The following is a 56,080-nucleotide window of genomic DNA, read 5'->3' as shown; positions in this document are numbered from 1 at the left end:
GCCTGCCCCAGAGCGGCATCGGCCCGAGCCGACATCGTCATCTCAGCGTTGAGGGTGACGATGCGTCCGCCGCCCCGGGCATGCAGACCGAGTGCAGCAGCACAGACATCACGGCAGGCATCCACAGGCACACCGAGCACCTGGCAGCGGCGACGGTCATCGGGGGCGGTGCTGACAGAGTCCATGGCCGTGGGGCTGCGTTGGAGAATTTAGGGGCGGTAATGGATGAGGGCATGGTTGTGACGACGACGGAAACCCTTCCGCAGAACCACGCCACGACCCTTCAGCGTCTGGATCAATCCATCCAACGGGTGGTTCTCGATCGGCAGGACCCGATCAGCGGCCTGCTCCCCGCCAGCACCGCGCACACCATCCATGGCAACTACGGCGATGCCTGGGTGCGGGACTGCGTCTATTCGGTGCAGTGTGTCTGGGGACTGGCCCTGGCCCACCGCCGTCAGCAGGGGCAGAACAGCCTGCGCGCCTGGGAGCTGGAGCAGCGGGTGGTGGCCCTCATGCGCGGCCTGATGCGCTCGATGATGCGGCAGGCCGAGAAGGTGGAGCGCTTCAAAGAGAGCCTTAACCCCGTCGACGCCCTTCACGCTAAATACGACAGCTGCACCGGCGAGCCGGTGGTGGCTGACGACGCCTGGGGACATCTCCAACTCGATGCCACCTCCCTGTTTCTGCTGCAGCTGGCGCAGTTGACCAAGGGCGGCTGCGCGGTGGTGCAAAGCCGTGATGAAGTGGATTTCCTTCAAAACCTGGTGCACTACATCGCCAGGGCCTACCGCACTCCCGACTACGGGATCTGGGAACGGGGCGACAAAGGCAACCATGGTTTGCCGGAGCGCAATGCCAGCTCCATCGGCATGGCCAAAGCCGCCCTGGAGGCCCTGGATGGGGTTGACCTCTACGGCCCCCATGGCGACGGCAGCTGCATCCTGCTGATTCCCCAGGGGGCCATCGCACGGCTCCGGCGGGCCTTGCAAGGGCTCCTGCCGCGGGAATCCGCCAGCAAGGAAGCAGACAGTGCCTGCCTCTCAGTGATTGGTTATCCCGCCTGGGCCGTGGAGGATGCCGCCCTGGTGGAGCGCACCGGCCGTCGGATTCGACGGGAACTCGGCGGTTCCTATGGCTACAAACGCTTCCTCCGGGATGGTCACCAGACGGCGGTGGAAGACGTCAACCGCCTGCACTACGAACCGGAGGAGCTCGCCGCCTTTGAAGGGATCGAGTCGGAGTGGCCGTTGTTTCTGGCCTTCGAACTGGTCACCGCCTGCTGCGAAAGGCGCTGGGACGAGGCCCGGCAACTGCACAGCCAGCTCAAGACGCTGGCCGTTGAACAGGACGGCGAACGTCTCTACCCCGAGCTCTATCAGGTGCCGGCCAGTGCCGTCGATCAGGAACGGCTCAATCCAGGCAGCCAGGAGCGGGTGGCCAACACCAACCTGCCGCTGATCTGGACCCAGAGCCTGGTGTGGCTCGGGGAAATGCTGCTGGACGATCTGATCCGTCCCGAGGACATTGACCCCTGTTGCCGCAGGGAGCCGCAGCCACTCGGCGCCGAGACTGTTCTGGTGGCGATGGCTGCGGAGACGGATGACGTGCGCCAGGCGCTGCTGGCCGCCGAGGTGCCGATCGACCCAACCTCAGTGGTTTCCGTGCAGTCGTCCGACGAGCTGAAGCAACGGTTGAAAGCCGCCGGCACCAATTCGCGGCTTGAGCTCACTGGGCGCCCCGGGCACCGGGTGGAAACCGAGGACACGGCTCGGGTCTACCGCCAGGACGGCGCCATCAGGGTGTTCACCCCGTCCGTGCTGGAAGACGACAGCAGCTATCTGGCCGATGACCCGGAGGAGCTGCTGGAAACCGTTGTGGACGAGCTGCATCTGCTGCAACGACACTGGCGCGGCACGGGACATCCCCTTCTGGTGATCCCCATTCGCGACGCAGCACTGCAGCAGCACCGCGACGTCATCCTCAAACTGGCCCGGCAACTCGGCAGCGGCGTCATTGAAAGCATCCCCGTCCGCTTGGGCTGCGTCAGTGAACTGGTGGATCAGGCGCAGGAGGTGCAGCTGCCGCCGCTCCAACAGAAACCGGTTCCATACTCCGAGCCAGCCAAGCCGCTCCTGCGCGACGCCACCGATCTCCGGGATCTGACCGCCGCAGAGGAGCAGGAGCTGGATGACACACCGATCGAACAATTGAGCCAGCGCCTCTGGAACAGTGCGCTGCTGCATGAACAGGCGGAAGTGCTCGAGTTGCTGCAACGGCGTCTTGGCCCCCAGGGGATTCAACGCAGCCCTGAGGGCCATCCGGTGGCCCTGCGCACCCTGCTTGAGGAGGTCTATCAACGGGGATTGCGTTGTGAGGACTGGAATGTGGTGCGGCGCTGTGCTGGCGCCATGGGAATGGTGCATCCCCAACTCGAAGATGCCCTCACCGATCTTCTCGTGCGTCAGAAACAGGTGGTGGTGGGGCGCAACTACACCGGCGACTCCCGGCTGCGTCAGCCGATGGACAGTGCCGCCATCGCCGAACGGATTGAAACCACCAGCGGAATCGACGGCCGTGAATGCATGCTCGAACAGGAACTCCTGCTCGCCCTCGACAGCGTGGCGCGGCGGGAGCCAGCGCTGCTGAAGGGGAGCCTCACCCTGCAGCTGGGGCAGCTGATGCTGCTGCTGACATCAGAGCTGGCCGTGGAGAAAACGCTCAGTCAGGACGAAGCCTTTGAAGCCCTCTGCAGCGAAGCACCCCATGCGATTCGCAAGCGCTTGCGCGCCGTGCTCTCCGATGTGGACCATGCCAGAGCAGCCCTGCAACGCGGCGAACAGCTGCACGTGAGCGGCCGGGTGCAGTGGTCAGTGCCTGACCCCCTGGAAGAAACACCGGGGGGTGGGGACTGGCTTCAACACCGCGTCCGCCTGGGTTCCTTCCAGAAAGTTCCCCGCGATTTCTATGCCGGGATCTGGTCGCTGCTGCAGCACTGCCGCGGCCTGGTGATTGGCGACAAGCTGGAGCGGCGCAATCGTCTTAACAGCAGCCTCATCCTCGAGAAGACGCCAGGGGAGCGCAATTTTGCCGCCCAGGTCGACCATTTGCTCAGTCGGATCAAGGCACCGGAATACCGACAACTCTGCAGCGAATGCCTGCTTTCGCTGATGGCCTTTGTCGAAGCCAATCCAGAGGTGCGCTTCGAGGATGAGCTGGCCCTCGACGTGGTGATCGGTCATGCCGTCAGGGTCGGCTGGCAACAGAGCCATCCCTCTCTTCGCCCAGAGAACTACCCGCAATACAAGGCCCAGGCCTGGGGGCAGTTTTATCGGTCCTCACCCGGTGACTGCCGACGCTGGCAGGTCACGGCGTTGCGGGAACTGGCCGAACAGCAGGGGCTGGTGTAATCCCAGTGGAAGCCCTCAGATCGGTGCGCACAGGGGCGCTCCCGTATCCGGGTGTTCAACGGCCTGCTCGATCAGGTCTGCCAGCTTGAGAGCCCGCGAGGCCTGAAGACCATCCACCGCAGGGGTCTCCCGGCCGCGCACGCACTGCAGAAAGTGCTCGAGCTCGGCATAGAGCGGTTCGATCGAGGTGGTGCTCACCTCCTCGATGAAGCCGTCATTCCGATACAGCAGCTCACCGTGATCAGCGGAGTACCACTCGTGGGCCCGGCGGTGGATGTGCAGGGTGTGGTTGAGGAAGTCCGTCTCCACCAGGCTCGAACGGCAATGGGCACTGAGGCTGCGGATTTTGCGGTGGCTCATCTTGCTGGCCGTAAGGCTGGCCACAACACCGTTCTCGAAACCCAACGTGGCGTTGACGTAATCGATCGGGCCTTCGGCACTGCGACCACCGGCAGCGGCGAGCCGCACCACGGGAGCTTTTGCCAGCTCGAGCACGAGGTCGATGTCATGGATCATCAGATCCAGCACCACAGAGACATCATTGGCCCGATCGGAGTGGGGGCTGTGGCGACGCGCCTCAAGAACCACCACCTCTTCGTTGGCCACCACCTTGGTGAGCTCACGGAAGGCAGGGTTAAACCGCTCGATGTGGCCCACCTGCAGCAGACACCCCGCCGCTGAAGCGGCCTCAATCAGTGCAGTGGCCTCGTCCTGACTGGCCGCAATCGGCTTTTCAATCAGAACGTGCACACCCGCACGCAGGCAGGCCAGACCGACGGGATGGTGCAGCAGCGTGGGGACCGCGATGCAGACGGCCTCCACCTCCGAGAGCATGGTGTTGTAGTCGGCGAACCAGCGGCAGCCGAATTGCTCAGTGGCGAGCTTGCCGCGCTCAGCATCCGGATCCGCGACGCCCACGAGATCAGCATCCCGCAGAAGGCTGAGCACCCGCGCGTGGTGCCAGCCCATGTTGCCGATGCCTATCACCCCGACCTTGACTGGGACCATGGGGTCGGGAGACATCAGCGCAGGAGGTCGATTGGGGGAAGACTATCGGCCTTCAGTCAGAATCTTCACTCTGAGCTGGGGAGAACAAGCCTGACCCGATCGATCCGCGGCCCTGCCATGGCTGTGATCTCGAACTGCAGGCCGTTGAAATGAAGCCCTTCCCCCGCGGACGGAATGTGCTGGAGCCGCTCCAGCAGGAAGCCCGCCAGGGTGTGATGGTCATCGGCCTCGGGCAGATCGAGATCGAGCTGTCGATTGAGCTCGAAAATCTCCAGGTCCCCGGCCACCAGCCAGGCACCAGGGCAGTCCTTCTCTTCGAGCAGATCCGGTTCATCGGTCTCGGCGGGATCCTCATCACCAACGATTTCTCCGGTGAGATCTGCTGCGGTCACCAGACCCTCGGTGCCGCCGTGCTCATCCACCACCAGCAGGAGCGGCTGACCGCTGCGGATCATCGGCAGCAGTTCCGCCAGCGTGCAGGTCTCCAACACGGGCACCGCAGGCTGGAGATACGGCTCGAGCAACGAATCGGCCTGGAGCTCACCCCGTGCGATCGGTTCGGCCATCTGACGGAGATCCAGCACGCCACGCACGTCATCCAACGACTGGCCGATCACCGGAAAGCGGGCATGACGGGTGTGATGCACGGCCTCCATCATTTCCGCAAAACGGACCGTGGCCGGCAGAGTGACCATCCCAGAGCGCGGCACCATCACCTCCCGCACCTGGGTGTCCCGCAGGGCGAAGACACCTTCCAGGATGTTCTTCTCATCCGGGAACAAGCCCGTGACCCGTCCAGACTCCACAAGGGTTTCCAGCTCACCAGCGGAAAGGGCTGGCACAAGCACATCCCATTGGGGAGCCAGGCCAAGCAGGCGCATCAACAGGCCCGCCAGCGCCTCAAGCAGATTGAGGAGTGGGGCCAGGCAGCGCATCACCACCTCCAGCAGCGGCACCAGGCGAAGCGCCGAGGATTCCGGACGGTTCAACACCCAGGCCTTGGGCAGCAAACCAGCCACCAGCGTGGCCAGCAACACGATGCTGAGGAACAAGGCTGTGTCGCGCCAAGCGACACCCACAGACCCATCCGACCAGAGCCGCCCACCCAGACCACGGCCAGCCCAGCCAAGGGCCACCAGAGCAAGGGTTGCACCCAGTTGAGACACCAGCAGAGCGCGCCGCAGGCGTCGCTGAAGACGCTGGATGGAACGGGCCCCAGCCTGCCCTTCCTCAACGAGCACTTCAACGCGACTGGGTCGTAGCCGCAGCAGGGCCACCTCTGTAGCCGCGAAGAAGGCCGGGAGAACCAGCAGAACAGCCAGCAGAAGAAGCCGCATCAACAGGGGGGAATGGGGGTCGCGAGGATCGAACTCGCCTTAGGCGAATTATGAGTTCGCTGCATTCACCAGATTGCTAGACCCCCATGGGGAGAGTGTTACCACAGGGGAGTCACGCCGGGGAAGTAATCGTCTGAGGGCGCATCCGGCACGGCTTCGATGGTCTCGGTAGCCGCCAGGCTGCCGTTGAAACCGCTTGAGATATCCATGGTTCGCATCGGCAGCGGCGGACTCTGCTCCTCCAGCAGGGCTCCCGTCGTGTTCTGAAGTGCAGACCCATCCCAGATCAGCGTCTGGTCGGGGAAGCCGAATCCCATGACCCGATTCCCCTCGATGCCGCCAACTGCGATCCCCAGAACATCGGTCAATTGATGCAGGGGGTCCACGCCCCGGGCCATGGGCGAGGTCCAGGTGTAGAAGCGACGGTTGACCAGCTCACTGGTGGTCTCCATGGGGTGGCACACCGTGACTTCGACGGGAGCACCACCACTGCCGGGCACAGGCGCCTTAACACTGGTGGTGCAGACCAACGGCCCGCCAACACCGATGGGCCGGCGAGCAGAAGCAGACTCGAACCAAAGAACGACCGCAGCAGCACCGGTTGAATCAGCTCTAAGCGCAAACTAAGGACATCTGCGAAGCGCGGCCAGCCCCATGTCTGAATCGTCGAGTGTCCCGACTGAGCGGGAGCAACTGCTGAACCGTCTGGCCACCCTGGCCTACCGACGCGGAGACTTCATCCTGGCTTCAGGCCGCAAGAGCGAGCACTACGTGAACTGCAAACCCGTGAGCCTGAGCGGTTCCGGCCTGGCGCTGATCAGCCGGGCGATGCTCACCCAGGTGGAGGCCGATGCACTGGCCGTGGCTGGTCTCACCCTCGGAGCAGACCCACTGGTGAGCGGTGTTGCCATGGCCGCCGCCGATCGAGGTCGGGAGCTTGATGCGCTGATCGTGCGAAAGGAAGCCAAAGGCCACGGCACCGGAGCCTGGCTGGAGGGTCCGCTCCCTGCCCCCGGGGCACGCATCACCGTGCTGGAAGACGTTGTCACCACAGGAGGCTCATCCCTCAAGGCGGTTCGACAGCTACGCGACGCCGGCTACAAGGTGGAGCGGGTCGTCACCATCGTCGACCGGGAAGAAGGGGGTGACGCTGCGATGACGGCTGAAAATCTTGAACTGATTAGCCTTTTCAAGCTGTCTGAAATCGCCGCCTTCACGCCTGCATGAGCAAGTTGTTTTGGGACGCCCAGGTTCCCTGGCTGCGCTTGAACGGCAGCGGAGCACGCCAGTTTCTTCAGGGGCAGACCAGTGCTGACCTCAACGCACTCCAATCCGGGGATCTACTTCAGACCTGCTGGCTGACCGCAACGGGACGCTTGCGGGCCGTGCTGGAACTTCGTTTCGATGCAGAGGGGGCCGATGTGATCGTTCTGGCGGGAGAGGCCTCTGCCGTTCACGCTGGATTTGATCAAGTGATCTTTCCAGCCGATCGGGTTCGCCTCCAACCCCTGGGCCAGTTGCGCCGACTGCAGTGGCTCGAGCCCATGGCTGCAGCCGTGTGGTGCGATCCTGATGCGGCCCTGCCGGAGACCTGGGCATCAGGGGAAGCAGCCACCGCGACGGCTCTGGAACAATGGCGGCTTCAAAGCGGATTCCCCCCGGGACCCGGTGAACTCAATGGCAAGACCAACCCCCTGGAGCTTGGGCTTGCCGCTCAGGTCAGCACAGAGAAAGGCTGCTACCTCGGCCAGGAGACCATGGCCAAACTCATCGGCCAGGCAGGGGTGAAGCAACAGCTGCGCTGTTGGAGCTGCCCTAGTCCGCTGGCGGCCGCCGCCAAGCTCACGCTGGACGGCGAGCGAGCCGGGGTGATCACCAGTGCGCTCGAACGCGATGGCACTTGGCTTGGGCTGGCCCTGGTGCGCCGCCAGTGCCTGGCCAGTCCAACGCTGGAAGGTCCCAACGGAGAACAGCTCCAGATCCGTCAACCTGAGGCGTTTCAGGATCCCGACGCCTGATCCTGTTCAAGCAACCAGTCGGCTACGGCCCAGGTGGCCAGGCAGTCGTCGCGGTTGTAATCGAAGATCCAGCGCAGCCCATGCCTGGTGCCGCGTCGATCGGGGCCCTCCCCCTGCCACTGCCGCCACCAGAGCAGGGCCCTGGCCCCATCCACACCGGCCTGACTCCATTGAAACCCCTGCCAAACAGCCACGGCCTTGAGGCCATAACTGGCCAGGGGTAGGCGCCAGTGATGTCTGACCCGGGCATGCACATCCACCAACCGCTGACGAAGCTGCAGCACCTCGGCCTCGGCAGCACCCTGCCGCTCAGCCATACGCCTTAAGGCCAGGCTTTCTGTCTCCCCGTAGTGGAGGATCGGCCAACCCCGATAGCGATTCAGCAACCGTTGCAAACGGAGCCAGCAACGGGCTTCACCATGCTCCGCCAGAGCCAGGATCGGGTGATACGCCAGGGATGCCAGATCCCAGTTTCCGCTTTTGGTTCTGGGCAACACCAGAAAACCGTGAAGGAAGTCGTGACGGGCGTCGGGATCGGATTCGATGTCGTAGAGCATCACACCAGGACAGTCCTGCAGTTCCGGCAGTGCCGCTGAGGCATCCAAACGCTCCACCCGTCCATCCCGCTGCGCCCGGGCCTGAGCCACCAGGGATGCGGCCACCTCAGCATGCTGATCCCCAAAACGCTGCAGCTGCTCGGCGAGCTGCAACGGATCAGCCGCGGCCAGATCGGACAAGCCGCGAATCCCAAGCTCCAGCAACATCTCGCGCCGCTTGGCCCCGATGCCGCTGACCTCGCTCAGATGCCCTTCCTCCGCCGCCACGGCATTGCAGGCGACACGCCAGCTGCAAAGTGAGCACTTGCGCCGGTCAGCGGCCAGCGGAGGAGGAACCGGGCGCTCGAGGTCAGAGCGCAGTTTGCGGAGCCCCTCCGACAGCTGTCGGCGCAGACCACTGGAGAGATGCAGCCGCTCCTGTTCGAGGCGCCGGCCACCACCGCCGAGCACCAGCATCGACGGAACATCTCCCTGCTGATGCTGCTCAAGCAACAGGGCCATCAACGCCAGCGGCAGCTGATGTTCCCGGGTGGTGCGGCGGCCCTGACGGGCCAGCACCGGTTGATAGGCGAAGTCACCCCAGCGGCTCTGCCCCTTGACCCGCCGCAGCAGTGGAGGGTGTGCCTCCAACGGCTCACCGGATGGGCCAAGCCCCTTCAGGCGCAGACCCACCACGGCCTCGGCTCCGGCAGCACAGGCGGCGATGCCATGCCCAGGCTTGCGGGGGAGCAAAGCCACAAAACAGCGCTGCTGGTCGTCCAGCAGGAGATTGCGATGGGCCGTCCAACGCCGCTCGGCAGGATTCCCGTGGCGATCGAGCCAAGCCTTGCGACGGCAACGCAGCCAACTGCGCAGCAACCGGTCGGTGAGAGCGTTGTCGGCAGCCGGGGTGTCACCCATCCGCCGACCCTACGGCCGCCAGCTGCTAGATCCACTGAAGTGCAGGCTGTGCCATGGCATCGGCTCCCCTCCCTCTGAGTCCAGCTCCGATCAAGTTCGGCACCGATGGCTGGCGCGGGATCACCGGCGTCGACATCACGGTTGAGCGGTTGTTGCCCGTTGCCGCTGCCGCGGCTCAAGAGCTCGCCCATCGCGCCCCCGAAGGTCTCAACAGCCGAACGGTGGTGATCGGTTACGACCGGCGCTTTCTGGCTCCAGAACTGGCGGAAGCCATCGCAGCCGCTGTGCGGGGTTGTGAACTGGAACCCCTGCTCACCGACACCGCTGTGCCCACGCCGGCCTGCAGCTGGGCCGTGGTGGAGCGCAAAGCCCTGGGAGCGTTGGTGATCACCGCCAGTCACAACCCACCGGAATGGCTGGGGCTGAAGATCAAAGGGCCCTTTGGTGGATCGGTCGAGGGAGACTTCACAGCCGCAGTCGAACGACGTCTGGCCGGCGGCGGCATCACGGCACCGATCAAAGCGGAAGTCCCCCGGTTTGATGGGCGCGGCGAGCATCTGGAAGGGTTGCGCCGCAAGTTGGACCTCAGTGCCCTGGTTGATGGCCTCAAGGCTTTCAACCTCAAGGTGATCGTCGATCCGATGCATGGATCAGCCGCCGGCTGTGTGACTGAGCTGCTCGGCCCTGAAGCCGCTGGCGTTGTGGAAGAGATCCGCAGCGACCGTGATCCCTTGTTTGGCGGTCATCCACCGGAACCCCTGGCGCCCTACCTCGGGGCGTTGATCGCGGCTGTGAAAGCCTCAACGGCCACCGGAACTCCTGCGGTGGGATTGGTGTTCGACGGCGATGGTGACCGCATCGCTGCCGTGGATGAGACCGGCCGGTTCTGCAGCACCCAGCTGCTGATGCCCCTGTTGATCGATCACCTGGCCCGAGCCCGCCAGCTGCCGGGCGCCGTGGTCAAGACCGTGAGCGGCTCGGATCTGATGCGGCTGGTGGCGGAGGCCCAGGGACGCCAGGTTTTGGAGCTCGCGGTGGGCTTCAAGTACATCGCCGCAGAGATGCTGGCCGGGGATGTACTGATCGGCGGAGAGGAATCCGGTGGTGTGGGCTTCGGCATGCACCTGCCCGAGCGGGACGCCCTGTTCGCGGCGATGCTGGTGCTGGAAGCCCTTGTGGAAGGGAAGCAACCCCTGGGTGCGCGTCTGGATGCACTCCAGCAACAACATGGAGGCAGCAGTCACTACGACCGACTCGACCTGCGCCTGGCCGACATGGAGGCACGCCGACGGCTCGAGACGCTGCTGGACCAGAGCACGCCCTCGACCATCGCCGGCGCAGACGTGCTGGAGGTGATCAGCACCGACGGGATCAAACTGAGGATGGGGCCGAACCACTGGCTGATGCTGCGCTTCTCCGGCACGGAACCGCTGCTGCGGCTCTACTGCGAAGGGCCGGATGCCGAGCGGGTGAACGAGGTTCTCGCCTGGGCCCGACAGTTTGCGGAGGCCGCATGAAGACCCTTGTGATCGCCAGCGGCAACGCCGGCAAGATTCGTGAATTCCAGGGTCTACTGCAGGCCCTGCCCGTCAGCGTGCAACCCCAGCCAGAAGGCTTGGAGGTGGAGGAGACGGGCACCACCTTTGCCGCCAATGCCCAGCTCAAGGCTCAAGCGGTTGCCGCCGCCACAGGGGAATGGGCCCTGGCCGACGATTCAGGCCTCAGCGTTGATGCGCTTGATGGCGCTCCGGGTGTTCATTCCGCCCGCTACGCCCCCACCGACCCGGAACGCATTGCCCGGCTGCTGAAGACCCTGAACGGCTCAGACCAACGCCAGGCCTATTTCTGCGCCGCGCTCTGTGTCGCCGCCCCAGACGGCACCATCCTGCTGGAGGTAGAAGGCCGCTGCGACGGCTTGATCACGGCCGCACCGCGGGGAGATCAGGGTTTCGGCTACGACCCGATCTTCGAAGTTGCTGGAACCGGCCGCACCTTCGCGGAGATGCCATTGGCGGAGAAAAAGCAGCACGGCCACCGCGGCAAGGCCTTCAGCCTCCTGGAACCCAAGTTGCGCCAGTTGCTCGAAGCAAGCTGAAGAAGAACCACGGATACAAAGGCTCTCGGGGCATGGTCTGTACGGTGAGGTCTGCCGCTGACGAGGTCCATGGCCATCGCCATGACCATGGGTTACAGCGCGCAGACCGAGGGCGCTCTTCTGTGCATCGAAGCCGCCTCGGACTGGGCCCTGACTTGTGTGAATCAACTGGCTGTCGCTGACAGTCATGTCCTGATCGATTACGGAGCTGCCGACGGTGGAACCGCTGTTGGGCTCTGGAACCAGGTGCTGGATCGCCTGCATGCCAACCAGCCGAAGGCCCACCTGACGTTGATCGGCAACGACCTGCCGAGCAACGACAACATTGCTCTGGCCAACAACCTGGCCCTGCAGATCCCCCGGGATCCGAAACCAACGGTGCTGGTGAGTGCCCGCAGCTTCTACGAGCCCTCCGTGGCGCCGAACTCGGTGAGCTTCGGTTTTTCCGCCACGGCCATGCACTGGCTGAGCGCCTCCCCCGGCCCCCTGAACAGCCACACCCATGTGTTGGCGTCCGGTGATGCCGACGCGCTTCAGCGCTTCACCGCTCAGGCAATGAAGGACTGGAACCACATCCTCGAGCTGCGCAGCCGCGAACTGAAGCTGGGCGGCTGCCTGCTGACGGTGAATCTCTCCCGTGATGAGGCAGGGCTCTATCTCGGCCACAACGGCGGCGAAACCCGCAACGTGCACGACCAGCTGCACCAGATCTGGCGGGGCATGGCCGAGGAAGGCCTGATCAGCCAGGAGCAGTACCAACAAGGCACGGTTCTGAACTTCTACAAGTCCCCCGAGGAGTTCATGGCTCCGCTGAAGGACAAGAGCAGCGCCGCCTACCGCAACGGCCTGAGGCTGGTGGACGAGCGCACCGTTTACGTGAAGTGCCCTTACCGACGCCGCTGGAACGAGAACGGGGACACGGCGACTTTCGCCGCCGGATTGATGGCGACGATCCGCAGCTGGAGCCGCCACAGCTTCGCCAGTGCTGCCGGCGACACCGCAGCAGACACGGTGTTCGAGCGGCTGCAGCAGCGCATCGCCGAAGCCCCCAGCGAATGGAGCCTCGACTACGTCGAACACCACCAGATGATGAAGAAGGTGGCCTGATGAGCAGCGGCAAGAAAACAGCGCCGACCGTGTCGGTGCTGGCGGAACACGTCTCCGACCACCTCTCGGTGTTCGTGGTGGCGGAAGACACCGATGCCAAGCGCCCCGCCAACGGAGGCCTGCGGGTGCTCAATTACCCGAGCGATGAGGCCTGCATCGCAGACGGCCAGCGGCTGGCGGGGTTGATGACCCACAAGCACGATCTTTACGGCACCGGTTTCGCCGGCGGCAAGATCGTTGCCCGGGCCGCTGAACCCGATGCCGTCAAGGATGAGCTGATCAGCGTCACCGCCGAGTTGCTGGAGTCGCTTGACGGCGCGATGATCACCGGCTGCGATCTCAACACCAGCCTGGAAGACATGGAGCGTCTGACGGCGCTCACCCCCCATGTGCTGGCGGCGGTCGGCAGCCCTGTGGACGCCAGTGCCGCCACCGCCCACGGCACCCTCGGCGCTGTGGAGGCCGTTCTCGACAAGGACCTCAACGACGCCCACCCCGGCCGGGCCCTCGTGCACGGCTGCGGTGCCGTTGGTGGCACCGTTGCCCGCCATCTTGTCGAGCACGGTTGGACCGTGTTCACCGTGGATCTGGACCGCGCAAAAGCCAGTTTTCCTGGCGCAACGCCGCTGCCGGAGAACTGCGCTTGGTGGGAACTGAACCTCGACCTACTGCTGCCCTGCTCGATCTCCGGGTTAATCAACGCAGAAATGGCGACGGCGCTGAAAACCCCCGCCGTGGTGCCTGCCGCCAATGCCCCCTTCCAGCAACCCCAATTGGCGGATGACCTGCGTCGCCGCGGTGTGCGGGTGCTGCCGGACCCCCTTGTGAATGCAGGAGCTGTGATCGCCGATTCAATCGAGCGGTTCTCCCCCGACGCCTGGAAAGACGCTGGTGCCAAGGACGTCTATGCCTTCGTTCGCGATGAGGTGCGCCGAAGGGCCAGCGAGTATCTGAATCAGCGCGAACAGGGCCTGTCGGTGGGTGCAGCCCTTGAGGAGGTGGCTGCAACACCATCCACCGAGCCCATCGGCCTCAGCTTTGGAGAAAGCGAATGAGCACACCAGCGTCCTTCCCCAGCCGGGCAGCCGTCGTGATCGTGGGCGGCGGCATGGCCGGCCTCAGCTGCGCTGCATCCCTGGCCCGCCGCGGCGTGCGCGATGTGGTGCTGCTGGAGGCTCAGACCCTGGCCCACGCCAAAGCCAGCAGCTATGGCGAAACCCGGATGTTCCGGGAGATGTATTCCGACCCGGTGCTCTGCCGTCTCGCCCAGGAGGCCAACCGCCTCTGGCGCGAGGAAGAAAACCACGCCGGTCAGCAACTGCGGGAGACCCACGGCCTGCTCTTTTACGGCGAAAGCTGGGATGAAGAGACGATCGAGGGGTCGATCCCTGGGGCCCGACGGGTCATGGACGATCAGGGCATCCCCTATGAGGCCCTCAACGCCGACCAGATCGCGGCCCGTTTCCCGCTGAAGCCGAAGCCGGGCTTCACCGGACTGTTCGAGCCCACCGCCGGCGCCGTGCGCAGCGACAGGGTCGTGGCCCACTGGATCAACACCGCCCGCAATGCCGGCCATCGGCTGATCGAGCACTGCCCCGTGGCGGGCCTCGATGCCGATGGCGGTGGCGTCACCCTGGAGAGCGGCGAACACATCGCCGCTGGACAGCTGGTGGTGGCCTGCGGGATCTGGAGCCAGCTGTTGCTGGCCCCTCTGGGCCTCTCACCCAAACTGGAGGTATGGCCCATGCTCTGGGCTCACTACACGGTCGACCCGGCGCTGGCCGATCGCTACCCCCAGTGGTTCTGCTTCCAGCAGGAACGCGGCGATGACGGTGGCCTCTACTACGGATTCCCCGTCCTCAGCCAAACGGCGGATGGCCTCCCCCGGATCAAGGCGGGCATCGACTGGGCTCCGCGGGAGCTGCGCGTCGCCGAACCCAACACCATGGTGACCGAGCCACCCGCTCGCCTGGTGGAGCTACTCGACACCTTCCTGTTCAACGAACTGGAGGGTGTGCAGGAGCGGGTGGAGACCGTGATCAGCCCTTACTCCATGGCCAGCGACGTGAACTTCGTGCTGGACCGGCTCACCCCGAAGCTGAGCCTGTTCGCAGGAGGCTCCGGCCAGGCCTTCAAGTTCGCCCCCCTGATCGGTGATTCCCTGGCACGCCTCGCCAGTGGAGAACAACCAGCGGTGGATCTCTCCTGCTGGAGCCACCAACGCGCCGCCGTCCGCGCCTGACCCCTCACCCCTCATCCGATGCCTGACACCCCCGCGAACCAGCGCTCCTGGTGGCGCCAGCCCCCCCTCTGGGTGGGGGCTGCTCCCCTGCTGATCTTTCTGCTGGTGTCGGCCATCGACCTGGCGCTGGCCAAGCAATTCACCGACAACGGCAAAGCCGTGATCAGTGATGCCCTCGGCGGGGTCTGGCAGTGGATGGTGGTGCTGCTGTTTCTGATCGCGCTGATCCTGGCCATCAGCCCAGTCGGCAAACTCCGGCTTGGAGGCGCTGAGAGTAAGCCCAGTCTCAAATTCTTCGACTGGTGCGCAGTGCTGATCTGCACCCTGCTGGCGGGGGGTGGTGTGTTCTGGTCGGCAGCCGAACCGCTGTATCACTTCCAGACCCCATCACCGGTGTTTGCGAGGGTCGAGGGCAGCACATCCGCAGCGGTGGATCCCGCCCTGGCGGTGAGTTTTCTGCACTGGGGCTTCCTCGCCTGGGCCCTGGTGGCCACCACCACCACGATCACCTTCTCGATCCTGGAGCGACGCGGTGAACCCCTGCGTCCCCGCACACTGCTGGTGAACATCGTGCCGCGCAGCTGGGTGGATGGTCCGCTCGGTCACCTGGCGGATGGGTTGTCTGTGGTGGCCGCAATCGCCGGCACGGTTGGCCCCTTGGGTTTCCTCTCGCTGCAGCTCAGCAATGCCGCAGGGCAACTGCCCTGGCTCAGCGACAGTGCCGGCTTGCAATCCCTGGTGGTGGTGCTGCTGACCACCGTCTTCGCGACCTCCACCGTCAGCGGCATTCAAAAAGGCATCAAGTGGCTGTCGGAGCTCAATGTGTGGCTCACCCTGGCCATGGCGGCGGGCCTGCTGCTTTTGGGCCCGGGCCTCTGGCTGATGCAGCACTTCTTCAGCGGCTTCATCACTTACCTGATCCACCTGCCGCAGATGGCCCTCACTCCCAATGCCGTGCCGGCGAACTGGGTGAATGGCTGGACGGTGTTCTACTGGGGCTGGTTCCTTGGCTATGCGCCCTTGATGGGGCTGTTCACCGCCGGCGTCAGCCGCGGCCGCAGCATTCGTGAACTGGTGCTGGCGGTGGCCATCCTCTGCCCGGTCGTGACCAACCTTTGGTTCACCCTGCTGGGGGGCACCGGATTGCATCTCGAATTGGCGGGGGGCGGCATCAGCGAAACCCTGGCCCAGAACGGAGCCGCCGCTGCCCTGCTCACGATCCTCAGCCAACTCCCCCTGGCCGGTCTGCTGATTCCGATCGGCCTGGTGCTGGTGGTGCTGTTCATGTGCACCAGCGCCGACTCAATGAGTTACGCCGCGGCCATGGTGGTGAGCGGCCGCAACGAGCCCCCTGCTCTGCTGCGCCTGTTCTGGGCCTTGATAATAGGCAGCCTCACCTTGGTGCTGCTGCGCATCGGCTCGGGCCTGGGGGACAGCACCTCCATCGATGCCCTGCAGGCCTTCATCGTGATCACCGCGGTGCCGGTCACCCCCTTGGTGCTGGCCACCCTCTGGAGCGCGCCACGATTGGCCTGGAAGGAATGGCGGCGCACCACGGTCACTCCACAGTGATGTCGATGCCAGTCAACGCAGGCAGTAGTTCAGTTCGAGAGTGAGGTTCTGACTGGGCTTGGGAGCCTCCCCAGGCCTGAAGCTTGCCTCACCCATGCGGGCCACCATCGGCATGGGTCGATGGATCGAACCCCGCTGGTCAATCAGCAACAACTCCACCTTGGGCAGGCCGAGAGCCCGTGCTGTGGTCTGAGCGCGACGTCGCCCATTCTCAAGAGCTTGTTTGAGCAACTGATCAGCAAATGAGGCACGGCTGTCGCTGGACGCCAAGGACGTCATTCCCTGCAGTCGCACTCCCGGCAAGCGACCGGCGGCCTGGATCAGCGCGTCGTAATCGTCACGGCTCACCTCGCCTGTGATGGTGGTGCTTGCCCGCTCCAGTCGTGATCCCGCCGCGCCCCCAACGACGTAGCTGCGGGATGCAGGGATGGTGAGCTGACCCAGGGCGAGCGGCTAAATGGCCTGACGCGCCTTTGCCAACCGGGCGTTCAGGGCGCTCAGCGCAGCGTCCTTACTGAGATCTTCAGCGTCGAGCCCGAGCGAGAAGCGAAAGCAATCGCTACGGCTTGTTCCACGCTCGTTCACCTGGATCTGAAGCAGGGTGCCATTGCAAACGCGTTCTGCAGCCCTCAAGGGAAATGGCGCCACAGCACTCAGCCCGGAGAGGACGGCCACGGCGACCGTGGCACCGCCCAAGAGTCGAGAAGTCATATCGAGCCTTCTGTTGGATCCCCATGCTGGCGAGCTGGGAGCGGCAAACCCTGCTCAACCGTGACCGGCCTGTGTCAAGCCGTGACTGAACACGCCGCCCAGCTCCCGTGCAGGCCATGGGGAACGGCCAACGGCAGCTCAAGCACCGCCACCTCCGACAGATCACGGGCGTTAAGGATCACCAAATCGGATGCGGCCCGGGCCCCGTTCCACACCAGATCGAGCACCCAGCCGTCGTCCTCTGCATCAGCGCCGGGACGACGCACCATCAACGGCTCGCTCACAAAGCCCCTGGGCGCAGCACTCCAGGTGTGGGTCTCCCCGGAATCCAGATCAAGTTTCTGGATGGCCTGCAACGGATCGTTGCCTCTCTCCCGCTCTGCCACCGCCATCCAGGCGAAGCGGGCGCTGAGGCCCTGACGCTCGGGGTTGACCATGGCGAACTCACAGGTGCGCTCGCTGATCCGCATGGTCTGCACCGATTCCCGACTCAGATCGAGGCGGCAACGGTGCAGGATCCCCTCCGGCACCGTGTCGAAATTCACCTCAGCGAAATCCTCATCAGGTCCGATGGACGGGAAATCGTCGTAGACGATGCTCTCCACCACAACTTGATCGCCATCCTCAAAGGCATTGAGGTGATGGAAAACGAAACCGTCGGGAGCTTCGAGAATGCGGGGCTTCTGACCGGCGAAGCGGCCGGAATCGCGGGGAATCAGCCAGAAGCGCCCTTTGCCGCCGGGTTGAGATGCCAGGCACTGGGCCGCACCCTTTTCGCCGGTCACAAACGGCAAGGGATTAAAGGCGATGGCGTTCTGGAGGAACACCGCCCAGTTGGGAGTGATGGCGAAATCGTGGAGGAAGGCGAAGCCGGGGAAGCTGTCGGAACGGTCGTGCAGCAAGGCGCCAGCATCCGGGCCATCGGTGGCGAACTCCATCAGACGGATGGTGCTGCGGGGCCCGGTCTCGACCCCGAAGGTGACCATGCGGGGCCGTCCGTTGTGGCCGGGGTCGAAGCGGGGGTGAGCACTGAAAGCCTCGCCCTTTTTCAAGACACCATCGAGGCGCGACAGGCCGCGGGTCTCCAGGCTGCGGGGATCGAGCGCATGGGGTTCCGCCGCCTCCCAGAGGGCCAACAGCTGATCACCCAGACGCACCACATTGGTGTTGGCGATGTTCTTCAAGCGCAGGTCAAAGGCATTTGCCAGTCGACCACCCGGCTTCTGACTGCCGAACACGCCTCGGTAGAGCACCTTGCCGGCCTTCTCCTCCGCCAGCCAACCCTCAGTACGCACAAAACGGTTGCTGAGGCAGACGCTGCCGTTCTCAAACCGCATCGCCGCAATCATGCCGTCGCCGTCGAAGGGGTGATGCACCCGATGCCCATCCCGCTCAAGCCGCCCGGGGCCATTGCGATAGAAGGTGCCCTGAAGCTCCGTCGGAACCGTTCCACGCACCGGTGTCAGCGCCACGTCGGTGAGTTCCTGCTCAACGTTCACAAAGGAACTGGCCCAGTCGCTGCGGTCGTAGCTGCGGGCGGGGGCGACGGTCACGGGCGAACGATCAACGTCCGCCCATCCTCTCGTAACGGACTGTGAAGCGCGGAGCCGCGCTCAGCTGGCGCCGGCCTGCTCCAGCACCCCTTTGCTGCTGGGGATGGCGCCGGCCCGGCGTGGATCCACCTCCGTGGCCATGCGCAGGGCCCGGGCAAAGGCCTTGAAGCAGGCTTCAACGATGTGGTGGGAGTTGGCCCCATCCAGCTGACGGATGTGGAGGGTCAGCCCGCTGTTGTTGACCACCGCCACGAAGAACTCCTTCACTAGCTCGGTGTCGTACGTGCCGATCTTCTGGCTGGGAATCTTGAGGCTGTAGCTGAGGTGGGGGCGACCGGAACAATCCAGGGCCACCTGCACCAGGGCCTCATCCAGCGGTGCCACGAAGTGACCGAAGCGATGAATGCCGCGCCGGTCCCCCAGGGCCTGGGCCAGGGCCTGCCCCACGGCAATGCCCACGTCCTCATTGGTGTGGTGATCGTCGATGTGGGTGTCTCCCACCGCATTGATCTCCAGGTCGATCAGGCCATGGCTGCTGATCTGATGAAGCATGTGGTCGAGAAACGGCACACCGGTGCTGGCCTGGCACTGGCCGGAGCCATCCAGATCCAGACGCAGCTTCACGTCGGTTTCACCGGTGACCCGATGGATCGTTCCCTGACGTGCCATCACCTGAGCTTCAGTGCCCTCATCGTGCCTCACATTCCGGTAACGCAATAGCCCGCATCCACGTAGATGGTCTGACCAGAGATGCCGCTGGCCAGATCGCTGAGCAGGAAGGCAGCTGTACCACCCACTTCCATCTGGGTGACGGTGCGGCGCAAAGGAGCCTTCTCCTCCACGTTATGGATCATGTCGAGAATGCCGCCGATGGCGGAGCTGGCCAGGGTGCGGATCGGGCCGGCGCTGATGGCATTGACGCGCACCTGCTTTTCGGGGCCCAGCTCTGCCGCCAGATAGCGAACGGACGCCTGCAAAGCCGCCTTGGCGACGCCCATCACGTTGTAGTTGGGGATCGCCCGCTCAGCACCGAGGTAAGAGAGCGTGATCACACCGGCCTTCTCGCTGAACAGCGGCTTGGCATGGGCGCAGAGGGGCGCCAGGGAATAAGCGCTGATGTCGAGGGAACGGGCAAAACCCTCAGCGGTGGTGGCGCTGTAGTCACCGATCAGCTCTTCCTTGCCGGCAAAGGCCAGGCAGTGCACCAGACCGTCGAGGACGCCCCACTTATCCTTGATCTCGCCGAAGACCTCAGCCATCTGGTCGGCATCTTGCACGTTCAGAGGCAAGAACAGGCTGGGCTCCAGGGGAGCGGTGAGTTCGCGCACCTTGGCCTCAAAGCGGCCCTTGTCGTCAGGCAGGTAAGTGATGCCGAGTTCGGCACCGGCCGCCTTCAGCTGCTGAGCGATGCCCCAGGCGATCGAACGGTTGTTGGCGATGCCGGTGACGAGAATCTTCTTGCCGGTGAGATCAAGCAGCATCGGGACAGACCGGAACGGGTTGAATTCGCGCGATTCTCCCCCATCCCCCGCCAAGATCACCGCTTCTGTACTGACAAAGGCCGGTGCACAGCGCTGCGTCACCCCCGATCAACGGCGACCTGCCGCGGCAATTCGAGTCCCGCGATGCCCTCAACACCCTGTTGGCGCAAGAGTTCCCAGGGGCGGAGGGTGAACTCAGCCCGATCCGCGGTGGGCGTGAAGCAGCCGAAGACAAACTGCGGCGCATTGACGCAAGGCGCTACGCCAAAAGTCGCAATCACCTCAAGGGTGCGGTCACCGGGCTGTCGCCCTACATCCGTCACGGCGTGCTGACCCTCGCGGAGGTGCGCGATTCAGTGTTTGCACGGATCCGCAACCGCGATGAGGGCGGAAAGCTGATCAATGAACTCGGCTGGCGGGACTTCTGGCAACGGATGTGGCTCGATCTGGGGGATGGCATCCATGACGATCAGGAGCCGTTCAAAACAGGCCATGACGCCGGGGCCTATGCCCGAGAGCTGCCGGCCGATGTGCGCGACGGGACCACAGGGCTGGCCTGCATGGACGGCTTCCGCGATCAACTGGTGAGCACCGGCTGGCTGCACAACCACTCCCGCATGTGGATGGCCGCCTGGCTCGTGCACTGGCGACGGGTGCACTGGAAGGCCGGTGCCGACTGGTTTCTTGAGCACCTGCTGGATGGCGATCCAGCCAGCAACCATCTGAGCTGGCAGTGGGTGGCCAGCACCTTCAGCCACAAGCCCTATTTCTTCAACCGCGGCAATCTGCAGCGCTACAGCGACGGGCACTACTGCGACAGCTGCCCCAGTGCGAATAGCTGCCCATTCGAAGGCAGCTACGACCAACTGGAGAACCAGCTGTTCGCCCCGATGCCGGCCATACGGGAGACCGGCAACAACCGCAACCAGCAGAGCAACCGCCAGCGCCGGAGCAGCAGAGGCGCCAGTGCCGCCCTGGCCCGTCCCAAGCGATAAGCAGGAGATTCCTCGATGACATTTCAACGCCCGATCCTCTGGATTCACGAGGAGGCCCTTGGTGCCAACAACCCAGCGCTGCAGGCCTGGCCTGAGGCACCAGCGGTGTTCGTGTTCGACACCCGCTGGATGCAAGAGGCACGAATCAGCCGCAAACGGCTCGGCTTCCTCTACGAAAACGCCCTCGACCTTCCCCTCACCCTGCGCAAGGGTGATGTAGCCGATGAGGTGCTGGCCTTTGCCCGCCGCCATCAGGCCGATGGTGTAGTGAGCAGCAGTGCGGTGGATCCACGCCTGGAGCGGATCGGTGAGGCCATCGACGCAGAACTGCCGCTGGAACTGCTGGATCCCGAACCGTTCGTGACGCTGCCGCGGCCACCCCGGCTGGGGCGGTTCAGCCGCTATTGGCGCGACGCCGAGGCCGTCGTGTGGGAGGGCTACTCACCAGCCCGTTGATCCCTCAGCAGCTGGCGGGCCCGCTTCAATTCCTCCACGGGATTGGTGAGCAGGTCTTCCTCTTCGAGGGAGGGCAGCTGCATAGGGACCACCTGTTCCTCCTTACGGGGCGGCTCGATCCACTGCCAGCGGTCTTCCGGAGCGCGCGCCTGGCACAGAGCTTTCAGCTCGCTCTTCAACAGGCCACGCACATCGCGCCGGGCCACGGCATCGAAAAACTCCTGACGGGTCGCCAACCCGGAACTGAACGGAGTGGATCCATTGCCGTTGAACAGGCGGGCTGGATCCGGCAGCCATCGGGGACGACACACCCCCGGGAAGCTGGTGTCTGTCTCCAGATAAATGTGGAGCCCGTAGCCATCGGGCTGGTTCACCACAGCCACCCCGTCATGGGGGGAATGGCGCTTCAAGGAGAAGAAGCGCCAGCTGGGCGGTTCCTTCGGAGCAGCGCAGGCCCCCAGCAGCAGGGCGATTCCCCAAAGCAGACGCAGGCGCGGCATCCATCACCACCGGAGGTGGCCATCCTGAAGCAGATTCGCCGCATCTGCCCGCGCCTTATGGCCCTGACACCATCCACGATGCTGGCGCTGGGAACAGGCCTGCCCGGTTTTGATCTTCCCCAGGTCACGGGTGGTCGGCTGAACAGCAGATCTCTGGACCAACGGCCCGTGCTGCTGATGGTGCTTTGCGCCCATTGCCCGTTTGTGAAACATGTGGAGCCCGAAATCACTCGGCTGGACCACGACTTCAGCAATGCGATGCAACTGATCGGTGTGAGCAGCAACAGCCTGATCACCCACCCCCAGGATGGGCCGGAGCAACTGGCGGACCAGGCCAGGCGCCATGGATGGAGCTTCCCTTACCTGCTGGATGAGCAGCAAACCCTGGCCCGAGCGCTCAGGGCCGCCTGCACGCCGGAGTTTTACCTGTTTTCACCTGATGGCGAGGGCCTGCAGAGCCTGCGCTATCGCGGCCAATTGGACGGAAGCCGACCCGGCAACGATCAGCCCCTCGATGGTCGTGACCTGCGGGCCGCCCTCGAGGCCGTGCTGACGGGATCTTTGGTGAATCCAGACCAGACCGCCTCGGTGGGGTGCAATGTGAAGTGGAACCCCGGACAGGAGCCGGAGTGGTTCGGCTGAGCCACTTAAGCTTTGCTTTATGAAAGTACCTCCCTTCAGCCTCAGCCAGCAGATCGACGATCTTGGTGTGGACCTCGAAGAGGCGGTGCTCGAGGTGTTGCGCAGCGGTCAGTACATCGGTGGACCGCAAATCAAACGCTTCGAGGAAGCGTTTGCCACCAGTGTTGGCTGCGAGCACGCCGTGGGCTGCAACAGCGGCACCGACGCTCTGATCCTGGCCCTGCGCGGCCTGGGCATTGGTGCCGGCGATGAGGTGATCACCTGCTCGTTCAGTTTTTTCGCCACAGCTGAGGCCATCAGCGCCGTCGGCGCCACCCCGGTGTTCGTGGACGTCGACCCCAGCACCTACCTGATCGATTTCGATCAGATCGAAGCTGCGATCACCCCCGCCACCAGGGCCCTGATGCCGGTGCACCTGTTCGGGCGCGCGGTGAACATGACCCGGCTGATGGCCATTGCCGAACGCCATCAGCTGAAGGTGATCGAAGACTGCGCCCAGGCGACGGGAGCCCGCTGGCAGGGCCAGGCGGTAGGCAGCTTCGGCAATGCGGGCTGCTTCAGCTTCTTCCCCACCAAGAACCTCGGTGCGGCGGGAGACGGCGGTGCCGTCACCACTAGCGATGCCCAACTGGCCCAGGTCATGCGTGAGCTCGCCGTACACGGCATGCCCGAGCGCTATTTGCACACCAGCCTTGGCTACAACAGCCGGCTGGATGCGATCCAGGCGGCTGTCTTGAACGTGAAGCTGCCAAGGCTTGAGGCGTGGATCGGCAAACGAACAGCCATCGCCAAGCGTTACCGGGATGCCCTTGGCGATCTCAAACGCCTCACCCTGCCGACAGCCGAGGACGGCCACAGCTGGAACCAATTCGTGGTGCGCATCGGCAGTTGCCCCAGCGGCCAGCCGCTCTGCAACGCCAGCTGCGCCCCCTCCAACACCAGTGCACGCCACGGCATCCCCGAAAGCTGCTGCCGCGACTGGGTCAAGCAGACCCTGCAGGAGCGTGGGGTGAGCACGATCATCTACTACCCCATTCCAATCCACAGACAGCCGGCCTACGCCCATCTGGGCTTGCAACAGGGCTCCTTACCGGTGACGGAACAGCTCTGCAGCCAGGTGCTGAGCCTGCCGATCTTCCCTGAGTTGAGTGAAGAACAACAAGAGGCTGTGATCGACACGGTGCGCCAGCTGCTGGCGCCCAACGTGCCGGCCCAGTTCCGTCGTACCGACGACGGCGATCAGGACCGGATGGTGGCGTAAAGCGCCTTGAACTTCGCCTGCTGCTTCTTGTGATCCACCAGCGGTTCGGGATAGTCGCGCCGTTCCAGGGCTCCGATCTCACCGCTGAGCAGATCCTTGGTGTTCACATGGCGCAGTTCCGGCACCCACTGGCGGATGTAGTCGCCGGCTGAATCAAACTTCGAGGCCTGGGTGGCAGGGTTGAAGATGCGCAGGGGCTTGGGGTCCATGCCACTGCTGGCGCTCCACTGCCAGCCACCGTTGTTGGCGGCCAGGTCACCGTCCACCTCCAGTTCCATGAAGGCGCGCTCGCCCCAGCGCCAGTCGCAGATCAGGTCTTTGACCAGATAGGAGGCCACGATCATGCGGCAGCGGTTGTGCATCCAGCCGGTTTGGTTGAGCTGGCGCATGGCGGCATCGATGATCGGCATACCGGTCTGCCCCTCCTTCCAGAAGTCGAACCAGTCCTCGTTGTTCTCCCAGGGGAAGCGGCGCCACTGCTCGCGGTAGGGGCCATCGGCCAGTTCAGGGAAATGAAACAGAGCCTGCTGGTAAAACTCGCGCCAGCCCAGTTCCTGCTCCCACACGGCGATGGCCTGCAAATGCTCCTCGCTGCGGGCTTGCTCACGGGAGGCCTGGGCCGCACACCAGGCCTGGCGAGGGCTGAGGGTACCGACGCTCAGGGCAGCACTGAGGGTGGAGGTGCCTGCGGTACCGGGGAAATTGCGGTCCGGCTCATAGCCGAGCAGCGGCCCATCACAGAAGCGCGTGAGCTGCTCGAAGGCCGCCACCTCGCCGGGGCGGCAGGGGCAGATCTCAGCGCCCTTGAAACCATGGCTCTCCCGCAGAGCCTCCAGGGACTCACCGGCCGGCAGCTGTGCAGGATCGAGATCCACCAACCCGGTGGGGGCGGCAACGGTGCTGGGTTGCTTGGCCAGCACCTGGCCGCGCCAGTTGCGCAGGAACGGCCCATACACGCGGTATGGGTCACCACCACCGGTCTTGAGCAGCTCCGGAGCGATCAGCAGCTGATCCCAATCCACCACCACTTTGCGGCCATCGGCCTGCAGTTTTTTGGCCACCTGGCGGTCCCGCTCACGGGCATAGGGCTCCACATCGCGGTTCCACACCACAGCCTCAGCACCGATCTGCTGCGCCAGCTGCGGCAACACCGACACCGGGTCTCCCTTGACGACCAGCAATCGGCTGCCGGCCTCCCGCCAGCGCTGCTGCAGTTCCACCAGGCTCTCGATCAGAAACCACAGCCGGGCCGGCGCCATCGGCGGCAGATGATCCGGCGGGTTGATCAGCTGCGGGTCGAGCACGTACACCCCCGTCACCGCCGGACTGATGTCCGTAGCTGCCACCAAACCCAGGTTGTCCGCCAGGCGCAGGTCGCGGCGGTGCCAGAACAGAACGCGAGAGCTGGTCATCAGAGGCCGAGAAGCTGCTTGGCACGGAACCAAGCGGTCACGCTTTTGCCATCGAGCCATTCATCGCCCGATGCCAACGCTGCATCCAGCTCCGCTGGGCTCATCAGCACCACCTCCAGATCTTCGTCGTCATCACCGGCTGGCGGGTTCTCCAAGGGCGTGAGCTCCCGGGCCAGGAAGCAGTGGATCACCTCATCGGAATAGCCCGGGCAGGGGAGCATCGGCCCCAGCACATCCCACTGCGCAGCGCTGTAGCCGGCTTCTTCCCCCAGCTCGCGCTGCATCGATTCCAGTGGATCTTCGCCATCTTCAAGCGTGCCGGCAGGGAATTCGAGCAGGCGGGCCTGAACCGCAAAGCGGTACTGACGCAGCAACACCACCTGGCCATCGTTGGTGATCGGCACCGCCAGAGAGGCGCCTGGGTGACGGATCATCCCAAAGGTGGCCTCGACACCCATCGGCAACTTGATCCTGTTGCGCTCGAAACGGAGCTTGCGAGCATCCACAACTTCAACGGTGTCCAGCAGCTCGAACGGTTCCGGAGACGGCAGGGGCGCCATGGCTCAAGGGCGTTGCTAAGGCCCAGCATGGCGGGTAAACCCAGCCCCCCGTGTCGTCTGCCTTGACCGAAACAGGCCCGCAACCACTGCCCCGTCGGCGCCAGGTCCAGCTGCTCAAGGCCCTGGCCCTCGAGGCGGGATGGCGCCATCTGGCTCTGCTGAGTGGCCTGAGCACCCTCAACAGCTTGCTCGATATCGCCGGCCTCGGCCTGGCGGTAACGCTGCTGCTGGGATCAGGCTCCAGCACGGACGCCGCACCCCTGATCGGCGGCCTTCCCACTGCCGCCAGCCTCGGGCTGGTCGCGATCACCGGACCCTCCGGCAGCGGCAAGACCACCCTGCTCGATCGGATCTGCGGGTTGCTCCGCGAAGAAGACAGCCATTGGCAGCTGAGCTGCGATGGGGGGGGCTGGTCGCTGAGCGGGCTGGCCGGCGCTCGGCAGATGCACCAGCTGATCGCTTACGCGCCCCAGAACGCCGTGCTGTTTGAGGCCAACCTGCGCGAGAACCTGCTGCTGGGGGCGAATCGCCACCAAGACGACATCGAGACCTGGCTACAACTGCTGGGGCTGGCCCACCTGCTTCAGCGCCAGGGCGGGCTGGATGCACCGCTCGCCCTGGCGCAGGATCCGTTTTCAGGTGGCGAGATTCACCGGTTCGGCCTGCTGCGCGCCTGGCTGCGCGACAAGCCTATGGAGGTGCTCGATGAGCCCACCGCTTTCCTCGATGCCAAGGCCGCTGAGCAGGTTCGTTAGGTGATTCGCGAACGCACCGAGCAACGGCTGATGCTGATCAGCAGTCATGACCCGGAGCTCCTGGCCCAGGCCGATCAGGTGATCACGGTGCAGCCGAGCCCTGCATCGTTTCTAGCAACGGCGCAAGCACGAAACGCCTGAGATGCAGGCGTGGATGCGGGAGCTGTAGTCGCGGGTGCTCCAGCCGCAGCTCACCCCAGAACAACAGATCCAGATCGAGGCTGCGCGGCCCCCAGAGCTGTTCCCGCGATCGGTCGCGGCCGAACTGCTGTTCCAACCGCTGGAGCTCATCCAGCAATTGCAGTGCGGAGGCCTCGCTTGGCGAGGCTCGCAGCCCCTCCACCAGCATCACGGCATTGCAGTAGCGAGGCTGGTCCGGGGGGCCACCTACGGGGGCGGTGTCGTGCAGGGATGACCAGCGGCAAACCAGCTCCTGATCGGACCAGACCCTCAGCAGATCCTCCAGCAAAGGCCGCACCGCCACCAACGTCTCGCGCGGCGATCCCGCCGCACTGGGTCGGTTCGCCCCCAGCGCCACCGCAACAGAAGCGTCATCGATGGAGGGCATCAGCGAGACTGGCGCGCACGAACGGGCTGAACGCGTCCATGGTGGCAACCGGAGTAGCGGTGAAGGACGACCAGGCCACCCGCGCCTTTCCGCTGGCAGCGATCACGGGCCATGGCACGTTGAAGCTGGCCCTCCTGCTGGCGGCTGTGGATCCTGGATTGGGCGGTGTGGTGATCGCGGGGGGACGCGGCACCGGCAAATCAGTTCTGGCACGGGGCCTGCATGCTCTGCTGCCCCCGATCGACATCCTCGATTCAGAGGGAGGGGTGGGACGCAACCTCGATCCCCAGAAGCCGGAGGAATGGGACGACGCCACCCGTGAGCGGATCACAGGCGAAGCACCGTCCACAGTGATCCCCGCCCCCTTCGTCCAGATTCCCCTGGGCATCACCGAAGACCGCCTGGTGGGTGCCGTTGATGTGGCTGCATCGCTCTCCAGCGGCAGCGCTGTGTTTCAGCCAGGCCTGCTGGCGGATGCGCACCGCGGCGTGCTCTACGTGGACGAGCTCAACCTCCTGGATGACGGCATCGTCAACCTGATGCTGGCGGCCGTGGGCAGCGGCGAGAACCGTGTGGAGCGCGAAGGTCTCAGCCTCAGCCATCCCTGTCGGCCGCTGCTAATCGCCACCTACAACCCTGAGGAGGGCAACGTCCGCGATCACCTGCTGGATCGCTTTGCCATCGCACTCTCGGCCAATCAGCTTGTGAGCACCGAGCAGCGGGTGGAAATCACCAATGCGGTGATCAGCCATGGCCAATGCAGCCGCAGCTTTGCCGAAAAGTGGGGAGAGGAGACCGACGCCCTAGCCACCCAACTACTGCTGGCCCGCCAGTGGCTGCCGGATGTGCAGATCAGCGGCGAACAAATCGAGTACCTGGTGACTGAGGCCATCCGCGGTGGCGTTGAAGGGCACCGCTCCGAGCTCTACGCGGTGCGGGTGGCCAAGGCACATGCCGCCCTCAGCGGCCGGGATCAGGTGGAAGCCGAAGACCTTCAGGTGGCCGTCGCCTTGGTGATCGCGCCGCGGGCGTCCCAGATGCCCCCTCCGGATCAGCAGATGGAGCCACCGCCACCGCAGGACCAGGAACCGCCGCCGCCGCCGCCCCAGGATCAGGGCGATCAGCAGCAGGACAACCCGCCACCACCACCGGAGGGATCCGGCGACGAGGACAACGACCCGCCGGAGGACAACAGCGAAGACGACACCAGCGACGATGACGAGGGTGACGGCGAAGAGGATCAGGCTCCACCGGCGGTGCCCGAGGAGTTCATGCTCGATCCCGAAGCGATCGAGGTGGACCCCGATCTGCTGCTGTTTAATGCCGCGAAGGCGAAAAGCGGCAACAGCGGCAGCCGCTCCGTGGTGCTGAGCGACAGCCGTGGTCGCTACGTGAAACCGATGCTGCCCCGAGGGCCGGTGCGCCGCATCGCCGTGGATGCCACCCTGCGGGCAGCGGCGCCTTACCAGAAGATTCGCCGTGAGCGGGAACCGGGCCGCTCCGTGATCGTGGAAGAGGGCGACCTTCGGGCCAAGTTGCTGCAGCGCAAGGCTGGTGCTCTGGTGGTGTTCCTCGTGGATGCCAGCGGCTCGATGGCCCTGAACCGAATGCAGAGCGCCAAAGGCGCCGTGATCCGCCTGCTCACCGAGGCCTACGAAAACCGCGATGAAGTTGCTCTGATCCCCTTCCGCGGGGATCAGGCAGAAGTGCTGCTGCCTCCAACCCGCTCGATCACGGCGGCCCGGCGCCGGCTGGAATCGATGCCCTGTGGCGGCGGTTCGCCCCTGGCCCATGGCCTCACGCAGGCGGCCCGCGTTGGCGCCAATGCCTTGGCCACTGGGGATCTCGGCCAGGTGGTGGTGGTGGCCATCACCGACGGTCGCGGCAACGTGCCCCTGAGCACCTCTCTGGGGCAACCAGAACTGGAGGGCGAAGAGAAGCCCGATCTCAAGCAAGAGGTGCTGGATGTGGCCGCCCGCTACCGGATGCTCGGGATCAAGCTGCTGGTGATCGACACCGAGCGCAAGTTCATCGGCAGCGGCATGGGGAAAGACCTGGCTGAAGCCGCAGGCGGCAAATACGTACAGCTACCCAAGGCCAGCGATCAAGCGATCGCAGCGGTTGCGATGGACGCCATCAGCAGCATTTAAAAGGCACGATATCGAGCCTGACTCGTACCAATATTGAAAGGATATCGTGCTTACTGAGCGGTTTGCGCCGGATAGATCTCTCCGAACAATTCACCCAAGCCGATGGTGAGATTGCGCACGCCCTCCATGAACTCGGGATCACCTGTGAGTCGAGCCACGTCGCCACCCACGGCATCGATCGTGGCGGTGAGCTGGGCGGCATTGGCAGCCGTCTGTTGGAGCTCACTCAGCGTCTGGGGGTTGTCGAGGGAAGCCACGATGTTGTTCAAGTGAGCCGTTGCCAACTCCAGATTGCGGATCACGGGAGCAGCCTTGACCAGCTCATCCTGAAGCCGCACCGTCAGCAGCTCAAATGACTTCGTGGTGGCCTCAATCTGCTCAAGCGAGGCCGCCACATTGGGGATCACCCGCTCGTCCTGAACCTGTGCAAGCAGCTCCTGCATGGTTGCAGTCACGGTGGAAAGGCTGGGGACCTCTTGCCCCACAACAGTTCCACCGCTGCAAAGTTGTCGCGTTGGCTGACAGCCAGGCGCTTGAGGGAGGGGTGCATCCGGAGGAAGCGGGGTTCCGCTACTGACCAAGGCCACCTGGGCGCTCCCCCCCAACAAGGAAGCCGAGCCCACCGTGGCGGTCACAGGCAGCGGCAGGCGCAGATCAGCTTTGTTGATTTCGAGCTCGGCCACCACCGACTCAGATGTGACCGAAATCGAGCGCACTGAACCCACCAGGATGCCCCGATAGGTGACAGGAGAACGCTCGGCCAAACCTGCCGCATCGTTAAAAAGGGCGGTCAGCGTCCAATGGCTTGATCCCAAACGAACCCCGCGAAGCCAGAGGGCGGTGGAGGAGAATCCGATGATGCCGCCGATCAACGTGAATCCGACGATGGCATCACGAACGCTGCGTCGCATGGTGATCAGTGCTCCGCCGGTTGCATTGGTCCGCGCAGGCTACCCGTCCTGAACTGGACGACATAGGGATTTTCTGTGGTGCGAAACGCCTCCACCGACCCTTCCCACCGGAACTGTCCGTCGTAAAGCATCAACACCCGTTCCGCAGACCGTTCGATCGTGCTGCGTACGTGGCTCACCACCACTGAACATCCATGAGCCACGGTGGTGGTTTTGACAATCAAGTCCTCGATCCGCGTGCACGCCACGGGGTCAAGCCCAGCGGTGGGCTCGTCGTACAACAGCAAGGGCATCGATTGATCCCCCCTCTGAGGATCATCAATCAGGGCACGGGCAAAGCTCACCCGCTTCTGCATCCCTCCACTCAACTCACCGGCATAGAGGTGAGCCACGTCATAGAGCCCCACCGCCTCCAGGCAGGCATGCACACGATCGCGAATCTCTTGCCGCGACAGCTGTGCCCGTTCCCGCAGCAGAAAGCCAACGTTCTCCTCAACCGTGAGCGATGCCAACAGAGCGGGGTTTTGAAACACCAGCCGCACATCCGGTGGATCGGTCTGGTCCAGCCGCAGGTAGGTCTGGGCTTTGTTGAACAAGCGCAACTCACCACTGGTGGGCAACTGCAAACCGGCAAGCAGGCGCAACACCGTTGACTTGCCAGCCCCCGATGGGCCCACCACGGCCAAGCGCTCCCCTGCATGCAGGGTCAGGTTGACCCGATCCAGAACAGGCCGAGGCCCCCACTGCATCGTGAGGTCCCGCATCTCCACGACGGTTTGAAGCTGCGGCACGGTCTGGGCCGAAATACAAAGACATCCTGCCGCCTTTCCACAAGCTCCGTACAGTTCGGTGAACTTGCGAATCAAGCCGTCCCTTGGCGCTGAAGCCCCCAACAAGCAGACGCCAAGCCCGGATGATGCGCGATCAGCGGCGACGGGATCTGATGACCCGATCCCAACGGGCCGTGCGCTGGTTGCAACCTGGCCTGGTCGTCAAACGCTGGCTGCTCACCTCCGGCCTGGGTCTGTTGATGGCGCTGCTGGGGGCCGCCGTCTGGGCCGACCTGAAGCCGATCTACTGGATTCTGGAAACACTGAGCTGGCTGCTGAGCAGCCTCACCACCGTGTTACCCCGGGAGATCACTGGCCCGCTGGTGGTGCTCATCGGCAGCGGTCTTTTGCTCTGGGGGCAAAGCCGCAGCTTCGGCTCAATTCAACAGGCTCTCGCTCCCGACAAAGACACCGTGCTGGTGGATGCCCTGCGGGCCAAAAGCCGCTTGAACAGGGGGCCCAACATCGTGGCCATCGGCGGAGGGACAGGCTTATCAACCTTGCTGAGCGGTCTGAAGCGTTACAGCAGCCACATCACCGCCATCGTCACCGTCGCTGACGACGGCGGCAGCAGCGGGGTGCTCCGCCGGGAACTGGGGGTGCTTCCCCCGGGCGACATCCGCAACTGCTTGGCCGCCCTGTCCACCGAAGAGCCACTGCTCACACGCCTGTTCCAATACCGCTTTGCCGCCGGGAGCGGTTTGGAGGGGCACAGCTTCGGCAATCTGTTTCTCTCTGCCCTCTCAGCGATCACGGGCAATCTGGAAACAGCAATCACCGCATCAAGTCGTGTGCTGGCCGTACAAGGTCAGGTGGTGCCCGCCACCAACGTGGATGTACGGCTCTGGGCCGAACTTGAAAACGGCCAACGGATCGAAGGTGAAAGCAACATCGGCCACGCCCCCAGCCCCATTGTTCGCCTGGGCTGCAGTCCTGAACGACCGCCGGCCCTGCCACGGGCACTCGAAGCGATCGCCAATGCCGACCTGATCGTGCTCGGACCGGGCAGCCTTTACACATCCCTGCTCCCCAATCTGCTAGTGCCGGAATTGGTGGGCGCCATCAAACGCAGCAAGGCCCCTAGGCTCTACATCTGCAACCTGATGACGCAACCCGGCGAGACCGATGGCCTGGATGTGCGCGGTCACATCCGGGCCATCGAGGCACAGCTCGCCACCCTCGGCATTGAGCCCAGACTGTTCAATGCCGTCCTGGCCCAGGACGACCTGCCCGATTCAGACCTGGTGCGGTACTACCAAAGCCGCGGCGCTGATCCGGTGCGTTGCGATGCGGAAGGACTCCGCTCAGACGGCTACGACGTCACTCAAGCACCACTGCAGGGAGTGAGGCCAACAGCAACGCTGCGCCACGACTCGCGCAGCCTTGCCCTTGCGGTGATGCGCTTCTACCGAACCCATCGACGAGAACGCGATCAATAGGCGTCCTGCATTTCATAGAAATCAGGCTGGACGTAGTCCTTACGCAACGGCCATCCTTTCCAGTCCTCTGGCATCAACAAGCGTTTGGGATGCGGGTGCCCCTCAAATTGGATGCCGTACATGTCGAAGGTTTCGCGCTCCTGCCAATCGGCGCCACGGAACAGTCCATAGATCGACGGCAGCGAGGGGGTGCCTTCACGATCGAGGAAGACCTTGATCCTCACTTCCCGCAGCTTGGCTGAGGGATCGGCCGCCATGGCTTCCACCTTTTCCGCCATCGCCAGGAAGTGATAGAAGCAGACCAGCTGCTCACCGGGGCCTTCGTCGTAGCCCCCTTGGCACTGGAGATAGTCGAAACCGTTGCTCTTGAGCGCCGCAGCGATCATCGGGAGAACCGGAGCGTCAACGCCGATCTGTTCAACACCGAGATGATCAGGCTCGAGGCTGTTGTGGTCAAAGCCCTGCTTGTTCAGCCATTGGCTCACCGGACCAGGCTCGGGAGCAACAACCGCACCCGCGTCATCCGAGGCGGCTGTCTTCTTGGAAGGGGTTTCGCTCATGACTCGACAGGTTCAGCAGCAGGGGTGAGCACGGCGGCATCGGTGGCCAAAGTCTGACCGGCCGGCGCTGCAGCCAGGGCAGCTTTCTGAGATTCAGCCCGAAGGTAAGAACCTGTCACGACAGGTTCAACGCGCTTCATCTGATGGGAGACCGTCATGTAGCGATGGATCTGCTGGTGCTTGCGCCGCTCCGCCAGCGACTCATCGCCAACTTTCTTGCGCAGTTTGATCACGGCATCAAAGATCGCTTCGGGGCGGGGCGGACAGCCCGGCATGTAGAGATCCACCGGAATCAATTTGTCGACGCCGCGCACTGCAGTCGTGGAATCAGCGCTGAACATGCCGCCTGTGATGGTGCATGCACCCATGGCGATCACGTATTTCGGCTCGGGCATCTGCTCATAAAGCCGCACCAGGGCGGGCGCCATCTTCATGGTCACGGTGCCCGCCACAATCAGAAGGTCGGCCTGACGCGGCGAGCTGCGGGGAACAAGACCGAAACGGTCGAAATCGAAGCGGGACCCAAGAAGAGCAGCAAATTCAATGAAGCAGCAGGCCGTTCCATAGAGAAGAGGCCAGAGACTGCTCAACCGAGCCCAGTTGTGCAGGTCATCCAGACTGGTGAGGATGACGTTCTCGCTGAGATCATTGGTGACCGTTGGGGCACCAATCGGACCGCAGCTGGCTTCGCGCAGATCGCGAACAGCAGCAATGGAGGGGGATGTGTTCTCAGACATAACTAGCTCCACTCAAGGGCGCCTTTCCGCCAGGCGTAGGCCAATGCCACCAGCAAAATGGCGATGAAGATAAGGGCCTCGATGAAGGCCAGCAAGCCGAGACGGTTGAACGCCACAGCCCAGGGATAAAGGAACACTGTCTCGACATCGAAGATGACGAAGACCAGCGCAAACATGTAGTAGCGGATATTGAATTGAATCCAGGCCCCGCCAATGGGCTCCATACCGGATTCATAGGTGAGCTGGCGCTCGCCGGCACGGCTTTTTGGCGCCACCAATTTGTTGGTGATCAGCGCCAAGGCAGGCACTGCAGCCGCAATCAGCAGAAACCCCAGAAAGGCGTCGTAGCCGGGCAGGGCAAACATGGAGGTCCCCGTAGACCGAGCCAGTCTGGCATTCACCGCCTGGAGTTGTCGTCGATAGAGTCGATTGGCCCAGCAACACAGCGGTGAGCGACGAACAACAGTCCGTCCAGCCGGTCGAAACCACCGAAGCGGTGGAACCAGCGGTTGAGACCGCTCCGGAGAGCGACCCACGGACCCACCGTTTCGAATGTCGCAGCTGCGGCTACGTCTATGACCCCGACGAAGGGGTCAAGAAGGTTGGGATCGAACCCGGCACGGCCTTCGAGGATCTCGACGCAATGGCCTTCCGCTGCCCGGTCTGCCGCAGCAAGGTGGCCGCCTTCCGCGACATCGGTCCGCGCGCCAAGGCCAGCGGTTTCGATGAGAACCTCGATTTCGGCCTTGGGGTGAACCGGATGACCCCCGGGCAGAAGAATGTTCTGATCTTCGGCAGCCTTGCCCTCGGCTTCGCCTTTTTCCTGTCCCTTTATTCCCTGCGCTGAGGCCCACCCATGAAACGCCTGTTGAACACTGTCAGCCAGCTTTTGCTGGTGCTTGTGCTGGGGGTGAGCCTCAGCGGCTGCGTCACCACCCACGTGCCCACGGCCAGCACGAGTCCGTGGCAGGCCATGGATCTCGACACCCAGGCCAACCCGCTGGATGTTGCCTTCACCGACAGCCGCCACGGCTACCTGGTGGGCAGCAACCGGATGATCCGGGAAACCAACGACGGGGGTGCCCATTGGAATGAGCGCAGCCTTGATCTGCCCGATGAAGAGAACTTCCGTCTGATCAGCATCGACTTCAATGGCGATGAAGGCTGGATCGCCGGTCAACCCGGGTTACTGATGCACAGCGACGACGGCGGCCAGAACTGGACCCGCCTGTTCCTCGACACCAAATTGCCCGGCGAGCCCTACCTGATCACAGCGTTGGGCAGCCATTCCGCAGAGCTCGCCACCAACGTGGGCGCGGTTTACGAGACCCATAACGACGGCAGTAGCTGGGAAGCCAAGGTGACCGATGCGGCGGGTGCGGTGCGGGATCTGCGTCGCAGCAAGGACGGCAGCTACGTGAGCGTGAGTGGCCTCGGCAACTTCTACGCCACATGGGAACCGGGTGATTCCGTCTGGCAGGTGCACCAACGCGTGAGCAGCCAGCGGCTGCAAAGCATCGGCTTCCAACCCGACGGCAATCTCTGGATGGTGGCCCGCGGCGCACAAATCCGCCTTAACGATGAGCCAGGCAACTTCGACAGCTGGAGCAAAGCCATCATCCCGATCACCAACGGCTACGGCTACATGGATCTGGCCTGGGATGACGACGGCGCCATCTGGGCCGGCGGTGGCAACGGCACCCTGCTGGTGAGCCGGGACGGCGGTGACAGCTGGGAGAACGACCCCGTCGGGGACCGTCAACCCAGCAACTTCACCCGCATGGTCTTCGACGGAGAGCACGCCTTTGTGCTGGGTGAGCGGGGCAACCTGCTGCGTTGGGTGGGCAACGCTGTGTAACTGCGGCAACGCCTCAGCCTCAGCTCACCTGAGCCACCTCCTAAGATCATCTTCCTGACACGCCCAACGCCATGGCCGCCGGCTCAACAGGAGAACGCCCGTTCTTCGAAATCATCACGAGCATCCGTTACTGGGTGATTCACGCCGTGACACTGCCTTCCATCTTTTTGGCAGGGTTCCTGTTCGTGTCCACCGGCCTGGCCTACGACGCCTTCGGAACACCTCGTCCCGACGCCTATTTCCAGGCTTCGGAAAGCAAAGCTCCTGTGGTAAGCCAGCGCTACGAGGGCAAATCAGAACTCGACATCCGTCTGAAATAAGCCATGACTCAAGCTCCTCCTGTCGCCACAACGCCACGCAATTACCCGATCTTCACGGTGCGTTGGCTGGCGTTGCACACCCTCGGCATCCCGACGGTGTTTTTCCTGGGCGCCCTTGCCGCGATGCAGTTCATCCGCCGCTGATCCGAACCATGGAACGCAATCCCAATCCCAACAACCTGCCGGTTGAGCTCAACCGCACCAGCCTGTATCTCGGTCTGCTGTTTGTCTTCGTGACCGGCGTGCTCATGTCCAGCTACTTCTTCAACTGAGGATTATTCGATGAGCGGAAAAAAATCTCCCTATCCCGACGGTCGAATTCCCGATCGCAATCCCGATGGCACACCGGCTGTTCCCTGGAGAAGCCGCTGGACCGAAGGCGTCCTTCCCCTCTGGCTGGTGGCCACTGCAGGTGGAATGGCCGTTCTGTTCGTTGTGGGTCTGTTCTTCTATGGCTCCTACACCGGTGTCGGTTCCGCCTGATCGAAAACCACTTACGAAATAAAAAAACCCACTGGTCTCTGTCCAGCGGGCTTTTTTAATGCAGCAACGCTGCGACGACTGCAGCCTGACGGCAAGCGATCAGACGCCGTAAAAGGAGCGATACCAATCGGCGAAACGCTGCACGCCAGTTTCGATCGGCGTTGAGGGCTTGAAGCCCACCCACTCCTCCAGAGCTGCGGTATTGGCTGCAGTGGCCACCACATCGCCCGACTGCATGGGCTGGAAATCCTTCATGGCTTCGCAACCCAGGGCCTCCTCCATCACCTCGATGAAGCGCAGCAAAGGCGTGGGCTGGCTGTTGCCGATGTTGAACACCCGGTGCGGTGCCGCGGCCGTGGCGGGATCAGGGGCCAGGGGGTCGAAGTCGGGGTTTGCGGTGGCTGGTTTATCGCAACAGCGCAGCACCCCCTCCACGATGTCGTCGATGTAGGTGAAGTCGCGCTGCATCTGGCCGTGGTTGAACACCCGTATCGGGTTCCCCGCCAGGATCGCTTTGGCGAACAACATCGGTGCCATGTCGGGCCGGCCCCAGGGGCCATACACGGTGAAAAAGCGCAGGCCCGTGGCCGGCAGCCCATAGAGATGGCTGTAGGTGTGGGCCATCAATTCGTTGGCCTTCTTGCTGGCGGCATAGAGGCTCACTGGGTGATTCACCGGTTGGCGCTCATCGAAGGGCAGATTGCGGTTTCCGCCGTACACCGAACTGCTCGAGGCATAGACAAGGTTTTCAGTGCCGTGGTGGCGGCAACCTTCCAGCAGATGGCCAAAGCCCACAAGATTGCTCTGGATGTAAGCCGCCGGATTCTCCAGGGAGTAACGGACCCCGGCCTGAGCCGCCAAGTTGACCACCACTGTCGGCTTCTCGGCAGCAAACAACGCCATCAGGTCATCGCCGTCCTCCAAGGCCATTTCCACAAAGCGCCAAGCACCCTCCCTGGCGACCGCCTGGATCTGACGCAACCTCGCCTGCTTGAGAGACGGGTCGTAGTAATCGTTGAGATTATCGAGGCCGACAACCCGATCTCCGCGCTGCAACAGGCGGATCGACAGGGCTGCACCGATGAATCCAGCGGCACCCGTTACCAGAATGGTGCATGTCACGATGCTCCGTTGCCGATACGCCAGAGGGTCAAGCCGGCCGCACGAATCTCTTCCGGATTGACCACAGAACGTGCATCAAACACCCAAGCAGGGCGTCGCATCCGCTGCGCCAGATCACGCCAGTTCAAAGCCTTGTAGTGCTCCCACTCCGTGAGAATCAACACCGCATCAGCACCAGCCACAGCCTCCTCAACGCTCCCCGCACTCCACCAGCTGCCCTGACCACTCAAGGCCTGCGCCGTTGGCCCTGTTTCTGAATCCGGTGCTATCGAGTCCAACTTAAGATCCCGATAGATCTGAGAGGGCTCAACCTTGGGATCATGAATGGCCAACTGAGCGCCTTCTTCCAGAAGATCTGAAGCGATCCGAATCGCAGGAGCTTCACGGGTGTCGTTCGTATCGGCTTTAAATGCAAAACCGAGAATCGCCAACCGCTTCCCGGTCACCGTGCCAAACAACCGCTGCACGATCAGCCTGGCGATCCGATGCTGCTGCCAGGTGTTGAGCGCAACGACGCTCTCCCAGTAATCGGCCACCTCGGGCAAGCCGAAGTGACGGCAGAGGTACACCAGGTTGAGGATGTCTTTCTGAAAACAACTACCACCGAAACCGGGGCCTGACTGCAGAAATTTCGGTCCAATCCGACTGTCGGTTCCAATCGCCCGGGCCACCTCCTGCACATCAGCCCCCGTGGACTCACAAAGTGCGGCGACGGAATTGATCGAGCTGATCCTCTGGGCCAGAAATGCATTGGCAGTGAGCTTGGAGAGCTCACTGCTCCACAAATTGGTGCGGAGAATCTTGTCCTTCGCCACCCACTGCCCGTAGATGCCGGCGAGGGCATCGATCGATGTATCGTCCTCCCCACCGATCAACACACGGTCTGGATTCTCCAGATCAGAAATCGCGGTGCCTTCAGCCAGAAATTCCGGATTGGAGAGCACCGCAAAGGTTCGGGGCTCTTCACCATTCTCAACGGGCTCTTGAGCTGCCTCGAGAATGGTGCGGATTGCTTCGGCCGTGCGCACCGGCAACGTGCTTTTTTCCACCACGATGGTGTGACCACTGGAGGCCTTGGCTACCTGACGGGCACAGGCCTCGACCCAACGCAGATCACTGGCCTGACCGGCACCAAGACCCTTCACCTTGGTGGGCGTGTTCACCGAAATGAACACCATGTCGGCGGCAGCAATCGCACCATCCACATCGGTCGAGAAGTGGAGGTTGCGGCCCCGCGCTCGAGCCACCACTGCATCCAACCCGGGCTCGTAAACAGGCAACCGGCTCAGGTCTGCATCATTCCAAGCCGCAATGCGGTGATCATTCAGATCGACAACCGTGACCTGAACGTCAGGACAGCGGTCGGCAATTACCGCCATGGTCGGACCGCCAACGTAGCCGGCACCCATGCAACAGATGCGTTGAACGGTCATGCCCGGACTCCCTGAGTTTGCGTGGCCTGCTGGTCGAGGACCTTGCGGAACCATTCGATCGTGGGAATCAGACCGTTTTCCAATGAAACGGTCGGGCTCCAACTGAGTTCCCGCTGCGCCAGATCAATCACAGGCTGTCGCTGCAGCGGATCATCTGCAGGCAGAGGTTTCTCGATCAGCGGAAGGTCCGGATTGATGCGCGCACGGACAAGCTCGGCCAGCTGCCGAATTGTGAATTCACCGGGGTTGCCGATGTTCATCGGACCGGTGTGAGACCCATCCATCAAGCGAATCATTCCCTCCACAAGGTCATCCACAAAGCAGAAGGAACGGGTCTGCGAACCATCGCCGTACAAGGTCAGCGGCTCTCCCTTGAGCGCCTGAACAATGAAGTTGCTGACCACACGGCCATCATCAGGAAGCATCCGAGGGCCGTAAGTGTTGAAAATCCGCATTACCCGGATTTCCACGTCATGCATCCGCTGGTAGTCAAAACACAGTGTTTCAGCGATGCGCTTGCCCTCGTCATAACAACTGCGGATTCCGATAGTGTTCACGCAACCGCGGTAGCTCTCCGGCTGTGGATGCACCTCCGGATCGCCATACACCTCGCTCGTACTGGCCAGGAGCAGCCGAGCACCCACACGGCGTGCCAGCCCCAACATGTTGTAAGTGCCGAGAAAGCTGGTCTTGGCAGTTTTGATCGGATTGAACTGGTAATGAACGGGCGATGCCGGGCATGCCAGGTGCCAAATGCGATCACATTCCAAACGGATCGGATCGGTAACGTCGTGCCGGATCAGTTCAAACCTGGGATGACCGATCCACTGGCTGATGTTGCTTTTGCGGCCAGTGAAATAGTTGTCAAGGCAAATCACTTCCTGCCTGGCCTGCATCAGGCGATCAACCAGATGTGAGCCGACAAAGCCAGCCCCTCCAGTCACCAGGTTGATCAACGCCCAATCCCCGAACGTCCGAAAAATTACCACGCATGTCTTTGTTCCGTTCCCTTACAGGGACTTGAGAATCGCCACAAGTGCTTCCCGGTCATCGAGCCGGATGCAACGCTCCTCTCCAGACTGCTGAAGTGGCTTTAAACGCAGTTCACCCCGCTCCGCCTCATCATCGCCAAGCACCAGGGCCCAGCGAGCTCCACGGCGGTGTGCACGTTTGAACTGCTTCCCGAAGGCTGAACCCGAGTCATCAAGGACCACCACCAGACCGTTGCCCCGCAAATCGCGTGCCAGCGCCAGAGCGGCAGCCGAAGCCTGCACGCCACGATTGACAATGAAGACATCAGGTAGCGAGGCAGCCACTAGGCCAGCCGCCCTGCCTTCGGGGTCAACCTCAGCCGAGGCTTCAAGCACCAGGAGCAGCCTTTCCATTCCCAAGGCCCAACCGATGGCGGGCGTCGTTGCCCCGCCGAGTTGCGCGATCAAGCCGTCGTAGCGACCACCACCGCAGACGGTGGCCTGAGCACCCAACCGATCGCTGGTGATCTCAAAGGCGGTGTGGCTGTAATAGTCCAGGCCCCGCACCAGTCGGGGGTTCAATCGGAAAGGGATCTCCAGGGCAGTCAAGCCCTGCTGCACCGCTTCAAAGCGCTGACGGCTCTCAGGGCTGAGGGCATCGGCCAGGGTTGGCGCATCCTTCAGCAGAGCCTGCGTGTCTTTGTTCTTCGAGTCCAGGATGCGCAGAGGATTGGTACTGAGCCGGGCCTGGGAATCGGGATCGAGAGCCTCAGACCGCTGCTCCAGCCAATGCACCAGCGCCGCTCGGTAGGCCTGGCGATCCTCTGATGACCCGAGGCTGTTGAGTTCCAGCTCCAGGCCACCCACCCCGAGGCGAGCCAACAAATCCCAGGCAAGAGCAATCACCTCAACGTCGCTGCGGGCGCTTTCCGCGCCAAGCCACTCCACCCCGATCTGATGAAACTGTCGCTGCCGACCAGCCTGAGGCCGCTCGTAGCGAAACATCGGACCGGCGTACCAAAGCTTCTGCGCACCTTGGCTCAGCAGTCCATGTTGGAGTGCAGCCCGCACCACCGAGGCCGTGCCCTCCGGCCGCAGCGTGCAGGAGCGATCGCCGCGATCCTGAAAGCTATACATCTCCTTACCCACCACATCGGTGGCTGCACCGATGCCACGGCAGAACAGGTCCGTCGTCTCCAGAAGCGGCGTCCGAATCTCACCAAACCCAGAACGCTGGAAATGCTCCCGCGCCACAGCCTCCACCGCTTGCCAGCGCTGAAGCGCCTCCGGCAGCAGATCCACCATGCCCCTGAGGCTCTGGAGCTGACTCACGTACGGGATTCAAGTACAGCGACTCAGTCTGCCCGCTGGCGGCAGTTGCTTCAAAATCAGACCGTGTTGTGAATCCTGCAAAAGATGGGCAGCCGCGTTTTGGTCACAGGCGGCGCCGGTTTCATCGGCAGCCACACCTGCCTCGTTCTGCTCGAGGCCGGTTACGACCTGCTGATCCTGGACAACTTTGCCAACAGCTCTCCAGAAGCCCTAACCAGGGTGGCCGCTGTCACCAACGTTGCTCTAGGCAGCCAACGGCTGCAGATCCAGCGAGGGGACATCCGCGATCCCATCACCCTCGATGGGCTCTTTTCAGCGGCTGCCGCCAACGGTCGTCCCTTTGATGCCGTTGTCCATTTCGCCGGTCTCAAAGCGGTTGGCGAATCTATTGAAAAGCCGCTTCTCTACTGGGATATAAATGTCGCGGGCTCACGAACTCTGCTCGCGGCCATGGATGCCCATGCCTGCCGCACCCTTGTCTTCAGCAGCAGCGCCACCGTCTACGGATACCCCGTAACCGTTCCGATCCCTGAATCGGCACCCATCCAACCCAACAACCCATACGGCTTTTCTAAAGCCGCTGTTGAGCAGATGCTCACGGATCTCAACAGCAGCGCTCCAAACACTTGGCGCATCGCATCCCTCCGATACTTCAACCCCGTGGGCGCCCATCCCAGCGGTCGCATCGGAGAAGACCCTCTGGGAATCCCCAACAACCTCTTTCCTTTCGTGACCCAAGTCGCTGTCGGCCGCCGTGATCAGCTCCGGGTATTCGGCAGCGACTGGCCAACCCATGACGGCACGGGCGTTCGCGATTACATCCACGTAATGGATCTGGCAGAAGGCCACAAAGCCGCCCTCACCACCCTGCTCAATCAGGGGCCACAGCACCTCACCTGCAACCTCGGCAGCGGCGATGGGGTCAGTGTTCTTGACGTGATCAACGCCTTCTCCGCCGCCAGCGGACAAGACATTCCCTATGCCCTCGTCGACCGACGGCCTGGCGATGCCGCCGTCACCGTCGCCGATCCCTCACACGCCGCTGACATTCTCCAGTGGCGAACGAAGCGAACGCTCGGCGACATCTGCCGCGATGGTTGGGCCTGGCAGCAGGCCAATCCCATGGGCTACCGACAATCCGCATGACGACCGGCGAGACACTGCTATTAGCCGGCGGCGGCCACAGCCATTCACTACTGCTCAAACGCTGGGCGATGCAGCCGGAGCGACGCCCAGTGCAGAGCATCACCCTGGTCAACCGCTCCAGCACAGCCCTGTATTCCGGCATGGTGCCGGGCCTGATCGCCGGCATCTACCAACGCGACGAGCTCGCCATCGACCTGCGTCAGCTCTGTGACAGGGCCGGGGTCGCCTTTGTTGAAGCGGAAATCACCGGATTAGACGCCGAACAGAACTGTCTGCACCTGCGTGACCGTCCTGCGCTCCACTTCAACTGGCTGAGCCTGGATGTGGGAGCGGTGAGTCGACCGAACAGCAGGGGGATTCCGATCAAGCCATTGGAAGCCGCACTCGCCTTCCTCGAAAGCGAAGACCCAAGCGATCCCAGGCCACTGCGGGTGATCGGAGCGGGAGCAGCCGGCCTGGAAGTCGTCCTGGCGCTGCGGCGCCGCTGGCCGCAGCGGGCGCTGCAGCTGCAACAGCGCATGGGACAGCTAGATCCAGCCGTCCAACACGTGCTGCGAAAGGCCAATATCGCCGTCACCGACGACGACAGTTACCACAACGGACCCAGCCTGCTCTGCACGGGAAGCCAGGGCCCCGCCTGGCTGGCGACGACTGGTCTGCCCTTAACTCCCGATGGCCGGGTCCGCACCGATCGCCACCTCAGGGTCGAAGGCCATCCATGCCTGTTCGCCAGCGGCGACTGTGCCGTGATTAGCGCATCACCCCGGCCGGCGTCTGGGGTGTGGGCGGTGCGCGCCGGACGCCCCTTGGCCATCAATCTGGAAGCGGCCTGCAAGGGGCACCCCCTGCGGCCCTGGCATCCCCAGCGCAAGGCGCTGCAGCTCATCGGCAGTCATCAAGATGCCGCCTGGGCACGTTGGGGCGGCTGGCGACTGGGGCCATCCCGCCTGCTTTGGCACCTGAAGCAACGCATTGATCGGGCCTTCATGACTGGATTTCTGCAGCCAGCAGCGATGGCCGATGCAGCACCGATGGCCTGCCGGGGCTGCGCGGCCAAGTTGCCGGCCCAACCCCTGGCAGCAGCACTGGAGCGGGTGGGGCTTAGCGGACAGCCCGAAGACGCTGCCCATCTCGCTGGGCATCCAGGACTCCTGCAGAGCACGGATGGCTTTCCGGCCCTGGTGAGTGACCCCTGGCTCAACGGACGTCTGACGGCCCTGCACGCCTGCTCTGATCTCTGGGCCTGCGGTGCCCCGGTCTCCAGCGTCATGGCAACGGTCACGCTGCCGATGGTTTCAGCCGACGAACAGCAGGAGCTGCTGGTGCAGACCCTGTCGGGCATCCGCTCGGTTCTGGATGAACAGTGCGCCGAGCTGATCGGTGGACACACGATGGAATCCCGCAGCGCCTCACCGCTGCCGACCAGCCTCGGGGTGCAGATCACCCTCACGGTGAACGGCAACAGCCCCCAATTGCCCTGGCTGAAAACAGGACTGCGCCCAGGAGATGCCCTGCTGATCAGTCGCCCCCTGGGCACCGGGGTGCTGTTTGCAGGGGCCATGAGTGGCGCCACAAGGGCGGCTGATCTGGATACTGCACTGCAGACCATGGCCTGCAGCCAGCACACGCTGCTTGACCAGATCGAGCCGATCCGCGGGGGCATTCACGCCTGCACCGACATCACCGGTTTCGGCCTGCTTGGGCATCTGGGCGAAATGCTCCAGAACAGTCCAGGACTGACCATCGAACTGGAGGGTTCTGCCATCCCGGCATACCCCGGTGCACTTGCGCTGTTCGAACGCGGCATCTCCAGCACGCTGGCCCCCTCGAACCGTGCTGCCTGGCGATGGCTCGAAGGTCCGGTTCAGCTAAGAGACCACGCGTCCCCGGCCTTGCTCGAACTGCTGGTGGACCCACAGACCTGTGGCCCCTTGCTGCTGGCCTGCACCAGCAAAGCCGCCGCTCAACTCACTCGGAACGGCCCATGGCTTCAAATCGGCAACGCAACAGCCGCGCATGACTGAGGTCGTTTGCACGTTGGTCACAGTTGTAACCCCCCTGCACAACTTGTGATTGCAGGGGTTTGAGCTTGCGCTCCATAGCCTGTGAAGGTCCACTGCTGGCCAGCCAGAGCTCCGAAGGCAACGGCGGCGCGGCCAGACGTTTCTCCAGATCGTCAGCATCACCCCAGGGCACGGGATCCGATGGGATCCGCCCCATGGCAACTTCCATTCGATCGCTGAGATTGAGCAAACGGGCCCGCGGGCCATAACGCTCCACGAGGCCACCGGTGCGCTGGCTGATCAGACGGAACTGATCCTGTTCACGCACTCCCCCCAGAGCGGGATCCAGTTCGGCAAAACCCGGCCCCCACCAACTGGCCAACAACACGCCCAGCACCCCAACGGCACAGCCGCGGCCAAGGCGATTGAGGTTCAGAGCACCGAACTGAACCGCCAGAACAGGAAGCACACAGCCGGCACCAGCACCACGAAATAACGGCTGAAGGCCATCGGCTTCACGAACGACACCAGCACAACTCCAACCACCATCAACAGGGACAGGGTCAAGCCGCTTCGATCCAGGACACCAGTCTCAGGCCAAGAAAAACCAGTGCAGCCCTCCCCAACGCTATAGAGCTCATCACTCCACAAGGGTGTGGCATCAATCAAAAAAAGGCTTGAAGTGCAAAGGCACTTCAAATCAAAGAGGGGAGAAATAGCCACCTGTTGTTCATCACGACTTGTCCTGAGCCTCACGGCGAAGCCTGTTCAACTCCTGTCCCAAAGCAGGACCAGAGCTCCAGCCAGAGGCCAGGAGCTGACGAGCGGTCTTCGGCGATTTGATCTTCCGCCAGCGCCCCCACCAGCGCAAAAGAGGCTTCCATTGAACGGGCATCAGACAGATCAGCAGAGCGACGCTTTCAGCCTTCGCACCACGCTCCTCCAGGGCCTCTGACCAAACCGACGGGAGCGACGACACCCTTGGGCCATCCGCGAGAAGCCATTGCTTCAAATCCAGCATCTGGTGTAACCACTGCTGCTGCTGACCCGGAAGCTGAAGTCGCTGCGCAACGCGCAACGGATGGCTGGTACCGGACACCAAAGCCAACATAAGGGGAAGCTCCAGCCGCTGAGCCCAGTGCAGACGCCGCATCAGTAGCGGATCGCCCTGCAGGCTCGGATCAATCAGCGACAAAGCCTGCCATTGCTGCAGACAAGAGATGGCCTGTTCCCAAGGTTCATGCTGGAACAAACGGTCGAGTTCCATCCTCAGACGGGTCGAGAGCGCCGGTGGGGCCGCCGTAGCTGAAGCGCTGGTGGACCAAGCCCAGGGCCAAGCCTGAATGGTTTGGGTGATTTGATCCTCCGTTTGTTCATCCAACGTGAAGCCCAGTCGAGCGGCATAGCGCGCTGCCCTGATCACGCGCGTGGGGTCATCCCGAATGCTGTGGTCATGCAGCAGTGTCAATTGCTTGTCGGTCAACCCGCGTTGACCCGAATGGGAATCAACCAACTGCTCCGCCATGAGATCAATGGCCATGGCATTGATCGTGAAATCCCGCCGGAGAAGATCCTGCTGCAACGTGCCGGGTTCCACCTTGGGATTCTGAGCGGGAACCGGGTAGATCTCCCGCCGGGCTGATGCCAAATCAACGGGGATTCCATCGAAGCGCAGTGCAACTGTCCCGTAAGCCCCGTAATGCTGCACATCCGTGACCCGTTGCGAACCACAGCGCTGCAACAGCGCGTCAGTGAGGGCCAGAGCATCCCCCTCAACAACCCAATCCAGATCGGGAACACCGGCCCATGGAACACCATGCAGCTGATGCAGCAACAGGTCTCGGACCACGCCACCCACGAGGGCCAGCCGCGTCACTCCTGCGTCTTGAGCAGCACCACGAAACTCAGACGCTAACGATGGCGGCACACCCGGCAGATCCAATGCGTGGTGCTTCGGTCGGCAGCTCAATCATCACGCATCTGCATGGGATTGACCGCTTGCGATCAATCGCCTCAACCAACAGGCTCGATTGGGGCGAGGCGCGGATCAAGGATCTTGGGGCCCATCCCTACGAACTTGACCGCGATAGACACCTTTTCGCCACTACCGAAGGTATGGGTGATCTCGCCAACACCGAAGCTGGCATGCAACACCTGGTCACCCACCTGCCAGCTCCGACCGGGAGCTGGCCCTGCCTGACGTCGCCGCACCGCATTCGCGGGGGCCGATGACGGTTTGTCCCGATCCACACGGGTGAGCCGTTCCAGGCGCCGCTCGCGCCGAAGCGCTGCACCACCACTCTGGGGAATGTCCCCCTGCACCAGGGCCTCCGGCAGCTCCGAAAGAAACACCGACGGAACCGCCGCCTCACGCATGCCACCCCAAAGACGCCGCTCACTGGCATGGGATAGGAACAAACGCTCCTTCGCCCGGGTGATGCCCACATAGCAAAGACGTCGTTCTTCCTCCAGTGATGCCGGATCGTCGAGGGAGCGATAGCTGGGGAAGAGTCCCTGCTCCAAACCCACCAGGCAGACCACAGGAAATTCCAATCCCTTGCTGCTGTGCAGTGTCATCAAGGTGACACGGTCCGCAGCGGTGTCCTTGCTGTCGGCATCACTGGAGAGTGCAGCACTGGCCAGGAATCCCTCCAGATCTCCCTCCTCGTTCTCCTCCTGGTACTGAAGAGCGGCGTTCACCAATTCCTGCAGGTTGCGACGCCGTTCCTCGGCCTCATCGGTGCCATCAGCGATCAGCTCGCTGACATAACCGCTTTTCTCCATCACCTGCTGAATCAGTTCTGAGGGAGCCACCTCACGGCTGCGCGACTGGAGATCGTTCACCAGATCGCAGAACTGCAGCAGCCCCTTGGCGGAACGACCGCCCAGGGAACGTACCGCTTCAGGGTCACTCACCACATCCCACAGCGGAATGCCCAGTTGATTGGCCGCATCGGTGAGCCGCTGGATCGTGGTCTTGCCGATACCGCGCTTGGGCACATTGATCACCCGCAGCAGGCTGACGGTGTCCGCCGGATTGATCAGGAGCCGGAGATATGCCAGAAGATCCTTGATCTCACGCCGGTCGTAGAAGCGCAGTCCCCCGACCACGATGTAAGGAATTCCCCAACGCACCAGCGATTCCTCGATCGCACGGGACTGGGCATTGGTGCGATAAAGCACGGCCATGTCACCCCAACTGAGCTCGGGATTGGCCGCTTCCATCGTGCGCAACCGGTGCACCACGGCTTCCGCTTCAGCGATTTCGTCATCGCAGCGGGTGAGAGAGATCAATTCCCCCTCACCACGTGTGGGTCGCAACACCTTGTCGATCCGTTCGCTGTTGTTGGAAATCAGCGCGTTGGCCGCTTCAAGGATCGTGGCGGTGGAGCGGTAATTCTCCTCCAGCTTCACCATCGTGCGCGTGGCCTCATCCGGAGCCTGATCACCGAAATCGTCCTGAAAACCCATCAGGATCGTGAAATCTGCAGCCCGGAAGCTGTAGATGCTCTGGTCGGCGTCACCCACTACAAACACAGAACGCCCGGCCCAATCGTCGTAATCCTGCGGATCCTTGCCATCGGTCACCAGCAGCTTGATCAGGTCGTACTGGGTGCGATTGGTGTCCTGATACTCATCAACCAGAACATGACGGAAGCGGCGGTGCCAGTAGCTGCGCACCTGCTCGTTTTGCTGCAAAAGCTGTACAGGGAGGAGCAGCAAATCGTCAAAATCGAGGGCATTGTTGGCAGCAAGCGCCTTTCGATAACGCCGGTAAACATCAGCCGTGAGCTTGCCCCGCTGTCCATCGGCATTGGCCTCGAGCTGATCGGGCAGCCAGCCCTGGTTTTTGGCGTTACTGATGGCCCAACGGGTCTTCTTGGGATCGAAGCGCTTCGGATCAAGCTGCAATTCCTGGGTGACGATTTCCTTGACTAGGCTCTGGGCATCCGCTTCGTCATAAATAGAGAACTGCTTGGTCCAGGTGAGCCCTTCGGCGTCCTTGAACTTATCGATGTCGTAACGCAGCATTCGCGCGAATAACGCGTGAAAGGTGCCGATCCATAATTCTTTGGTCACCTCGCGGTAGATGCGCGAGCGCAACTGACGCTGCTCCACCGGCGGCAGAGTGCTCCAGGGTTGGCCAAATTGCCCCTGCGCAAGCCTCTGAGACAGAAGCAACTCGAGCCGCTCCTTCATCTCCCGAGCGGCTTTGTTGGTGAAAGTAACAGCCAAAATCTGCGCCGGATCTGCACCGTGCTCACCAATTAGGTGGGCGATGCGATGGGTGAGAGCCCTCGTCTTGCCGCTGCCGGCTCCGGCAACAACCAACATGGGGCCTTGATAGTGATCGACAGCCCTGCGCTGGGCATCATTAAGGCCATCCAGGAAGCTCATAGTGACTTATTGTAGGCATAGTGCGCAGTGATGATCGACAACTGCAAAACAAATTTTGTCGCGACCTTGGAATCCATATGAAAGCTCACATTTCCAGACCAGACACACGCAGGCTAATAAATAGATTCACTGAACGGTTGCAACAATCCACAAGACACCCAAGAACGCCTTAAAGACATCCAAAAAAGATGCAATATAACAGTTCACATCAAAAATTTAATCATACTAATTAGGCAACAAATTCACTTTCAAACCACGTACTCCCCATAACCATGGGGCCAATGAATTAGGCTTGGACCATCCATAGCCCTAAACGATGGCTCCCAAGAAGCCTGCAGGCAGAGTCGATTTGTCATTAGTAATATGCACATATGGCAGAACAAAGCAATTGGCAGAGGTTATTCAATCAATTAGATGTCAATCAGTGGCGCCAAAAGAAATTATAATCGTAGACCAAAATCCGCCCGGATTCCTAGACAACTTACTAGAAGATTGCGCAGGCAAGCTAAATATTGTTCATAAAAGAGTCTCATTCACTGGAGCCTCAAAAGCAAGAAATTTTGGAGCAAGCATCGCCACAAGTGATCTAATTGCATTCCCCGACGACGATTGCACTTACAGAGAAGATACAATAAAAAATGTCATACGCGCATTCGAACGAGATGACGAACTTGGAGTATTAATAGCAGGAAAAGACGAAATTTTAAATGCTACCCCTAAAGTCAATCAGGCGGAAAATGCAATGATAGAAATACATACAATATTGGATCTATTCAGGGCCAAGGCGGAAACATCCAATATTTTTGCACGGAAAAAAGTATTAAGCAAATTAGAATATATTTTTGATGTCAACATCGGCCCAGGGGAAGTCACAGAATGGGCCTCAAATGAAGAAACAGATTTACTGGTAAGACTGCTACAAAAGAATGTACTCATAGCGAAAGACGAAACAATCAGAATTATTCATCATTCTTGCCAGGGCTCACTAAAGAAAACGCTGCAGTACGGGATGGGCAGATATGAACTAATCAAAAGAAATAATCTTGGTATTTTTATCTACTTTATAAATCTTTTGCAACCAATTGCGCGACTCATTCTTAAGCCAAGACTCAAGTATATTCCAACATGCTTTATGACGATAATCGGAAGATCTGGTCTAATTAATACTTTGATTTCTGTCTGGAAAACAAAAAACTTAGCCAGAACAAGGTAAATAATTACCAATCAACTTTCCCTTCCCGCAACAAGTCCAAGAATAAGCCAAAAAGCAGGATACTCGCCCAAGTGACCATTGTGCATGGAGTATATTATTACTTGAGAGGCCAAGAAAGAGAGGGAAAGATGCAAAAAATTCATGCGCTTAAAACCAAAGATTTTGGTTATTGGAATTAAAAAGCAAGTTAACAATGGTAGAGTCAACAATAAGCCTCCAATAGCCAAGGATTCAAAAATATAATTATGAGGGAAGTAAATACCCTGCTCAATCTCAAGACTTCCCAGCGATGACTGTATGTTGAACCCAACGCCGTAAAGTGGACTTGTTAAAAATTCACTTAAGCAAACTTTCCAGAACTCAATTCTTGTAAAAACCGTATCCCACAGTCTACTAGTAAGAATTTTGTCAAGCAAAAGATCAGAACTAGATAGGACAAAAACAACGAGTATTCCAAAAGAAAAGGCTGTCAGGAGACTAGGAGCTGAAAAAGAAAATCGGGAAGATGAAGACCCCTTTGCAGACCATATACCAAACAACGAAATAATGATCATTGCCAAAATTGCGCCCCGCGTAGCACTAAAAATTACAATAAAAGAACCAATTGCTATTCCAAGGAACGACACATACTTAGAATAGGAATAAGGATTCAAATAATAGTCTCTTACAATAAGGCTGGACAAACTCAGCAAGACGAGAGAACAGCCAGCATTGGCAGCAGTAATTGCATTTAAATGGTCTAAATAAAAACCACCTTGTTCAAATCCTGGATTAAGCGCAAAGCAAATAACCGAAATGCCAAGTAAAGCAACACCAAACTCAATTGCTTTGTACAAAACTCTTCCAAGATTGATGAATGGCGCGAAGAGACAGGCGGCCACACCACTAACCAATGAACTACCCAAACCCCATGCCAAAAGTTCCCAAAGGGGAACAGATAGGTTAACTTTCGCTAGGAACACATCACAAAAAAGCCTGATCGTATACAGAGTCCAAAAAACTACAATTACAATAATCCATGATTTGATTGCAATCGAAAAAAATTTTTTCTGAAAAAAGAAAAATAGAATATAACAGGCATTTATAAGCATTAAGCACAGACGAAAAGCAAGCATCACCGAACGGTTGTCTAAAGACAATACGTTGGCGAGAGAAGAAAAGAATACTTGACCAAAAAGAGCAAACGAAAGCACTAAAGCTGCAATCTCTACAGAATTTTTTCGCGTAAACTGTAAAATTCTTTCCATGATATACATCACGTATAAGTAATATGCTGCAAAGCAAATGCCAAGTTAATGCTTGGCACAAGATTGCAAGTTAATCATTTGCCTAAAGCTCGATGAACGCTCTTTAAGCTCATCAAAGTTACCACTTGCAACAATTTTACCCGCATCAAACTCATATATACGATCACATTTCTGAATAGTAGAAAGACGATGCGCAATAACTAAAGTAGTACATCTTCTTCCGATGATCTCTAGAGACTGTATAACTTCCGATTCAGTTTTATTGTCTAAAGCGCTTGTAGCTTCGTCTAGTATTAAAAACTTTGCAGACCTATAAAAGGCTCTTGCTAGAGCTAGTCTTTGACGTTGTCCTCCTGACAAGCTAATACCATTATCACCAATGGGTGTGTGCAAACCGTAAGGAAGATCGGATACCACTACATCTAATTGTGCGGCTTCAAGCGCATCCCAAACCTTATCCTCGTCGACATTATTTAAACTAACACCAAAAGCGACATTAGAGATAATAGAGTCAGACAACAAATTTATAGACTGAGGGACTTGAGCACAACATAAATGCCAAGAAGTTGTTTCATCGACTAAAACAGGAATGCCATCGAGAATCAAATCTCCTCGTTGTGGAGTTAGCAGTGAAAGCAAAACATTTGCAGCTGTCGTTTTTCCACTACCTGTAGGACCTACAAATGCCACACGAGATCCCACTGGAATGCTTAGTGACACACTATCCAGTGCATTCTTAGTTGCATCTGGATATCTATAGGTAACGTTCTGAAGGCCTATTGATCTAAGAGGGAAAATTCCTTCCGGAGTCCTATTAAGAGGCAGAGTAGAGGCTTGAATATTGACAGTATTCTCAAGCAATGATGTTATGTTCATAATCTCTGGCAACCCTCCTCTCAAAATTGATATCGCAGAGAAAAAGTCTTGAAGTGGCTTTGCAAGGCGTAAAGCTCCTACAGATAATATAGATAAAAAGGGAAGAACCTCAATAATTTTTTCTTGTTGTCCAGATAAAACTGGTGGAACGACTCCAATAAGAAAGATCATTGAGATACCAAGGGGCTCAATAAGTAGCCTCGGTATTTCGGGTAGAACTGTCGCATTAACGACCGATCCCTTATATATCGATGTAGATCGATTAAATCTTCTTGAAAAGTAGGGCTCGCTTAGACCAAGCTTCAAGTCAACTATTGCTTGGAAAGATTCAAAGAATCCTTTGGTGTATCTCTCTCTCGTAACTATCTTTTGCCTAGAGGATTTACGTAAGGCAGGATTTATCAAATAGCCTATAAGAATATAAAGAATAAACATCGATAGTATCAATACAAATGCAGAACTTCCGCCGACATACAAAATGCCTGCAACCAGAAATATAATACTAATTAGACAGCTTGTTGCTCTCAAGGCCGGAGTTAATATATCCCTCAACAGACACTCCAGATTTGATAGTAGATCTGAAGCGAGTGCTGATATATTCCCCTTTAAATGATATTCATAAGGCTGACCCAGTGTCTGCTTGAAAATTCGACTAGATAAGTCCAGCCACAATTCTCCTGCAAGATTCTCCTGCATAAAGCGAAGTAAGAGTCGGACCCCAGACTGCAGCCAATTAATGAGGACAAAAATTGCAATTAACCACAAAGATTGTATGTATGGACTGGCCCCAAATACCTTAACGCCAGGCAACAAGTTGATGAGATCAGTACCGACAAGTGTTCCAGTGAGCCTACCTATAACTGCGACAGTAGCAATATCAAGAAAGCCAGAAAAAATAGAGACTGGTATAATTATCCATAGCCTAATTAAACTTTGCTTTTCAACATACCTAAATAAATTTTTTAGCTCGAAGAGCGTCTCGCTAGAAAATACTTTCAACACAGCGACGACACTAATAATCCCAATTTACGCTATATTGCCATTCCTTTAACATTTGATAGACAGTTAACCAACCGATTGGCCAATGTGCCTAAAAAAACAAAAAATATAAGCAAGGCAAAGAATTTGGCAAATAAAAGTCGAAGAGACGGTAAATTGTCTCGGAACAAAAAGGTGTTTGCGAAATAGTTATACTCAAAAACCGGAAAAATACAAAATTTTCCGTAGAGCTTGCTTAAAATATTTAAGAAGCAAAGTCAATAATCCATAGTTTGGCTTCAACAAAAGGCGAGGATTATTAATTAAAATCGGCATAAGAGAGTCTAACTCTGTCAAAACAGCACGCCATCTCTGAATGAATAGGGGCTCTGAAAAATCTCTCAATGCAAAGTCCAAAGCAGATTCTGATGGCTTCCACTCATCAGGATTTGCAACTGCTGCAGCTATTCTATCTACATCATTCGATAAACATCCGTAACCAATTTGATGCCCCATGACGCCAGGTGTAAAGGTGTCTGCAAGGGCATGATTCAAACTACTAAATACAATGCAACCGCAAGAAATGGCTTCCAAAGGAGGTAAACCAAATCCTTCGCTAACACCAGCTCTACTCCAATGTTCAGTAGAGTCATATAAAAATACTTTAGCACTATTAAATAAATGCACCAAATCTTCCACCCAATCACTCTGTATCTCTACATGAAGGCCCTTGGCACGAAGAGCTGGGACCAATTCATACAAGAGATAATTACTACTTTTTCTTTTTTGAACAAGAACATCTATTGGTCGACTCGATACATCTCCTCTACGATCTCCTCTTGCTAACCATTGAGATTCAAGTGCATTAGGAATTAGGAATAAGGGATTCCTTGGTGCACGATGCCCCCAATAGCCCATTGTATTCCTACTAACAGCGACAATAGGAACACTCGGAGGAAGAGTAAATCCATACCCAGTACTATGAGCTTGGTAAACAACTTTTCTTCCTCGAAGACGTTTTATCAATTTAGGAATATCAAATCCCCAACTAACTATCCATATTGAACTATCGTGGATAGATTGTTCGTTGGACAACAACGAATCAAAAAAAGGGTATTTATCGCTTCGCTCTTTATAAGTAACAATTGTCGTGTTTCGAATTTGCGAAAGCAAAGCTGCGGTCTGCTTCGCGACGTTGAGACCTCCACAACGAAAGCGTGGGCCAGTACCTGGGACTAGAACCCGAATTTCACGCAAGAAAATCAAAGAGTCACCAATCTGACTCTAAGCAGCGGCAGCCTCAGTACTGCCAGCCCGCTGACGGCGAGTGAGGAAGCCAAACAGCACCTTGCCGATGGCGGCAACCAAGTTGCCCTCCAACTCCTTGAACATATTCATGTTCAGGTGGAAGGCGTGGTTGGCCTCCTCCACGATGCGATCGGCCATGGCCTGATCAATCGGCAGCGTGTCCATGGCGGAGCGATATGTCGTCTTGAACGCTTTTTCGTCAGCGATGTCGTCGAAGACGTAAAAGCGGAGGCCGGCATCCCCCTCCATGTTCATCGCCTTCTGGGCGATGTTCTTGAGGATCTGACCACCGGAGAGATCACCGAGGTAGCGGGTGTAGTGATGGCCTACCAACAGCTCAGGAGCCTCCTGGGCCACAGCGTGAATGCGCTCCACGTAAGCCGCTGCTGAGGGCGAAGGTTTGATGTCTTCCTTCCAGCTCTCACCGAAGTAATAGGTGAGGTCTTGCTCTAACGCCTCGCGACGGTTCAGCTGAGCCATCGCGACAGGCCCAACAACCGGGTGGTCAGCCAACTTGGTGATCTCCTCCTCCATCGCGGAGTAAACGAAGTAGAGATCAGCCACCAGCTTGCGGTAACTGGCCTTATCAACAACTCCCTTCAGAAAGCAGCTCACGAAGCCAGTGTTCTCGGCCATGGTGTGCGACTTTTTCGTGCCTTCCCGGAGCTGGGCAGCAAGGGCGACAGACATGATTACGAGAAATGGCCTGACCCCGAACTTAAAAGGAGTTCCAGGCAGAACGGCTGTGTGCGTTGCGAAGGGTTACGCCGCTGGTTCGGATGACGCATGTCGATCGAACAATTCGAACAGCTCACGACAGATCTGCTGCAGCTGCTTCACCTGCTGCTGCTGAGGCAGGTGGGGGCCTTCCGGCAACCATTCCCCAACCGTGGCGAGGCGCCAGCGTTCGCCGTCGTAGGTCATGCCCCGCATCAACACCCCCAGCAGGCGCAACTGGTCATCACCACGGTCCGTGCTGATGCGCAATTGCATCAGCAAACTGCGGCATTCCAGGCGTGGACTCCAACCAGGGAAGTGAAACGAGAGGTCGAGCGATTCCGTCTCAGTCCACTGTCGGGTCTGCGGGTCGTCCCGCCAGGGGCTGAGGTTGACCTGTGCAGCAGGAAATTGGCGACGCACAAGCGTGATCGTGGATGCAAGCGCTCGCATCCGGGCCACGCTATGTACCGATTCGCCCGCGTTCACTGCAACCTCGTCACTCCGCACAGTGTGGGGGGAGATCAAAAAGGTCGCCGTTACGGTTGCGCGAGGTTCACGAAACCATGACGCAACCGCTGCACCTGGGCCTGCTGGGCGCCATGCCGGAAGAGATCGGCTCAGATCTCAGCCACCTCAAGGATCTGAGCTGCAGCCACCACGGCGATCTGAAAATCCACAGGGGATCGTGGGGCGACGAGGTGCGCCTGAGCCTGGCCTGGAGCGGCTGGGGCAAGGTGAGCGCTGCGCGGGCCGCCACTCGCCTGCTCGCCAGCGATCCCAGCATCGATCTACTGGTGTTCACCGGCGTTGCCGGCGCTGCAGATCCAATCCTGCGCCAATGGGATGTGGTGTTGGCCGATGCCGTGGTGCAGCACGACATGGATGCCCGACCTCTGTTCCCACGC

Annotated in this window: 58 protein-coding genes and 1 tRNA gene (2 of these 59 cut by a window edge); 26 read left to right on the top strand and 33 right to left on the bottom strand. The window is 60.6% G+C overall.

All coding sequences use genetic code 11. The annotated features are described in order from the left end of the window. Nucleotides 1-185, bottom strand: partial view of a WecB/TagA/CpsF family glycosyltransferase gene (locus DXY02_RS03870; protein WP_114988111.1) — the beginning only. Its footprint begins 550 nt before the window's first position; 185 of the gene's 735 nt are visible here — the first part of the coding sequence; the start codon lies at nt 183-185; its stop codon lies beyond the left edge, outside the window. A gap of 48 nt (nt 186-233) precedes the next feature. Here DXY02_RS03870 and DXY02_RS03865 point away from each other — a divergent pair, with 48 nt between their 5' ends. Further along, nucleotides 234-3,410, top strand: a complete 3,177-nt coding sequence (locus DXY02_RS03865) for a glycoside hydrolase family 15 protein (RefSeq protein WP_170951465.1) — start codon at nt 234-236, stop codon at nt 3,408-3,410. Between the two features lie 15 nt (nt 3,411-3,425). On the opposite strand, the gene DXY02_RS03860 is transcribed toward DXY02_RS03865, so the two are convergent. From DXY02_RS03860 to DXY02_RS03850, 4 genes are all read right to left on the bottom strand, one after another. Then, the gene (locus DXY02_RS03860) at nt 3,426-4,433 is read right to left on the bottom strand and encodes a Gfo/Idh/MocA family protein (RefSeq protein WP_114988109.1); all 1,008 of its coding nucleotides are present in this window, start codon (nt 4,431-4,433) and stop codon (nt 3,426-3,428) included. Nucleotides 4,434-4,483: 50 nt separating this feature from the next. Beyond that, nucleotides 4,484-5,755, bottom strand: coding sequence for a hemolysin family protein (locus tag DXY02_RS03855; RefSeq protein WP_114988108.1), 1,272 nt, complete (start codon nt 5,753-5,755; stop codon nt 4,484-4,486). Nucleotides 5,756-5,768: 13 nt separating this feature from the next. Next, nucleotides 5,769-5,841, bottom strand: a tRNA-Ile gene (locus DXY02_RS12405). A gap of 12 nt (nt 5,842-5,853) precedes the next feature. Continuing rightward, nucleotides 5,854-6,285 carry a hypothetical protein gene (locus DXY02_RS03850; protein ID WP_179948725.1) on the bottom strand — a complete coding sequence of 144 codons (432 nt, stop codon included), beginning with the start codon at nt 6,283-6,285 and terminating at the stop codon, nt 5,854-5,856. A gap of 124 nt (nt 6,286-6,409) precedes the next feature. On the opposite strand from DXY02_RS03850, the gene pyrE reads away from it, so the two are divergent. Continuing rightward, entirely contained in the window at nt 6,410-6,982 is a 573-nt protein-coding gene (pyrE, locus tag DXY02_RS03845) for an orotate phosphoribosyltransferase (RefSeq protein WP_114988107.1), read from the top strand. Continuing rightward, the gene (locus tag DXY02_RS03840) at nt 6,979-7,773 is read left to right on the top strand and encodes a glycine cleavage T-protein (protein WP_114988106.1); all 795 of its coding nucleotides are present in this window, start codon (nt 6,979-6,981) and stop codon (nt 7,771-7,773) included. Before pyrE ends, DXY02_RS03840 begins: the two co-directional genes overlap by 4 nt. Here the strand turns inward: DXY02_RS03840 and DXY02_RS03835 are convergent. After that, nucleotides 7,755-9,230: a TM0106 family RecB-like putative nuclease gene (locus DXY02_RS03835; protein WP_114988105.1), complete on the bottom strand. Its 1,476-nt coding sequence runs from the start codon at nt 9,228-9,230 to the stop codon at nt 7,755-7,757. The two genes, DXY02_RS03840 and DXY02_RS03835, sit on opposite strands and share 19 nt — an antisense overlap. Nucleotides 9,231-9,283: 53 nt before the next feature. On the opposite strand from DXY02_RS03835, the gene DXY02_RS03830 reads away from it, so the two are divergent. The 6 genes from DXY02_RS03830 to DXY02_RS03805 all read left to right on the top strand — a co-directional run bounded on the left by DXY02_RS03830 (nt 9,284) and on the right by DXY02_RS03805 (nt 16,246). Continuing rightward, nucleotides 9,284-10,747, top strand: a complete 1,464-nt coding sequence (locus DXY02_RS03830; protein WP_114988104.1) for a phosphoglucomutase/phosphomannomutase family protein — start codon at nt 9,284-9,286, stop codon at nt 10,745-10,747. Beyond that, nucleotides 10,744-11,325 carry an RdgB/HAM1 family non-canonical purine NTP pyrophosphatase gene (gene rdgB / locus DXY02_RS03825; protein WP_114988103.1) on the top strand — a complete coding sequence of 194 codons (582 nt, stop codon included), beginning with the start codon at nt 10,744-10,746 and terminating at the stop codon, nt 11,323-11,325. Before DXY02_RS03830 ends, rdgB begins: the two co-directional genes overlap by 4 nt. 69 nt (nt 11,326-11,394) lie before the next feature. After that, nucleotides 11,395-12,432: an SAM-dependent methyltransferase gene (locus DXY02_RS03820; RefSeq protein WP_114988102.1), complete on the top strand. Its 1,038-nt coding sequence runs from the start codon at nt 11,395-11,397 to the stop codon at nt 12,430-12,432. Continuing rightward, nucleotides 12,432-13,487 carry a Glu/Leu/Phe/Val dehydrogenase dimerization domain-containing protein gene (locus tag DXY02_RS03815; RefSeq protein WP_114988101.1) on the top strand — a complete coding sequence of 352 codons (1,056 nt, stop codon included), beginning with the start codon at nt 12,432-12,434 and terminating at the stop codon, nt 13,485-13,487. The genes DXY02_RS03820 and DXY02_RS03815 overlap by 1 nt, the downstream gene beginning before the upstream one ends. Next, nucleotides 13,484-14,674 (top strand): FAD-dependent oxidoreductase, encoded by a 1,191-nt coding sequence (locus DXY02_RS03810; protein WP_114988100.1) that lies wholly within the window; start codon nt 13,484-13,486, stop codon nt 14,672-14,674. Before DXY02_RS03815 ends, DXY02_RS03810 begins: the two co-directional genes overlap by 4 nt. Before the next feature lie 18 nt (nt 14,675-14,692). Then, nucleotides 14,693-16,246, top strand: a complete 1,554-nt coding sequence (locus DXY02_RS03805) for a BCCT family transporter (RefSeq protein WP_114988099.1) — start codon at nt 14,693-14,695, stop codon at nt 16,244-16,246. Between the two features lie 12 nt (nt 16,247-16,258). On the opposite strand, the gene DXY02_RS13185 is transcribed toward DXY02_RS03805, so the two are convergent. The 5 genes from DXY02_RS13185 to fabI form a co-directional block, all read right to left on the bottom strand. Beyond that, on the bottom strand, nt 16,259-16,627 hold the full coding sequence (locus DXY02_RS13185; RefSeq protein ID WP_371639926.1) for an SIMPL domain-containing protein: 369 nt from the start codon (nt 16,625-16,627) through the stop codon (nt 16,259-16,261). Nucleotides 16,628-16,699: 72 nt separating this feature from the next. After that, nucleotides 16,700-16,957, bottom strand: a complete 258-nt coding sequence (locus DXY02_RS13180) for a hypothetical protein (protein WP_371639916.1) — start codon at nt 16,955-16,957, stop codon at nt 16,700-16,702. 74 nt (nt 16,958-17,031) lie between these two features. After that, nucleotides 17,032-18,510: a carotenoid oxygenase family protein gene (locus tag DXY02_RS03795; RefSeq protein ID WP_114988098.1), complete on the bottom strand. Its 1,479-nt coding sequence runs from the start codon at nt 18,508-18,510 to the stop codon at nt 17,032-17,034. A 60-nt stretch (nt 18,511-18,570) separates the two neighbouring features. Next, nucleotides 18,571-19,179: an imidazoleglycerol-phosphate dehydratase HisB gene (gene hisB / locus DXY02_RS03790; protein ID WP_114988177.1), complete on the bottom strand. Its 609-nt coding sequence runs from the start codon at nt 19,177-19,179 to the stop codon at nt 18,571-18,573. Nucleotides 19,180-19,208: 29 nt separating this feature from the next. Further along, a complete protein-coding gene (gene fabI / locus DXY02_RS03785) occupies nt 19,209-19,991 on the bottom strand; it encodes an enoyl-ACP reductase FabI (protein ID WP_114988097.1) in 783 nt (260 codons plus the stop codon). A gap of 83 nt (nt 19,992-20,074) precedes the next feature. Here fabI and DXY02_RS03780 point away from each other — a divergent pair, with 83 nt between their 5' ends. Beyond that, nucleotides 20,075-20,986, top strand: a complete 912-nt coding sequence (locus tag DXY02_RS03780) for an FAD-binding domain-containing protein (RefSeq protein WP_114988096.1) — start codon at nt 20,075-20,077, stop codon at nt 20,984-20,986. Nucleotides 20,987-21,001: 15 nt separating this feature from the next. After that, the gene (locus tag DXY02_RS03775; protein WP_114988095.1) at nt 21,002-21,442 is read left to right on the top strand and encodes a hypothetical protein; all 441 of its coding nucleotides are present in this window, start codon (nt 21,002-21,004) and stop codon (nt 21,440-21,442) included. Here the strand turns inward: DXY02_RS03775 and DXY02_RS03770 are convergent. Further along, on the bottom strand, nt 21,424-21,942 hold the full coding sequence (locus DXY02_RS03770; protein ID WP_114988094.1) for a hypothetical protein: 519 nt from the start codon (nt 21,940-21,942) through the stop codon (nt 21,424-21,426). The two genes, DXY02_RS03775 and DXY02_RS03770, sit on opposite strands and share 19 nt — an antisense overlap. 57 nt (nt 21,943-21,999) lie before the next feature. Between DXY02_RS03770 and DXY02_RS03765 the strand changes: the two genes are divergently transcribed. Beyond that, nucleotides 22,000-22,584 carry a thioredoxin family protein gene (locus DXY02_RS03765; protein WP_114988176.1) on the top strand — a complete coding sequence of 195 codons (585 nt, stop codon included), beginning with the start codon at nt 22,000-22,002 and terminating at the stop codon, nt 22,582-22,584. Between the two features lie 19 nt (nt 22,585-22,603). Then, nucleotides 22,604-23,845 (top strand): DegT/DnrJ/EryC1/StrS aminotransferase family protein, encoded by a 1,242-nt coding sequence (locus tag DXY02_RS03760; RefSeq protein ID WP_114988093.1) that lies wholly within the window; start codon nt 22,604-22,606, stop codon nt 23,843-23,845. Here DXY02_RS03760 and DXY02_RS03755 read toward each other — a convergent pair. Then, on the bottom strand, nt 23,824-25,257 hold the full coding sequence (locus DXY02_RS03755; protein WP_114988092.1) for an FAD-binding domain-containing protein: 1,434 nt from the start codon (nt 25,255-25,257) through the stop codon (nt 23,824-23,826). The two genes, DXY02_RS03760 and DXY02_RS03755, sit on opposite strands and share 22 nt — an antisense overlap. Next, nucleotides 25,257-25,817: an NUDIX hydrolase gene (locus DXY02_RS03750; RefSeq protein ID WP_114988091.1), complete on the bottom strand. Its 561-nt coding sequence runs from the start codon at nt 25,815-25,817 to the stop codon at nt 25,257-25,259. Before DXY02_RS03750 ends, DXY02_RS03755 begins: the two co-directional genes overlap by 1 nt. Before the next feature lie 50 nt (nt 25,818-25,867). On the opposite strand from DXY02_RS03750, the gene DXY02_RS03745 reads away from it, so the two are divergent. Next, nucleotides 25,868-26,572: an ATP-binding cassette domain-containing protein gene (locus DXY02_RS03745; protein ID WP_244276134.1), complete on the top strand. Its 705-nt coding sequence runs from the start codon at nt 25,868-25,870 to the stop codon at nt 26,570-26,572. Between the two features lie 82 nt (nt 26,573-26,654). Here DXY02_RS03745 and folK read toward each other — a convergent pair whose 3' ends face one another. Then, nucleotides 26,655-27,140: a 2-amino-4-hydroxy-6-hydroxymethyldihydropteridine diphosphokinase gene (gene folK, locus DXY02_RS03740; protein ID WP_114988090.1), complete on the bottom strand. Its 486-nt coding sequence runs from the start codon at nt 27,138-27,140 to the stop codon at nt 26,655-26,657. Between the two features lie 38 nt (nt 27,141-27,178). Between folK and DXY02_RS03735 the strand changes: the two genes are divergently transcribed. Continuing rightward, entirely contained in the window at nt 27,179-29,290 is a 2,112-nt protein-coding gene (locus tag DXY02_RS03735) for a magnesium chelatase subunit D family protein (protein WP_114988089.1), read from the top strand. Between the two features lie 50 nt (nt 29,291-29,340). On the opposite strand, the gene DXY02_RS03730 is transcribed toward DXY02_RS03735, so the two are convergent. Both DXY02_RS03730 and DXY02_RS03725 read right to left on the bottom strand, forming a co-directional pair. After that, on the bottom strand, nt 29,341-30,201 hold the full coding sequence (locus DXY02_RS03730; RefSeq protein WP_114988088.1) for an MlaD family protein: 861 nt from the start codon (nt 30,199-30,201) through the stop codon (nt 29,341-29,343). 5 nt (nt 30,202-30,206) lie between these two features. After that, a complete protein-coding gene (locus DXY02_RS03725) occupies nt 30,207-30,965 on the bottom strand; it encodes an ABC transporter ATP-binding protein (protein ID WP_170951471.1) in 759 nt (252 codons plus the stop codon). 149 nt (nt 30,966-31,114) lie between these two features. Here DXY02_RS03725 and yvcK point away from each other — a divergent pair, with 149 nt between their 5' ends. Next, entirely contained in the window at nt 31,115-32,470 is a 1,356-nt protein-coding gene (gene yvcK / locus DXY02_RS03720; RefSeq protein ID WP_114988087.1) for a gluconeogenesis factor YvcK family protein, read from the top strand. Here yvcK and DXY02_RS03715 read toward each other — a convergent pair. Genes DXY02_RS03715 through DXY02_RS03705 form a run of 3 tightly spaced genes read right to left on the bottom strand, consistent with a single transcriptional unit; the run spans nt 32,464 to nt 34,132 of the window. Beyond that, nucleotides 32,464-33,030: an NAD(P)H-quinone oxidoreductase subunit J gene (locus DXY02_RS03715; RefSeq protein ID WP_114988086.1), complete on the bottom strand. Its 567-nt coding sequence runs from the start codon at nt 33,028-33,030 to the stop codon at nt 32,464-32,466. The genes yvcK and DXY02_RS03715 overlap by 7 nt on opposite strands. Then, the gene (nuoB, locus tag DXY02_RS03710; protein ID WP_114988085.1) at nt 33,027-33,767 is read right to left on the bottom strand and encodes an NADH-quinone oxidoreductase subunit NuoB; all 741 of its coding nucleotides are present in this window, start codon (nt 33,765-33,767) and stop codon (nt 33,027-33,029) included. The genes DXY02_RS03715 and nuoB overlap by 4 nt, the downstream gene beginning before the upstream one ends. 2 nt (nt 33,768-33,769) lie before the next feature. After that, a complete protein-coding gene (locus DXY02_RS03705; protein ID WP_038551549.1) occupies nt 33,770-34,132 on the bottom strand; it encodes an NAD(P)H-quinone oxidoreductase subunit 3 in 363 nt (120 codons plus the stop codon). Nucleotides 34,133-34,215: 83 nt separating this feature from the next. Between DXY02_RS03705 and DXY02_RS03700 the strand changes: the two genes are divergently transcribed. From DXY02_RS03700 to DXY02_RS03675, 6 genes are all read left to right on the top strand, one after another. Further along, complete coding sequence (locus DXY02_RS03700; protein WP_114988084.1) at nt 34,216-34,614, top strand: rubredoxin; 399 nt, start codon at nt 34,216-34,218, stop codon at nt 34,612-34,614. Nucleotides 34,615-34,623: 9 nt separating this feature from the next. Beyond that, the gene (locus DXY02_RS03695) at nt 34,624-35,625 is read left to right on the top strand and encodes a photosynthesis system II assembly factor Ycf48 (protein ID WP_114988083.1); all 1,002 of its coding nucleotides are present in this window, start codon (nt 34,624-34,626) and stop codon (nt 35,623-35,625) included. 71 nt (nt 35,626-35,696) lie between these two features. Then, nucleotides 35,697-35,945 (top strand): cytochrome b559 subunit alpha, encoded by a 249-nt coding sequence (psbE, locus tag DXY02_RS03690; protein WP_006850675.1) that lies wholly within the window; start codon nt 35,697-35,699, stop codon nt 35,943-35,945. Between the two features lie 3 nt (nt 35,946-35,948). After that, on the top strand, nt 35,949-36,089 hold the full coding sequence (gene psbF, locus DXY02_RS03685) for a cytochrome b559 subunit beta (RefSeq protein ID WP_006851435.1): 141 nt from the start codon (nt 35,949-35,951) through the stop codon (nt 36,087-36,089). Nucleotides 36,090-36,097: 8 nt separating this feature from the next. Then, the gene (locus DXY02_RS03680; protein WP_006852026.1) at nt 36,098-36,217 is read left to right on the top strand and encodes a photosystem II reaction center protein L; all 120 of its coding nucleotides are present in this window, start codon (nt 36,098-36,100) and stop codon (nt 36,215-36,217) included. 10 nt (nt 36,218-36,227) lie between these two features. Continuing rightward, entirely contained in the window at nt 36,228-36,428 is a 201-nt protein-coding gene (locus DXY02_RS03675) for a photosystem II reaction center protein J (protein ID WP_011363231.1), read from the top strand. Nucleotides 36,429-36,527: 99 nt separating this feature from the next. Here DXY02_RS03675 and DXY02_RS03670 read toward each other — a convergent pair whose 3' ends face one another. Genes DXY02_RS03670 through hisS form a run of 4 tightly spaced genes read right to left on the bottom strand, consistent with a single transcriptional unit; the run spans nt 36,528 to nt 41,286 of the window. Beyond that, a complete protein-coding gene (locus tag DXY02_RS03670; RefSeq protein WP_114988082.1) occupies nt 36,528-37,550 on the bottom strand; it encodes an NAD-dependent epimerase in 1,023 nt (340 codons plus the stop codon). Then, nucleotides 37,547-38,983 carry a nucleotide sugar dehydrogenase gene (locus tag DXY02_RS03665; RefSeq protein ID WP_114988081.1) on the bottom strand — a complete coding sequence of 479 codons (1,437 nt, stop codon included), beginning with the start codon at nt 38,981-38,983 and terminating at the stop codon, nt 37,547-37,549. Before DXY02_RS03665 ends, DXY02_RS03670 begins: the two co-directional genes overlap by 4 nt. After that, nucleotides 38,980-39,936, bottom strand: a complete 957-nt coding sequence (locus tag DXY02_RS03660) for a UDP-glucuronic acid decarboxylase family protein (protein ID WP_256377296.1) — start codon at nt 39,934-39,936, stop codon at nt 38,980-38,982. The genes DXY02_RS03665 and DXY02_RS03660 overlap by 4 nt, the downstream gene beginning before the upstream one ends. A 57-nt stretch (nt 39,937-39,993) precedes the next feature. Continuing rightward, complete coding sequence (hisS, locus tag DXY02_RS03655; protein WP_114988080.1) at nt 39,994-41,286, bottom strand: histidine--tRNA ligase; 1,293 nt, start codon at nt 41,284-41,286, stop codon at nt 39,994-39,996. A gap of 84 nt (nt 41,287-41,370) precedes the next feature. On the opposite strand from hisS, the gene galE reads away from it, so the two are divergent. Both galE and selD read left to right on the top strand, forming a co-directional pair. After that, complete coding sequence (gene galE / locus DXY02_RS03650; RefSeq protein WP_114988079.1) at nt 41,371-42,432, top strand: UDP-glucose 4-epimerase GalE; 1,062 nt, start codon at nt 41,371-41,373, stop codon at nt 42,430-42,432. Next, nucleotides 42,429-44,456 (top strand): selenide, water dikinase SelD, encoded by a 2,028-nt coding sequence (gene selD / locus DXY02_RS03645; protein ID WP_114988078.1) that lies wholly within the window; start codon nt 42,429-42,431, stop codon nt 44,454-44,456. Before galE ends, selD begins: the two co-directional genes overlap by 4 nt. Here the strand turns inward: selD and DXY02_RS03640 are convergent. The 4 genes from DXY02_RS03640 to DXY02_RS03630 form a co-directional block, all read right to left on the bottom strand. Beyond that, nucleotides 44,401-44,904, bottom strand: coding sequence for a hypothetical protein (locus tag DXY02_RS03640; RefSeq protein ID WP_179948724.1), 504 nt, complete (start codon nt 44,902-44,904; stop codon nt 44,401-44,403). The two genes, selD and DXY02_RS03640, sit on opposite strands and share 56 nt — an antisense overlap. After that, entirely contained in the window at nt 44,868-45,002 is a 135-nt protein-coding gene (locus DXY02_RS13050; protein WP_256377293.1) for a hypothetical protein, read from the bottom strand. Before DXY02_RS13050 ends, DXY02_RS03640 begins: the two co-directional genes overlap by 37 nt. 166 nt (nt 45,003-45,168) lie before the next feature. Next, entirely contained in the window at nt 45,169-46,311 is a 1,143-nt protein-coding gene (locus tag DXY02_RS03635) for a CCA tRNA nucleotidyltransferase (RefSeq protein WP_371639911.1), read from the bottom strand. Nucleotides 46,312-46,448: 137 nt separating this feature from the next. Further along, entirely contained in the window at nt 46,449-48,833 is a 2,385-nt protein-coding gene (locus tag DXY02_RS03630; RefSeq protein ID WP_114988076.1) for a UvrD-helicase domain-containing protein, read from the bottom strand. 316 nt (nt 48,834-49,149) lie between these two features. Here DXY02_RS03630 and DXY02_RS03625 point away from each other — a divergent pair, with 316 nt between their 5' ends. Beyond that, on the top strand, nt 49,150-50,046 hold the full coding sequence (locus DXY02_RS03625; RefSeq protein WP_114988075.1) for a glycosyltransferase family 2 protein: 897 nt from the start codon (nt 49,150-49,152) through the stop codon (nt 50,044-50,046). A gap of 11 nt (nt 50,047-50,057) precedes the next feature. On the opposite strand, the gene DXY02_RS03620 is transcribed toward DXY02_RS03625, so the two are convergent. The 5 genes from DXY02_RS03620 to DXY02_RS03600 all read right to left on the bottom strand — a co-directional run bounded on the left by DXY02_RS03620 (nt 50,058) and on the right by DXY02_RS03600 (nt 55,625). After that, nucleotides 50,058-51,302: an O-antigen ligase family protein gene (locus DXY02_RS03620; RefSeq protein WP_114988074.1), complete on the bottom strand. Its 1,245-nt coding sequence runs from the start codon at nt 51,300-51,302 to the stop codon at nt 50,058-50,060. A gap of 36 nt (nt 51,303-51,338) precedes the next feature. Then, nucleotides 51,339-53,168, bottom strand: a complete 1,830-nt coding sequence (locus tag DXY02_RS03615; protein ID WP_114988173.1) for an ABC transporter ATP-binding protein — start codon at nt 53,166-53,168, stop codon at nt 51,339-51,341. A gap of 195 nt (nt 53,169-53,363) precedes the next feature. Then, nucleotides 53,364-54,413 carry a glycosyltransferase gene (locus tag DXY02_RS03610; RefSeq protein ID WP_114988073.1) on the bottom strand — a complete coding sequence of 350 codons (1,050 nt, stop codon included), beginning with the start codon at nt 54,411-54,413 and terminating at the stop codon, nt 53,364-53,366. A gap of 18 nt (nt 54,414-54,431) precedes the next feature. Continuing rightward, on the bottom strand, nt 54,432-55,145 hold the full coding sequence (locus DXY02_RS03605; protein ID WP_114988072.1) for a heme oxygenase (biliverdin-producing): 714 nt from the start codon (nt 55,143-55,145) through the stop codon (nt 54,432-54,434). A 72-nt stretch (nt 55,146-55,217) separates the two neighbouring features. Continuing rightward, nucleotides 55,218-55,625 (bottom strand): hypothetical protein, encoded by a 408-nt coding sequence (locus DXY02_RS03600; protein ID WP_114988071.1) that lies wholly within the window; start codon nt 55,623-55,625, stop codon nt 55,218-55,220. A 113-nt stretch (nt 55,626-55,738) separates the two neighbouring features. On the opposite strand from DXY02_RS03600, the gene DXY02_RS03595 reads away from it, so the two are divergent. Then, nucleotides 55,739-56,080 carry the beginning of a 5'-methylthioadenosine/adenosylhomocysteine nucleosidase gene (locus DXY02_RS03595; protein ID WP_114988172.1) on the top strand. Its footprint extends 414 nt past the window's final position, so 342 of the gene's 756 nt are visible here — the first part of the coding sequence; its start codon is at nt 55,739-55,741; its stop codon lies off the right edge, out of view.

Origin of the sequence: Synechococcus sp. N19 (assembly GCF_900474045.1) — a bacterium.
Lineage (GTDB): Bacteria > Cyanobacteriota > Cyanobacteriia > PCC-6307 > Cyanobiaceae > Parasynechococcus.
This window is presented reverse-complemented; position numbering and strand designations above follow the sequence as displayed.

Excerpts from the sequence above, each read along its gene's own strand:
- DXY02_RS03775 (WP_114988095.1), top strand. The coding sequence starts at position 21,002 with ATGACATTTCAACGCCCGATCCTCTGGATTCACGAGGAGGCCCTTGGT.
- DXY02_RS03860 (WP_114988109.1), bottom strand. The coding sequence starts at position 4,433 with ATGTCTCCCGACCCCATGGTCCCAGTCAAGGTCGGGGTGATAGGCATC.
- DXY02_RS03730 (WP_114988088.1), bottom strand. The coding sequence starts at position 30,201 with ATGCGACGCAGCGTTCGTGATGCCATCGTCGGATTCACGTTGATCGGC.
- yvcK (WP_114988087.1), top strand. The coding sequence starts at position 31,115 with ATGATGCGCGATCAGCGGCGACGGGATCTGATGACCCGATCCCAACGG.
- DXY02_RS03830 (WP_114988104.1), top strand. The coding sequence starts at position 9,284 with ATGGCATCGGCTCCCCTCCCTCTGAGTCCAGCTCCGATCAAGTTCGGC.
- DXY02_RS03695 (WP_114988083.1), top strand. The coding sequence starts at position 34,624 with ATGAAACGCCTGTTGAACACTGTCAGCCAGCTTTTGCTGGTGCTTGTG.
- DXY02_RS13180 (WP_371639916.1), bottom strand. The coding sequence starts at position 16,957 with ATGACTTCTCGACTCTTGGGCGGTGCCACGGTCGCCGTGGCCGTCCTC.
- DXY02_RS03715 (WP_114988086.1), bottom strand. The coding sequence starts at position 33,030 with ATGAGCGAAACCCCTTCCAAGAAGACAGCCGCCTCGGATGACGCGGGT.
- rdgB (WP_114988103.1), top strand. The coding sequence starts at position 10,744 with ATGAAGACCCTTGTGATCGCCAGCGGCAACGCCGGCAAGATTCGTGAA.
- DXY02_RS03725 (WP_170951471.1), bottom strand. The coding sequence starts at position 30,965 with ATGCGGGACCTCACGATGCAGTGGGGGCCTCGGCCTGTTCTGGATCGG.
- nuoB (WP_114988085.1), bottom strand. The coding sequence starts at position 33,767 with ATGTCTGAGAACACATCCCCCTCCATTGCTGCTGTTCGCGATCTGCGC.
- DXY02_RS03755 (WP_114988092.1), bottom strand. The coding sequence starts at position 25,257 with ATGACCAGCTCTCGCGTTCTGTTCTGGCACCGCCGCGACCTGCGCCTG.
- DXY02_RS03770 (WP_114988094.1), bottom strand. The coding sequence starts at position 21,942 with ATGCCGCGCCTGCGTCTGCTTTGGGGAATCGCCCTGCTGCTGGGGGCC.
- DXY02_RS03675 (WP_011363231.1), top strand. The coding sequence starts at position 36,228 with ATGAGCGGAAAAAAATCTCCCTATCCCGACGGTCGAATTCCCGATCGC.
- DXY02_RS03625 (WP_114988075.1), top strand. The coding sequence starts at position 49,150 with ATGGCTCCCAAGAAGCCTGCAGGCAGAGTCGATTTGTCATTAGTAATA.
- DXY02_RS03760 (WP_114988093.1), top strand. The coding sequence starts at position 22,604 with ATGAAAGTACCTCCCTTCAGCCTCAGCCAGCAGATCGACGATCTTGGT.
- DXY02_RS03865 (WP_170951465.1), top strand. The coding sequence starts at position 234 with ATGGTTGTGACGACGACGGAAACCCTTCCGCAGAACCACGCCACGACC.
- selD (WP_114988078.1), top strand. The coding sequence starts at position 42,429 with ATGACGACCGGCGAGACACTGCTATTAGCCGGCGGCGGCCACAGCCAT.
- DXY02_RS03620 (WP_114988074.1), bottom strand. The coding sequence starts at position 51,302 with ATGTATATCATGGAAAGAATTTTACAGTTTACGCGAAAAAATTCTGTA.
- galE (WP_114988079.1), top strand. The coding sequence starts at position 41,371 with ATGGGCAGCCGCGTTTTGGTCACAGGCGGCGCCGGTTTCATCGGCAGC.
- DXY02_RS03680 (WP_006852026.1), top strand. The coding sequence starts at position 36,098 with ATGGAACGCAATCCCAATCCCAACAACCTGCCGGTTGAGCTCAACCGC.
- folK (WP_114988090.1), bottom strand. The coding sequence starts at position 27,140 with ATGCCCTCCATCGATGACGCTTCTGTTGCGGTGGCGCTGGGGGCGAAC.
- DXY02_RS03815 (WP_114988101.1), top strand. The coding sequence starts at position 12,432 with ATGAGCAGCGGCAAGAAAACAGCGCCGACCGTGTCGGTGCTGGCGGAA.
- DXY02_RS03765 (WP_114988176.1), top strand. The coding sequence starts at position 22,000 with ATGGCCCTGACACCATCCACGATGCTGGCGCTGGGAACAGGCCTGCCC.
- fabI (WP_114988097.1), bottom strand. The coding sequence starts at position 19,991 with ATGCTGCTTGATCTCACCGGCAAGAAGATTCTCGTCACCGGCATCGCC.
- DXY02_RS03605 (WP_114988072.1), bottom strand. The coding sequence starts at position 55,145 with ATGTCTGTCGCCCTTGCTGCCCAGCTCCGGGAAGGCACGAAAAAGTCG.
- DXY02_RS03735 (WP_114988089.1), top strand. The coding sequence starts at position 27,179 with ATGGTGGCAACCGGAGTAGCGGTGAAGGACGACCAGGCCACCCGCGCC.
- DXY02_RS03855 (WP_114988108.1), bottom strand. The coding sequence starts at position 5,755 with ATGCGGCTTCTTCTGCTGGCTGTTCTGCTGGTTCTCCCGGCCTTCTTC.
- DXY02_RS03835 (WP_114988105.1), bottom strand. The coding sequence starts at position 9,230 with ATGGGTGACACCCCGGCTGCCGACAACGCTCTCACCGACCGGTTGCTG.
- DXY02_RS03810 (WP_114988100.1), top strand. The coding sequence starts at position 13,484 with ATGAGCACACCAGCGTCCTTCCCCAGCCGGGCAGCCGTCGTGATCGTG.
- DXY02_RS03630 (WP_114988076.1), bottom strand. The coding sequence starts at position 48,833 with ATGAGCTTCCTGGATGGCCTTAATGATGCCCAGCGCAGGGCTGTCGAT.
- DXY02_RS03665 (WP_114988081.1), bottom strand. The coding sequence starts at position 38,983 with ATGACCGTTCAACGCATCTGTTGCATGGGTGCCGGCTACGTTGGCGGT.
- hisB (WP_114988177.1), bottom strand. The coding sequence starts at position 19,179 with ATGGCACGTCAGGGAACGATCCATCGGGTCACCGGTGAAACCGACGTG.
- DXY02_RS03840 (WP_114988106.1), top strand. The coding sequence starts at position 6,979 with ATGAGCAAGTTGTTTTGGGACGCCCAGGTTCCCTGGCTGCGCTTGAAC.
- DXY02_RS03805 (WP_114988099.1), top strand. The coding sequence starts at position 14,693 with ATGCCTGACACCCCCGCGAACCAGCGCTCCTGGTGGCGCCAGCCCCCC.
- DXY02_RS03600 (WP_114988071.1), bottom strand. The coding sequence starts at position 55,625 with ATGCGAGCGCTTGCATCCACGATCACGCTTGTGCGTCGCCAATTTCCT.
- DXY02_RS03750 (WP_114988091.1), bottom strand. The coding sequence starts at position 25,817 with ATGGCGCCCCTGCCGTCTCCGGAACCGTTCGAGCTGCTGGACACCGTT.
- psbE (WP_006850675.1), top strand. The coding sequence starts at position 35,697 with ATGGCCGCCGGCTCAACAGGAGAACGCCCGTTCTTCGAAATCATCACG.
- DXY02_RS03820 (WP_114988102.1), top strand. The coding sequence starts at position 11,395 with ATGGCCATCGCCATGACCATGGGTTACAGCGCGCAGACCGAGGGCGCT.
- pyrE (WP_114988107.1), top strand. The coding sequence starts at position 6,410 with ATGTCTGAATCGTCGAGTGTCCCGACTGAGCGGGAGCAACTGCTGAAC.
- DXY02_RS03705 (WP_038551549.1), bottom strand. The coding sequence starts at position 34,132 with ATGTTTGCCCTGCCCGGCTACGACGCCTTTCTGGGGTTTCTGCTGATT.
- psbF (WP_006851435.1), top strand. The coding sequence starts at position 35,949 with ATGACTCAAGCTCCTCCTGTCGCCACAACGCCACGCAATTACCCGATC.